Source organism: Aliiglaciecola sp. 2_MG-2023 (genome assembly GCF_030548145.1).
In the GTDB taxonomy this organism is placed as follows: Bacteria; Pseudomonadota; Gammaproteobacteria; order Enterobacterales; family Alteromonadaceae; genus Aliiglaciecola; species Aliiglaciecola lipolytica_A.
Map to the genome: position 1 here is coordinate 1 of NZ_JAUORY010000024.1, position 57,671 is coordinate 57,671.

At 39.7% G+C, this 57,671-nt stretch carries 54 protein-coding genes and 1 tRNA gene; 15 read left to right on the top strand and 40 right to left on the bottom strand.

Features of this window, described 5'->3' with window-relative positions:
- Positions 1–309 precede the first annotated feature (309 nt).
- Positions 310–401, bottom strand: a tRNA-Ser gene (locus Q4567_RS18415).
- A 303-nt stretch (positions 402–704) separates the two neighbouring features.
- Between Q4567_RS18415 and Q4567_RS18420 the strand changes: the two genes are divergently transcribed.
- The 5 genes from Q4567_RS18420 to Q4567_RS18440 all read left to right on the top strand — a co-directional run bounded on the left by Q4567_RS18420 (position 705) and on the right by Q4567_RS18440 (position 2,850).
- Entirely contained in the window at positions 705–1,382 is a 678-nt protein-coding gene (locus Q4567_RS18420; protein WP_216046677.1) for a Bax inhibitor-1/YccA family protein, read from the top strand.
- 88 nt (positions 1,383–1,470) lie between these two features.
- A complete protein-coding gene (tusD, locus tag Q4567_RS18425) occupies positions 1,471–1,863 on the top strand; it encodes a sulfurtransferase complex subunit TusD (RefSeq protein WP_303501502.1) in 393 nt (130 codons plus the stop codon).
- Positions 1,860–2,219, top strand: coding sequence for a sulfurtransferase complex subunit TusC (gene tusC / locus Q4567_RS18430; protein WP_216046679.1), 360 nt, complete (start codon positions 1,860–1,862; stop codon positions 2,217–2,219). Before tusD ends, tusC begins: the two co-directional genes overlap by 4 nt.
- A complete protein-coding gene (gene tusB / locus Q4567_RS18435) occupies positions 2,216–2,503 on the top strand; it encodes a sulfurtransferase complex subunit TusB (RefSeq protein ID WP_303501505.1) in 288 nt (95 codons plus the stop codon). Before tusC ends, tusB begins: the two co-directional genes overlap by 4 nt.
- 8 nt (positions 2,504–2,511) lie before the next feature.
- Complete coding sequence (locus Q4567_RS18440; protein ID WP_303501508.1) at positions 2,512–2,850, top strand: TusE/DsrC/DsvC family sulfur relay protein; 339 nt, start codon at positions 2,512–2,514, stop codon at positions 2,848–2,850.
- A gap of 52 nt (positions 2,851–2,902) precedes the next feature.
- On the opposite strand, the gene serS is transcribed toward Q4567_RS18440, so the two are convergent.
- The 6 genes from serS to lrp all read right to left on the bottom strand — a co-directional run bounded on the left by serS (position 2,903) and on the right by lrp (position 9,592).
- Positions 2,903–4,198: a serine--tRNA ligase gene (gene serS, locus Q4567_RS18445; RefSeq protein WP_216046682.1), complete on the bottom strand. Its 1,296-nt coding sequence runs from the start codon at positions 4,196–4,198 to the stop codon at positions 2,903–2,905.
- Positions 4,199–4,208: 10 nt separating this feature from the next.
- The gene (gene crcB / locus Q4567_RS18450; RefSeq protein WP_216046683.1) at positions 4,209–4,592 is read right to left on the bottom strand and encodes a fluoride efflux transporter CrcB; all 384 of its coding nucleotides are present in this window, start codon (positions 4,590–4,592) and stop codon (positions 4,209–4,211) included.
- An 11-nt stretch (positions 4,593–4,603) separates the two neighbouring features.
- Positions 4,604–5,911 carry a replication-associated recombination protein A gene (locus Q4567_RS18455; protein ID WP_216046684.1) on the bottom strand — a complete coding sequence of 436 codons (1,308 nt, stop codon included), beginning with the start codon at positions 5,909–5,911 and terminating at the stop codon, positions 4,604–4,606.
- Between the two features lie 2 nt (positions 5,912–5,913).
- Positions 5,914–6,558 (bottom strand): outer membrane lipoprotein chaperone LolA, encoded by a 645-nt coding sequence (lolA, locus tag Q4567_RS18460; protein WP_252728704.1) that lies wholly within the window; start codon positions 6,556–6,558, stop codon positions 5,914–5,916.
- Between the two features lie 5 nt (positions 6,559–6,563).
- Complete coding sequence (locus tag Q4567_RS18465) at positions 6,564–9,011, bottom strand: DNA translocase FtsK (protein ID WP_303501512.1); 2,448 nt, start codon at positions 9,009–9,011, stop codon at positions 6,564–6,566.
- 95 nt (positions 9,012–9,106) lie between these two features.
- The gene (gene lrp, locus Q4567_RS18470; protein ID WP_303501514.1) at positions 9,107–9,592 is read right to left on the bottom strand and encodes a leucine-responsive transcriptional regulator Lrp; all 486 of its coding nucleotides are present in this window, start codon (positions 9,590–9,592) and stop codon (positions 9,107–9,109) included.
- A gap of 129 nt (positions 9,593–9,721) precedes the next feature.
- Between lrp and ald the strand changes: the two genes are divergently transcribed.
- Positions 9,722–10,852 (top strand): alanine dehydrogenase, encoded by a 1,131-nt coding sequence (gene ald / locus Q4567_RS18475; RefSeq protein WP_216046687.1) that lies wholly within the window; start codon positions 9,722–9,724, stop codon positions 10,850–10,852.
- Positions 10,853–10,926: 74 nt separating this feature from the next.
- On the opposite strand, the gene pyrF is transcribed toward ald, so the two are convergent.
- The 9 genes from pyrF to gyrA form a co-directional block, all read right to left on the bottom strand.
- Entirely contained in the window at positions 10,927–11,622 is a 696-nt protein-coding gene (pyrF, locus tag Q4567_RS18480; RefSeq protein WP_303501517.1) for an orotidine-5'-phosphate decarboxylase, read from the bottom strand.
- Between the two features lie 7 nt (positions 11,623–11,629).
- Positions 11,630–12,799 (bottom strand): lipopolysaccharide assembly protein LapB, encoded by a 1,170-nt coding sequence (gene lapB, locus Q4567_RS18485; protein WP_303501519.1) that lies wholly within the window; start codon positions 12,797–12,799, stop codon positions 11,630–11,632.
- A 5-nt stretch (positions 12,800–12,804) separates the two neighbouring features.
- Positions 12,805–13,065, bottom strand: coding sequence for a lipopolysaccharide assembly protein LapA domain-containing protein (locus Q4567_RS18490; protein WP_216046690.1), 261 nt, complete (start codon positions 13,063–13,065; stop codon positions 12,805–12,807).
- A 138-nt stretch (positions 13,066–13,203) separates the two neighbouring features.
- Positions 13,204–13,494, bottom strand: coding sequence for an integration host factor subunit beta (gene ihfB / locus Q4567_RS18495; protein ID WP_216046691.1), 291 nt, complete (start codon positions 13,492–13,494; stop codon positions 13,204–13,206).
- 81 nt (positions 13,495–13,575) lie between these two features.
- Entirely contained in the window at positions 13,576–15,252 is a 1,677-nt protein-coding gene (rpsA, locus tag Q4567_RS18500) for a 30S ribosomal protein S1 (protein WP_216046692.1), read from the bottom strand.
- Between the two features lie 103 nt (positions 15,253–15,355).
- Positions 15,356–16,045 carry a (d)CMP kinase gene (cmk, locus tag Q4567_RS18505; protein ID WP_216046693.1) on the bottom strand — a complete coding sequence of 230 codons (690 nt, stop codon included), beginning with the start codon at positions 16,043–16,045 and terminating at the stop codon, positions 15,356–15,358.
- A gap of 183 nt (positions 16,046–16,228) precedes the next feature.
- Positions 16,229–17,509: a 3-phosphoshikimate 1-carboxyvinyltransferase gene (aroA, locus tag Q4567_RS18510; RefSeq protein WP_303501523.1), complete on the bottom strand. Its 1,281-nt coding sequence runs from the start codon at positions 17,507–17,509 to the stop codon at positions 16,229–16,231.
- 3 nt (positions 17,510–17,512) lie between these two features.
- Entirely contained in the window at positions 17,513–18,598 is a 1,086-nt protein-coding gene (serC, locus tag Q4567_RS18515; protein WP_303501524.1) for a 3-phosphoserine/phosphohydroxythreonine transaminase, read from the bottom strand.
- A 79-nt stretch (positions 18,599–18,677) separates the two neighbouring features.
- The gene (gyrA, locus tag Q4567_RS18520) at positions 18,678–21,368 is read right to left on the bottom strand and encodes a DNA topoisomerase (ATP-hydrolyzing) subunit A (RefSeq protein WP_216046696.1); all 2,691 of its coding nucleotides are present in this window, start codon (positions 21,366–21,368) and stop codon (positions 18,678–18,680) included.
- Between the two features lie 261 nt (positions 21,369–21,629).
- On the opposite strand from gyrA, the gene ubiG reads away from it, so the two are divergent.
- The 5 genes from ubiG to yfaE all read left to right on the top strand — a co-directional run bounded on the left by ubiG (position 21,630) and on the right by yfaE (position 27,315).
- Positions 21,630–22,343, top strand: a complete 714-nt coding sequence (ubiG, locus tag Q4567_RS18525) for a bifunctional 2-polyprenyl-6-hydroxyphenol methylase/3-demethylubiquinol 3-O-methyltransferase UbiG (RefSeq protein ID WP_216046697.1) — start codon at positions 21,630–21,632, stop codon at positions 22,341–22,343.
- Between the two features lie 2 nt (positions 22,344–22,345).
- Positions 22,346–23,032 (top strand): HAD family hydrolase, encoded by a 687-nt coding sequence (locus Q4567_RS18530; RefSeq protein ID WP_303501528.1) that lies wholly within the window; start codon positions 22,346–22,348, stop codon positions 23,030–23,032.
- A 492-nt stretch (positions 23,033–23,524) separates the two neighbouring features.
- The gene (nrdA, locus tag Q4567_RS18535) at positions 23,525–25,846 is read left to right on the top strand and encodes a class 1a ribonucleoside-diphosphate reductase subunit alpha (protein WP_303501531.1); all 2,322 of its coding nucleotides are present in this window, start codon (positions 23,525–23,527) and stop codon (positions 25,844–25,846) included.
- Positions 25,847–25,915: 69 nt separating this feature from the next.
- Positions 25,916–27,046, top strand: coding sequence for a class Ia ribonucleoside-diphosphate reductase subunit beta (gene nrdB / locus Q4567_RS18540; RefSeq protein ID WP_303501533.1), 1,131 nt, complete (start codon positions 25,916–25,918; stop codon positions 27,044–27,046).
- Entirely contained in the window at positions 27,046–27,315 is a 270-nt protein-coding gene (gene yfaE, locus Q4567_RS18545; protein WP_216046701.1) for a class I ribonucleotide reductase maintenance protein YfaE, read from the top strand. The genes nrdB and yfaE overlap by 1 nt, the downstream gene beginning before the upstream one ends.
- Positions 27,316–27,411: 96 nt before the next feature.
- On the opposite strand, the gene Q4567_RS18550 is transcribed toward yfaE, so the two are convergent.
- The 13 genes from Q4567_RS18550 to Q4567_RS18610 all read right to left on the bottom strand — a co-directional run bounded on the left by Q4567_RS18550 (position 27,412) and on the right by Q4567_RS18610 (position 40,970).
- Positions 27,412–28,356: an AEC family transporter gene (locus Q4567_RS18550; RefSeq protein ID WP_303501536.1), complete on the bottom strand. Its 945-nt coding sequence runs from the start codon at positions 28,354–28,356 to the stop codon at positions 27,412–27,414.
- 801 nt (positions 28,357–29,157) lie between these two features.
- Positions 29,158–30,036 carry an NAD(P)-dependent oxidoreductase gene (locus Q4567_RS18555; RefSeq protein ID WP_216046704.1) on the bottom strand — a complete coding sequence of 293 codons (879 nt, stop codon included), beginning with the start codon at positions 30,034–30,036 and terminating at the stop codon, positions 29,158–29,160.
- 804 nt (positions 30,037–30,840) lie between these two features.
- Positions 30,841–31,839: an alpha/beta fold hydrolase gene (locus tag Q4567_RS18560; protein ID WP_303501538.1), complete on the bottom strand. Its 999-nt coding sequence runs from the start codon at positions 31,837–31,839 to the stop codon at positions 30,841–30,843.
- A 155-nt stretch (positions 31,840–31,994) separates the two neighbouring features.
- The gene (locus Q4567_RS18565; RefSeq protein ID WP_303501540.1) at positions 31,995–32,417 is read right to left on the bottom strand and encodes a GNAT family N-acetyltransferase; all 423 of its coding nucleotides are present in this window, start codon (positions 32,415–32,417) and stop codon (positions 31,995–31,997) included.
- A 133-nt stretch (positions 32,418–32,550) separates the two neighbouring features.
- Positions 32,551–33,390, bottom strand: a complete 840-nt coding sequence (locus tag Q4567_RS18570) for a class I SAM-dependent methyltransferase (protein WP_303501542.1) — start codon at positions 33,388–33,390, stop codon at positions 32,551–32,553.
- Positions 33,391–33,456: 66 nt separating this feature from the next.
- Positions 33,457–34,731 (bottom strand): sugar phosphate isomerase/epimerase, encoded by a 1,275-nt coding sequence (locus Q4567_RS18575; RefSeq protein ID WP_216046707.1) that lies wholly within the window; start codon positions 34,729–34,731, stop codon positions 33,457–33,459.
- Positions 34,732–34,905: 174 nt separating this feature from the next.
- Positions 34,906–35,418, bottom strand: a complete 513-nt coding sequence (locus Q4567_RS18580; RefSeq protein ID WP_216046708.1) for a YgjV family protein — start codon at positions 35,416–35,418, stop codon at positions 34,906–34,908.
- 108 nt (positions 35,419–35,526) lie between these two features.
- Complete coding sequence (locus Q4567_RS18585; protein WP_303501544.1) at positions 35,527–36,900, bottom strand: serine hydrolase; 1,374 nt, start codon at positions 36,898–36,900, stop codon at positions 35,527–35,529.
- Between the two features lie 185 nt (positions 36,901–37,085).
- Positions 37,086–37,745 carry a tyrosine-protein phosphatase gene (locus Q4567_RS18590; protein ID WP_303501546.1) on the bottom strand — a complete coding sequence of 220 codons (660 nt, stop codon included), beginning with the start codon at positions 37,743–37,745 and terminating at the stop codon, positions 37,086–37,088.
- Positions 37,746–37,822: 77 nt separating this feature from the next.
- Entirely contained in the window at positions 37,823–38,452 is a 630-nt protein-coding gene (locus Q4567_RS18595) for a hypothetical protein (protein ID WP_303501548.1), read from the bottom strand.
- Positions 38,453–38,974: 522 nt separating this feature from the next.
- Positions 38,975–39,226: a TIGR03643 family protein gene (locus Q4567_RS18600; protein WP_216046711.1), complete on the bottom strand. Its 252-nt coding sequence runs from the start codon at positions 39,224–39,226 to the stop codon at positions 38,975–38,977.
- A gap of 436 nt (positions 39,227–39,662) precedes the next feature.
- On the bottom strand, positions 39,663–40,136 hold the full coding sequence (locus tag Q4567_RS18605) for an HAD family hydrolase (RefSeq protein ID WP_303501551.1): 474 nt from the start codon (positions 40,134–40,136) through the stop codon (positions 39,663–39,665).
- 216 nt (positions 40,137–40,352) lie between these two features.
- Positions 40,353–40,970 carry a hypothetical protein gene (locus tag Q4567_RS18610; RefSeq protein WP_216046713.1) on the bottom strand — a complete coding sequence of 206 codons (618 nt, stop codon included), beginning with the start codon at positions 40,968–40,970 and terminating at the stop codon, positions 40,353–40,355.
- A 309-nt stretch (positions 40,971–41,279) separates the two neighbouring features.
- Between Q4567_RS18610 and Q4567_RS18615 the strand changes: the two genes are divergently transcribed.
- Positions 41,280–41,447 (top strand): hypothetical protein, encoded by a 168-nt coding sequence (locus Q4567_RS18615; protein ID WP_216046714.1) that lies wholly within the window; start codon positions 41,280–41,282, stop codon positions 41,445–41,447.
- Positions 41,448–41,749: 302 nt separating this feature from the next.
- Here Q4567_RS18615 and Q4567_RS18620 read toward each other — a convergent pair whose 3' ends face one another.
- The 3 genes from Q4567_RS18620 to Q4567_RS18630 form a co-directional block, all read right to left on the bottom strand.
- Positions 41,750–42,007 (bottom strand): hypothetical protein, encoded by a 258-nt coding sequence (locus Q4567_RS18620; protein WP_303501553.1) that lies wholly within the window; start codon positions 42,005–42,007, stop codon positions 41,750–41,752.
- A gap of 178 nt (positions 42,008–42,185) precedes the next feature.
- A complete protein-coding gene (locus Q4567_RS18625) occupies positions 42,186–43,892 on the bottom strand; it encodes a YdiU family protein (RefSeq protein ID WP_303501555.1) in 1,707 nt (568 codons plus the stop codon).
- 606 nt (positions 43,893–44,498) lie between these two features.
- On the bottom strand, positions 44,499–45,731 hold the full coding sequence (locus Q4567_RS18630) for a DEAD/DEAH box helicase (RefSeq protein ID WP_303501560.1): 1,233 nt from the start codon (positions 45,729–45,731) through the stop codon (positions 44,499–44,501).
- A 401-nt stretch (positions 45,732–46,132) separates the two neighbouring features.
- On the opposite strand from Q4567_RS18630, the gene Q4567_RS18635 reads away from it, so the two are divergent.
- On the top strand, positions 46,133–49,150 hold the full coding sequence (locus Q4567_RS18635; protein WP_303501562.1) for a ligand-binding sensor domain-containing diguanylate cyclase: 3,018 nt from the start codon (positions 46,133–46,135) through the stop codon (positions 49,148–49,150).
- A gap of 521 nt (positions 49,151–49,671) precedes the next feature.
- Here the strand turns inward: Q4567_RS18635 and Q4567_RS18640 are convergent.
- The 7 genes from Q4567_RS18640 to Q4567_RS18670 form a co-directional block, all read right to left on the bottom strand.
- Positions 49,672–50,025 (bottom strand): DUF1428 domain-containing protein, encoded by a 354-nt coding sequence (locus Q4567_RS18640; RefSeq protein ID WP_216046719.1) that lies wholly within the window; start codon positions 50,023–50,025, stop codon positions 49,672–49,674.
- A gap of 205 nt (positions 50,026–50,230) precedes the next feature.
- On the bottom strand, positions 50,231–50,890 hold the full coding sequence (locus Q4567_RS18645; RefSeq protein ID WP_303501564.1) for a hypothetical protein: 660 nt from the start codon (positions 50,888–50,890) through the stop codon (positions 50,231–50,233).
- A gap of 1,431 nt (positions 50,891–52,321) precedes the next feature.
- Complete coding sequence (locus Q4567_RS18650) at positions 52,322–52,543, bottom strand: hypothetical protein (protein ID WP_303501567.1); 222 nt, start codon at positions 52,541–52,543, stop codon at positions 52,322–52,324.
- 71 nt (positions 52,544–52,614) lie between these two features.
- Positions 52,615–53,217, bottom strand: coding sequence for a DUF998 domain-containing protein (locus tag Q4567_RS18655; RefSeq protein WP_303501569.1), 603 nt, complete (start codon positions 53,215–53,217; stop codon positions 52,615–52,617).
- 58 nt (positions 53,218–53,275) lie between these two features.
- Positions 53,276–53,707, bottom strand: a complete 432-nt coding sequence (locus tag Q4567_RS18660) for a RidA family protein (RefSeq protein ID WP_303501572.1) — start codon at positions 53,705–53,707, stop codon at positions 53,276–53,278.
- Between the two features lie 135 nt (positions 53,708–53,842).
- A complete protein-coding gene (locus Q4567_RS18665) occupies positions 53,843–54,232 on the bottom strand; it encodes a hypothetical protein (protein WP_303501573.1) in 390 nt (129 codons plus the stop codon).
- Between the two features lie 63 nt (positions 54,233–54,295).
- Entirely contained in the window at positions 54,296–54,802 is a 507-nt protein-coding gene (locus Q4567_RS18670) for a GNAT family N-acetyltransferase (RefSeq protein ID WP_303501575.1), read from the bottom strand.
- 657 nt (positions 54,803–55,459) lie between these two features.
- On the opposite strand from Q4567_RS18670, the gene Q4567_RS18675 reads away from it, so the two are divergent.
- Together Q4567_RS18675 and Q4567_RS18680 are read left to right on the top strand one after the other, a co-directional pair.
- Entirely contained in the window at positions 55,460–56,329 is an 870-nt protein-coding gene (locus tag Q4567_RS18675; protein WP_216046727.1) for a DMT family transporter, read from the top strand.
- Positions 56,330–56,904: 575 nt separating this feature from the next.
- Positions 56,905–57,144: a DUF2061 domain-containing protein gene (locus Q4567_RS18680; protein WP_303501577.1), complete on the top strand. Its 240-nt coding sequence runs from the start codon at positions 56,905–56,907 to the stop codon at positions 57,142–57,144.
- Between the two features lie 179 nt (positions 57,145–57,323).
- Here the strand turns inward: Q4567_RS18680 and Q4567_RS18685 are convergent, their stop codons facing one another.
- Positions 57,324–57,632 carry a hypothetical protein gene (locus tag Q4567_RS18685; protein WP_303501580.1) on the bottom strand — a complete coding sequence of 103 codons (309 nt, stop codon included), beginning with the start codon at positions 57,630–57,632 and terminating at the stop codon, positions 57,324–57,326.
- Positions 57,633–57,671 lie beyond the last annotated feature (39 nt).

A 57,671-nucleotide genomic window follows, 5' to 3' on the forward strand; every position in this document is an offset into this window, starting at 1 on the left:
TGCTACGGTTCGTTGTAGGCGCTGGCTTTAGCCCCGCGATTAGCAATTTAACATCCATGGCCTAAAGGCCATGCTACAGTGTGTTGTAGGCGCTGGCTTTAGCCCCGCGATTAGCAATTTAACATCCATGGCCTAAAGGCCATGCTGCGGTTTGTTGTAAGCGCTGGCTTTAGCCCCGCGATTGCCAATTTAACACCCATGGCCTAAAGGCCATGCTACGGTGTGTTGTAGGCGCAGGCTTTAGCCCTGCATTTCATTTCTGCGAGGACAAAAAAGCAAAAACCCGCAACAAGTGCGGGTTTTTTAATGTGGCGGATAGCGAGGGATTCGAACCCCCGGTACGTTTGACCGTACGTCTGATTTCAAGTCAGGTGCATTAAACCGAGCTCTGCCAGCTATCCGAATTTTGTACTTCTTTAGCGAATTGAACTATTTGCTTTAGAGCTAAATTGTTCTGCGCTTCCGAAGTGGGGCGAATATTAATGACCTTTTTGCAGCTTGTAAAGAGGATAACGCAAATTTTTATTCAAACGCTCTTTCTTTGTCCGATTTGTTCGCTATTTCGACAATATATGGCTTGTTACAAAGAGTTGATACGATAATACTTGAAAAAGTGAACCAAACACCATACAAATAGACTAATTAAACAATACTATAGCAATTTGCTAAGTCACTCACTTTTATATGCCTATTGGAGGTTTTTTATGGATCAAGATCGTTATGTTCATGTAGACAGGGTTGGTTCTCGCCCGTCAGTATTGGAAACCAATAAGGTTCTCCGCAATACTTACATGTTGTTAGCAATGACATTAGCGTTTAGTGCAGTTTGTGCAGGCGCAGCAATGGCCATGGGGCTTGGCCAAGGCGCAGCAATGATTATGAGTCTGGCAGCTTTGGTAATGATATTTTTCTTAAATAAAGTTGAAAACAGCTCAAGTGGAATTTTGTTTGTTTTTGCTTTTACTGGTTTATTAGGTGGCTCTTTAGGGCCAATGCTTAACTATTATTTAGCATTCCCTGGTGGCCCAGCACTAATAATGCAAGCTTTAGGTACTACTGCGTTAGTATTTTTTGGTTTATCAGCTTATGTATTAACTACCAAGAAAGATTTTTCCTTTATGGGTGGTTTTTTGATGGTAGGTTTAATCGTTGCTGTAGTAGCGAGTCTTGCTAACCTTTTCTTAGGTATACCAGTACTAAGTTTAGCCATTAGCGCAGCCATTGTGTTCATCATGTCTGGACTAATTTTATTTGATACAAGTAGAATTGTTAATGGTGGTGAAACGAATTACATTCGCGCGACTGTTTCAATGTACTTAAACATCTATAACTTATTCACGTCAATTTTGCACTTACTAGGTGCTTTTGGCGGCGACGATTAATATTTTTTGATATGCTAAAACACCTCAGCTTTGCTGGGGTGTTTTTTTATGTGGCAACTAATGTCACCGTTAATATGGGATCATTTATTTGGCTAGCTTCTGCATAATAGTTACTTCTTCCCCACTTGAATCTCAGGACTGCTACAGTGCCTATCGTTTTGTTCAAGCCGCGATCGAAGATGGACATAGTATCTCTGGCGTTTTCTTTTACCAATCAGGTGTAGAGCTTGCCAATTCATTTCAAACAATGCTTTCTGATGAATTAGCAATTTACCCTAAATGGTGTGAATTAGCAGATAAACACACTATTCCTTTACAAGTGTGTGTAACAGCAGCCAATCGACGGGGAATTTTAAGTGAACAAGACGCGCTACAAAATGACACACCTGCTCTATTCAATCTTAATCCTCCTTTTCAATCCGTGGGTATTGGCGAGCTAGTTAGCATGCTGAATGAAAGTGACAGGAGTATTCAATTTTGAAGTCTCTGGCAATCATTAATCAAACCGGACCAATGAACAACAATGCTGGACAAGAGTCGGTGGATTTAGTTTTAGCATCAGCAAGTTTTGGCCAATTCGTCAGCGTATTCTTTATTGATGATGGCGTGTTTCAGTTACTTACAAATCAAAATCCAGGAGAGTTAGAGCATAAGCATTTTGCAAAAAGCTTCGGTGCTTTTGAGTTTTATGATGTTGAAAATATTTTTGTGTGTAAAGAAAGTTTAGAAAAACGGGGGCTTGATAAAGCTCAGTTAAATGTAAGTTGTCAGCTATTAACGCCTTCAGAGTTAAATGCCCAGCTTCAAAAATCCGATAACATAATTACTTTGTCATGATCCTACATAAATTTTCAGTAAGTCCATTTTCCAATACTAATCTAGAAAATGCGCTGTCACGTATCGATGCTAATGACGGCATATTATTGATGCAAGACGCAGTCTATGCATTAAATTCAGCTCCTATCTGTGAGCAACTATCGCAGCGCACAAAAAATCTGTATGCCCTTGAACCTGACTGCATAGCTAGAGGTATCCAGTGTAACGAATTTCCAATTCTCATGATTGACTATAATAGTTTTGTCGCCTTAACACTTGATTACGATAACTTAATATCTTGGTAGTAGAATAAATGGAACATTACATCGAGTTTAACAATAAAAAAATTGCCACTGATAAAATGGGGTACCTATTATCTGTAGATGATTGGGAGCCTGAATTAGCCGAAGTCATTGCAGCTAAAGAGAATATCGAATTAGACGAAAATCGCTGGCAAGTAGTGACATTTGTGCGGAACTTTTATTTGGAATTTAACACCAGCCCTGCCATTCGCGCATTAGTAAAAGCCATGGCCAACGAATATGGTCCTGATAAAGGCAATAGTCGCTACTTACAGCGTTTATTTCCTAAAGGTCCCGCTAAACAAGCTACCAAGATTGCTGGGCTGCCAAAACCAGCAAAGTGTTTGTAATCAAATTGGCTAAAAAGAGAATGCAGCATGAATCATACTGCATTCTGAACTATTAGCTAACGGTGATTACTTCAACGCCATTCATATAAGGAATTAACACTTTAGGAATGGTCACTGAGCCATCTTGCTGCTGATAATTCTCTAGAATCGCTACCAGCGTTCGTCCTACGGCTAAACCAGAACCATTTAGGGTATGCAATAACTCTGGCTTATTAGTTTCAGGATTACGATATCTGGCCTGCATTCTACGCGCTTGGAAATCCAACATATTAGAACACGAAGAAATTTCACGATAGGTATTCTGTGCTGGTAACCACACTTCTAAATCATAGGTTTTACAAGAACCGAATCCCATATCGCCAGTACACAGCAACATTTTACGATAAGGCAACTCTAGCAATTGCAGCACTTTCTCAGCGTGACCTGTCAACTCTTCCAACGCATCAAATGAATCTTCCGCCTTGACTAACTGCACCATTTCAACTTTATCGAATTGGTGATTTCGAATTAACCCTTTGGTATCTCTACCATATGAACCCGCTTCACTTCGAAAACACGGAGTATGCGCTGTTAACTTTATAGGTAATTCATTGGCACTGAAGATTTCATCGCGAGCGGTGTTCGTTAAAGGCACCTCTGCGGTAGGAATTAGGGACAAGCCCTGCCCCTCTTCAGTGGCCGGCATAGTATGAAATGCATCTTCTTTAAACTTAGGAAATTGTCCGGTGCCGAACATACTTGCTTCGTTAACTAAGTATGGTACGTACATTTCAGTATAACCATGCTCAGTAGTGTGCAAATCTAACATAAACTGAGTTAACGCTCGGTTTAAGCGAGCTATTTGTCCACGCATCACAACAAAACGCGAACCAGAAAGTTTCACCCCAGTTTCAAAGTCTAAGCCTTTAGCCAGTTTTTCCGCCACATCTACGTGATCATTCACCTCAAAATCGAACTCTCGTGGTGTTCCCCAACGACTGACTTCCACATTTTGGTCTTCATTGCTTCCGACAGGAACGGATTCATCAGGCAGGTTTGGAATCCCTTGAGACCAAGCGGCAATTTCTTCTAGCAATTCAGCTAACTCAGATTTTGCAGCATCAAGATCGTCGCCTAATTTTCCCACTTCAGCTAACAGCGGAGCGATATCTTGACCAGATGCTTTCGCTTTACCAATAGATTTGGAACGAACGTTACGCTCGTTTTGCAATTCTTGGGTATGCATTTGCAACGCTTTTCGACGTTCTTCCAATGCATTAAATGCTTCTACATCAAGGGTGAAACCACGACTTTTTAATTTTTCGGCGGTTGCGTTTATATCGTTACGTAAGTATTTTGGATCTAACATTTGTTAATTCTTAACCTTTAACCAATTGCGTACCTAACCATGCTGCCATCAAGCAACAGGTTATATTTAAAAAGATATTTAAGATCCCTTTCAACCAAAGCCCTTGCTGCATAAGCAACAAAGTATCCACAGAGAACGTTGAGAAGGTAGTAAAAGCACCGAGTAAACCGATACCAATTGCAGTTCGCCATAACACTATTTCTATTTGGCCGTGTTCAATTAACGCGTACACCAAACCAAGAAAAAACGAACCAACCACATTGACCAGCAGTGTACCAAAAGGAAAGCCTTTACCAAACCATTGCAGCATCATTTGTGAAAGAAAAAAGCGCATGCACGCACCAACTGCCCCACCTGCAGCGATATAACTATAAATAGCGATACTGTGCGTCATTAATTGCCCTTTTACTGTTTACCATCTAAATCTTTTAGGAAACGTAATTTAGCCTTAATTTTTGTCTCAAGTCCACGTTCAACTGGTTGATAATACTCAGTATCGGGCATTTCTTCAGGAAAATAATTTTCACCGGCAGCATATGCGTGGGGTTCATTGTGGGCATAACGATAATCTTTGCCGTACCCCAAATCAGCCATTATCTTAGTAGGAGCATTCCGTAAATGTGCCGGTACTGGATAATCAGGCTTGTCTTTTACATCAGCCATGGCCGCTTTGAATGCGGTGTAAACGGCGTTACTTTTTGCAGCACAAGCACAATAAATAGTGGCTTGCGCAATGGCTCTTTCGCCTTCCGCTGCACCCACCCTATGGTAGATATCCCATGCATTTAGGCAAACCTGCATGGCTCTGGGATCGGCATTGCCAATATCTTCAGTGGATATCGCTAAAAGTCGCCTTGCTACTGCTAATGCGTCGCCACCGGCGGTTAATATTCTGGCGTACCAATACAAAGCACCATCAGCAGAAGATCCTCGAACGGATTTATGAAACGCAGACAACATGTCATAAAATAGATCTCCTCCTTTATCAAATTGTGAGACTTTTTCTCCCACAGCTTGAGCGACGGTTTCAATATCAACAATGCCCTCTTGCGCAAAATCCACGCTTAGTTCTAAATAATTGAGCAATCGACGAGCGTCGCCGCCAGCCAATTCTATTAGGCGTTTTTGAGCAACTGCATCAATTTGAATCGTTTGATTGCCTAAACCATTCACTTTGTCTTTCAAAGCCTGTTCTATAACCTGTTGTAGGTCTTGATGACTTAATGCTTGTAGAACATAGACTCGGGCACGAGACAACAACGCATTATTTAGTTCAAAAGAAGGGTTTTCTGTGGTCGCACCAATAAATGTCACAGTGCCGTCTTCAATAAAAGGCAAAAACGCATCCTGCTGAGCTTTGTTGAAACGATGGACCTCGTCTACAAACAATATGGTACGTTTGCTTTTTACCGCGGCATGCTGCTTGGCGACTTCAATTGCACTGCGGATGTCTTTGACCCCTGAGGTAACCGCAGAAATGCGTTCAATGTGAGCGTCACAATGGCTAGCAATAATCTCGGCTAACGTTGTCTTACCGGTACCTGGTGGCCCCCACAGAATCATTGAATGACAATTGCCGTTCTCTAATGATTTTCGTAACGGTTTATTCGGACCGATAATGTGTTGTTGACCAACGTATTGGTCAACCGTTTTGGGCCGCATTTTGGCCGCTAAAGGTTCAAATGAGGGAGTATCGTTAAAATCCAATTCCATTTTTAGCGTTGATCGTCCAAATCAAAACCATCGGGAATGGTAAAAACGAATTGTTCATCACCGATATTAATATTCTGTTTTACATCTGAGAAAGTTAACTGGCTGGTTTGTTGTTGGCGATCGATAAAACTCAACTGACTCAGCTGATTATTTTCAAATTTTAATTTTAATTCGCTAATTTGCGATTCTGGCGATATTGCAATAATACTGTACACATCATTATCAGCGTAAGTAATAGTAAATTCTGACCACTGCTCATTGCTTGGATTGGTCAATAATACGATGGGGTTGTTGGACACAGAATCGGCTTGGTTAATCGCTGTTACTTGTTCAACAAAAGGGTCTGAATACCATAGTGTTGTGCCATCAGCGACCATCAGGTTTTCATCAGGAGAATTCACCTGCCAAATCATTAAGTTGGGTTGTTTCAATGTCATTTGACCGGAGGATTCTTGCACTAGTTCCCCCTGTCCATCAGTAACTTTTTGTTCGAATGCAGCAGTAAAGGTTTTTAACGATAGTAATTTCTGTTTTAAATTTTCACTGGCATCTGGACTATCGCCTTGGTTCCCATGAGCGACGCTGATACTCGAAAGCATCAAAATTCCGACAAATACGCAGTATGACTTGATTAATTTACTTCTCATTTTGATTAATCCTTTGGTGGCGGTGGTGCTAAAACTTCACGAGTACCATTGTGACCCGCAGCACTTACGACGCCACTTTGTTCCATTTGTTCAACTAATCTTGCTGCGCGATTGTAACCAATTCTGAATTTTCGCTGCACACTGGAAACAGATGCCCGTCTAGATTCAGTAATAAACGCCACGGCTTCATCGTAAAACGCATCAAATTCCTGATCGGCTCCCTCTGGTTGCTCTCCAGGCAGCAAAACTTCTGCACTGCTTTCACCATTGAGTATTTCATCAATATAATTAGGTTCGCCCCGTTTCTTCCAATCTGCAACCACGGCATGTACTTCGTGATCATCAACAAAGGCTCCGTGTACCCGTGTGGGTACGCCTGTGCCAGGAGGTAAATACAACATATCCCCCATTCCCAACAACGACTCTGCTCCTTGTTGATCTAAGATGGTACGAGAATCAATTTTCGACGACACCTGAAAGGCAATACGGGTGGGAATATTGGCTTTAATTAGTCCAGTAATAACATCCACTGAAGGACGTTGTGTGGCAAGCACTAAGTGAATTCCTGCTGCCCTCGCCTTTTGCGCGATTCGAGCAATCAGTTCTTCCACTTTTTTCCCAACAATCATCATCATGTCGGCAAATTCATCAACCACAACGACAATGGCTGGCAATTTTTCTAAATCGGGGGCAACGGTTTCCATACTTTCTTCGAATCGCCACAGTGGATCTTTGATAGGTTGTCCGTCTTCGATAGCTTGTTTAATTTTCGCGTTGTAGCCTTTAAGATTTCTAACTCCTAAAGCTGACATCAATCGATAACGACGTTCCATCTCGCCTACACACCATCTTAATGCATTCGCCGCTTCTTTCATGTCAGTTACCACTTCAGACAACAAATGCGGGATGCCTTCATAGACCGAGAGCTCTAGCATCTTAGGATCAATCATTATCATACGCACATCTTCTGGAGATGATTTGTACAACAAACTGAGGATCATCACGTTGACCCCTACCGACTTACCGGACCCTGTGGTACCTGCAACTAATAAATGTGGCATTTTAGCTAAGTCCACAATCACAGGTTTACCCGATATATCGGCACCTAACACCATAGTCAGTGGCGAATCGTTGCCTTGGAAAGCTTGGCATGCGATAACCTCACTTAAACGTACCATGTCTCTATTTTTGTTCGGCAACTCTAATCCAATAACTGATTTGCCGGGGATAACTTCAACCACCCGAACGGACATTGCCGACATAGCACGAGCTAAATCTTTAGATAAGGCGGTAATTCGACTGACTTTCACGCCAGGTGCAAGGTCCAACTCAAAGCGCGTAATAACCGGACCTGGAAAAACTCCCACTACTTTAGCTTCAATATTAAAATCTAATAATTTTTCTTCCACTAGGCGGGAAACTATATCCAATTCTTCTTGGGTAATGGGGTTTTTAACTTTGTCAGCACGTTCTAACAAGTCAAATGAAGGTAACGGGCCTAAAGAATCATCGACCTCCCCTACTGGTTTTGCATTGCCATTTAAATGAGGTGCTGTGGTGTTTTGTGTTTGTTTAGGTATAGTTTCAGCTTGAATATCAGCCGTGGGCTCTGCCTTAAACGGTTCTGGTTGCTCGGTGTTTTGTTTTTCTTTTTTACCGGTTATTTTCTTTTTAAGCTCAGACACCGACAAAATACTGGGTTTAGGCTCAGGTTTAGGTTGTTCAAATATTTCTTCAGGAATAGTAATCGTTGGCTCTACGGGAGTGGCTCGTTCAGCGGCCTTAAATGTAGTGATCTCTACGTCATTATCACTTGTTTCATTGCTAGCTGATTTAAAAGTTAACCTTGCAATAGGACTTTGTTGAATTAGTTTTGGAGTGCGATATAAAAACAATCCCGACAAAATAGTTACTTCACCTAACTTATCGACGACCGTCACTAAGGAAATGCCAGTGACCAAGGTTATCCCCGTCAACAAAAAGCACAGTAACAGTAATGTAGTACCAACTAAACTAAAGTAAGGAATTAACGAACTACTGATTACGTCTCCAATCATACCACCGGCAGAAAAATGGAAAATATCATCAAAGTTGATACTCAAAATACCTGAAATACCCACTAAAAATAATATTGAGCCAATAATACGTAAGCCAATCGTTAAATAATCAATTTGTTCAATGCGTTTAACTTGCTGAAATAAAAACCAGCCAGTAAAGGCTATTATAAACGGCAAAATATACGCGAAGCGGCCAAAACTAAAAAATAGCACATCGGCAAACCAAGCACCTATAGGCCCTACCCAATTATGGATATTTCCTTGAAATCCAGCCTGAGACCAACTCGGGTCAGCACTATTAAAAGATGCTAAAGCAAGCAGAATAAAAAATGCGAAGGCACATGATAAAATCATGCCCACTTCCATTATTCGTTGTATTCCAGATAGACGCGCCATAAAACTATAATTCAATTCTAGGTATTATTTTTCTACCCATACCTTACCAGTGACAGTGCCAAAATCCTAGTTAATGCTCTCCCATTGAGTGCTATTTACTTCAGATTGATTTTAATTTGAGCAGTATGCTTAACTTCTTCCATAACCACATAAGTTCGTGATTCGCTGACACCAGGTAAACGCAATAATGTATCCCCTAGTAATTTTCGATAACTAGACATATCCGCGACTCTAGCTTTAAGTAAAAAATCAAAGTTGCCAGAAACTAGATGGCATTCTTGAATATCATCATGTTTTCTCACCGCCGTAGAAAATTCTTCGAAAATATCCACACTGGTTTTGCTTAACGTAATTTCCACAAAAACTAACATTGCAGCGCCTAACTTTTGTGGATCAAGTTTTGCGTAATAACCTGTGATATACCCTTGTTGTTCTAAACGCTTAACCCTTTCTAGACAAGGGCTGGCGCTTAATCCAACGGATTTAGCCAAATCGACATTTGAAATTTTTCCATTTTTTTGTAATTCAATCAGGATGTTACGATCGATTCTGTCGAGGTGTTTTGGGGTTTTTACCAGCATTATTTAAAACCGCATATCATTAATTTATCAGTATAATATACCGCATAACGCATAAAAACAGAACAAAAGTTTTTTTAATCTCGCATATACTGCGTGCCTATTCTTGCAATTCAAAAGGTTGGGTTAAAAATGCTAATTGGAGTTCCTAAGGAAATTAAAAATCATGAGTACCGTGTTGGATTAACACCTGCTGCGACAAAAGAGTTTGTCACACATGGCCACGAAGTACTGATAGAAAACAATGCTGGCGCTTCAATAGGGTTTGATAATGATCAGTATATTGCTGCTGGTGCGGTAATTATTGACACAGCAGAAGAAATCTTTGCCCGTGCAGAAATGATTGTGAAAGTAAAAGAGCCACAACCTAACGAATGTAAAATGCTTCGTGAAGGCCAGACCCTTTATACTTACTTGCATCTAGCACCTGATCCAACGCAAACGGAGCTATTAGTTGCATCTGGCGCAACCTGTATCGCCTATGAAACGGTTACAGACAATAGAAACGGTTTACCTCTTTTGGCTCCGATGAGTGAAGTTGCCGGCAGAATGTCTGTACAAGCAGGCGCTCATTATCTTGAAAAAGCACAAGGTGGTAGCGGCACACTACTTGGTGGTGTTCCAGGCGTAGCTCCAGGTAAAGTACTAGTAATTGGTGGTGGTGTTGTGGGCACTAATGCTGCCAAAATGGCAATTGGCCTTGGTGCTGATGTCACAATTTTAGATCGTTCATTAACTCGTTTACGCGAATTAGACGATATTTTTGCTAACCAAGTGAAAACCGTCTATTCAACCATAGATGCAATAGATTACTATTCGTCAAAAGCCGATTTGGTCGTTGGAGCAGTCTTAATTCCAGGAGCGGCAGCACCTAAACTACTTAGCAAAGAACATATTGCTAACATGAAAGAGGGTTCAGTTGTGGTTGATGTGGCAATAGATCAAGGTGGCTGTTTTGCAACCTCAAAAGCTACAACTCATCAAGATCCTGTCTACATCGTTGATGGTGTTGTCCATTACTGCGTTGCTAATATGCCCGGTGGCGTAGCAAGAACATCAACTATGGCATTGAATAATGCAACACTACCTTTCGGTTTGGCATTAGCCAATAAAGGACCAAAACAAGCAATGCTTGATGATGTTCACTTGTTAAATGGATTGAATGTCCATAAAGGCAAAGTAACATATAAAGCAGTGGTTGACGCCTTAGGTAAAGAGTTAAATCTAGAATATATGGACGCACGTGCAGCACTAGAAATGTAATATTGACTATTACACGTCACACACAAAAAAGCTGCTTTTAAAGCAGCTTTTTTATTGTTTCCAATTTAATCACTCTAAGCAACTGATAGATTAATATCCAATAACGCTCTTAGAGGATCGGCAGCCTGAGTAATTGGTCGGCCAATAACCATGTAATTAACCCCTGCTAATATTGCTTCAGGAGGTGTCATCACTCGCTGTTGGTCACCTTTATCAGACCCTAAAGGTCGAATACCGGGAGTAACCAATAGAAAATCTTTATCTAAGGAGCTTCTCAGAATCGGGGCTTCTTGTGCGGAACACACTACCCCATCTAACCCACAATTTTTTGTCAGCTTAGCCAGTCTTAAAACCTGTTGCTCAGGAGAATCTTTTATTCCAATTGCATTAAGTTGACTCTGTTCCATACTGGTGAGCACTGTCACTGCTATCAGTTTAGGTTGGTCCGGCCCTAGTGTAGCTAGTTGAGTTTTGGCGTTTTCCATCATTTTAGGACCACCGGAAGCATGCACATTTAACATCCATACTCCCAAGTCGGCCGCTGCCAAACATGCTTTGCCGACAGTGTTTGGAATGTCATGGAATTTAAGATCTAGAAAAACATCAAACCCCCTGTTAACTAATTCCTTTACAAACTCAGGACCAAAATAGGTAAACATTTCTTTACCGATCTTTAATTTGCATAAATTACTATCAAGTTGGCTAACTAAATTTAATGCTTTGGCCCTGTTATCAAAATCTAATGCAACTATGACTCTTGTATCACTCATAAATCGACTATTCTCCGTCTAACCCTTTAATTGGTTTTACCACACCCCATTTCTTACATGATGGACACAACCAATGTATTTGACGTCCGGAAAAACCGCAACTCAAACAACGATACTTTGGCCGCATTTTAATTTGTTCTTCTACCAATCCTTTAACCATTGTCAGACTCTCACGGGTTTTATCGTCGACTTCGTCTTCAATAAAAAAGCCCATCAGGGTTTTAAAGCCTTTCATGGTTGGCGTTTTTTTCAATTGGTCGAACAATACCGTTTCCGCAGTCTCAGTATTCTCTTTTTTAGCTAACAATTTCACTTTTGCTAAATACGAAGTCGCACATTGCTGCCAATATAAATCTAAAACCGCTTCTAATTGAGCATCATTATTGAGCTTCTCAGCACATTGTTCTAGTTTAGGTACTGCTTCGCTAAACCAACTGATGTCGCGAACAGGCACTTCTTTTAAATAATCGAAGGCTTTTTGATAATCACCCTGTTGAATGGATAGATCGCCTAAAATCAACCAAGGCCTTACCCCGTGTTCATAAGCCGCAATTGCTTTTTGTAGCGATTTTTCAGCTGTTTCATATTTCTCTTGTTTGATCATTTTTAATGCTTGTTCACAATAAAAATGAGAAATACGTATACACAATTCATCGCTATCACCGTGACAATCCATCATACGCTCACCAAGCTCTATCGCTCTATCCCACTCTTTTGTAGTTTGATAGATGCTAAATAGATGCTGTTGGGCGTCTAGGAAATGTTTATCACTGTCCAATAATTCTAAAAAGGCATTTTCGGCGCGCTCTAAAAAGCCCGCCATCATATAATCTTTACCAAGCTCTCGTAGCGCTTGTCTATTTTGTGATTCGGACAATTCTTGTTTACTAACCAAATTCTGGTGCACACGAATAGCACGATCTAACTCACCACGATGTCTGAAGAAATTTCCCATAGCTATATGAGTTTCAACGGTATCACTGTCTAAGCTCATCATTTTCATTAATGTATCAACCGCTTTATCTGGTTGATCAGACAATAAAAAGTTTAAACCTTTAAAGTAATGTCGAGAGAGAATACTGGATTGTTTGCGCTGTGCTTGACGGACGCTATTGCGTCCCATGACATAACCATAACCAGCAGCAACAGGAAGTAATAAAAAAAGTAATTCAAGCATCCAGATTAACTACTTGCAATGTCAGTTGTGCGATTACGTTTCTGTAACCGATTGATGCGCCATTTTAATTTAAGCCAAACAAGTGTGAAAACTAACGAGCTAAATATTACGCCGGCAGCAAAAAAAGACATTAATAAAATTGAGAGGCGCATTTCCATGGTACCCATTAAATAATCAAACATCACGGCTTGATCATTTTTTGCACCTAAAAGTGATGCTACCAGCATGATAATAATGAAAATGATAACGATCAGGAATATTTTCAATCTTAAACCTCAAATTGTTAAGGAAAAAACGCTTATTAAGCGGTATCAAAGCTTATAGTACAAAACTATGTACCTAGTTGTCACCCAAACAAAAACGGCACTCTAAAAAGAGTGCCGTTTTTTTAAAATAAAATAATCTTAATGTGCCAGACCTTCGTTAACACGTTCACGCAATTCCTTACCAGGTTTAAAGTGAGGAACGTATTTACCTTCCAGTTTAACCGTTTCACCTGTTTTAGGGTTACGGCCAACGCGAGGAGCACGAAAATGCAACGAGAAACTACCAAAGCCACGTATCTCTATGCGATCACCCTTTTGAAGGGTTTGCGCCATTTGCTCTAGCATCTCTTTAATTGCAGACTCAACATCCTTAGCAGGAACGTGACGAGCTTTATCGGCGAGCCTTTCAATAAGTTCTGATTTAGTCATTAGAAATCTCCGTTAATCAAAAATACTTTACCGATGAGACTGACAATCAGGCACTTTGGTTCAAGTGCCTGAGCATAAGTTTTATTCTTCGCCTTTAGCAGCTTTGAATGCTTCGGCCATCGCGTTAGCAAATCCAGCATCATCTGGCTGTTGATTTACTTTTTCGATAGCTTCTTTCTCGTCTGCTTGGTCTTTCGCTTTAACCGACAAGTTAACGATACGGTTCTTACGATCTACGCCCATAAATTTGGCTTCAAGATCATCACCTACATTAACAACTTCAGAAGCATCTTCTAAACGTTCAACTGTCAAATCACCAACACGAACGTAACCATCTACTTCTTCTGCCAAGTTAACCGTAACACCTTTAGCGTCTACAGCGGTAACCTTACCAGTAACGATAGCACCTTTCTTGTTATCTGTCAGATACTTATTGAACGGATCTTCTTCAATCTGTTTAACACCTAGTGAAATACGCTCGCGCTCTGGGTCGACTTGCAATACCACAGCTGAGATTTCATCACCTTTCTTGTATTCACGAACAGCGTCTTCGCCAGTCTTATTCCAAGAAATGTCAGACAAGTGAACTAGTCCGTCGATGCCGCCGTCAAGACCGATGAAGATACCGAAGTCAGTGATAGATTTGATCTTACCGCTAACTTTATCGTTCTTCTCGTGAGACTTAGCAAATTCTTCCCAAGGGTTAGCTTTACATTGCTTAAGACCTAGAGAAATACGACGACGTTCTTCGTCAATTTCAAGAACCATAACTTCAACAACATCACCTAGGTTAACAACCTTAGATGGGTGGATGTTTTTGTTAGTCCAATCCATTTCAGAAACGTGAACCAAACCTTCAACACCGTCTTCGATTTCAACAAAACAACCGTAGTCAGTAAGGTTAGTAACCGCACCTGATAATTTAGAACCTTCAGGGTAACGGTTAGCAATTTCTTGCCAAGGATCGCTGCCCATTTGTTTCATACCAAGAGAAACACGAGACTTCTCTTTGTCGAACTTCAATACTTTAACGTTAATTTCGTCACCAACGTTAACGATTTCACTTGGGTGCTTAACGCGTTTCCAAGCCATATCAGTAATGTGAAGTAGACCGTCTACACCGCCTAGGTCAACGAATGCACCGTAGTCAGTAAGGTTCTTAACGATACCTTTAACTTCATGGCCTTCTTCAAGGTTAGCAAGTATTTGATCACGTTCTGCGCTGCTTTCAGCTTCGATAACAGCACGACGAGAAACTACAACGTTGTTACGTTTAGCATCTAACTTGATAACTTTAAATTCTAATTCTTTACCTTCAAGGTGAGTTGTGTCGCGAACTGGGCGAACATCAACCAATGAACCAGGCAAGAATGCGCGCACTGTATTCACTTCAACAGTAAAGCCACCTTTGACTTTGCCATTGATAACACCAATGATGGTTTCTTTTTCTTCGTAAGCTTTTTCAAGTTCTACCCAAGCTTCATGACGCTTAGCTTTTTCTCTGGATAGAATAGTCTCACCAAAACCGTCTTCAACCGCGTCTAAAGCAACATCTACTGTGTCGCCAATGGCTACTTCAAGGACGCCTTCAGCGTTTTTGAATTGCTCTACGGGAATTGCGCTTTCAGATTTAAGACCTGCATCAACAAGAACAATGTCTTTATCAATTGATACGATAGTACCTTTAACGATGGCACCAGGACGTGTTTCAAGTTCTTTTAAACTTTCTTCAAATAAATCAGCAAAATTTTCAGTCATAGATTACTTTAATAGTTACTTTTAAGTGTATCCACGAAAAATCCGATTAACGTGGGGTTGTTGTTCATAACCAGATTAATCCGTTATCTGGCGGGTAGAGCAATTAAAGAGCGCATTGGACACTAAGTTTTGAACCAACAAATTCTTTAACCTTTTCAAGCACTTGCTCTACATTTAAGTGTGTAGAATCAAGCACTAATGCGTCATCAGCAGGTACCAACGGAGCAACACTTCGGTTAGCGTCTCGCTCGTCTCTTGCTTTGATATCGGTTAAAAGGCGCGCAATATTAACATCATGCCCCTTATCTTTCAACTGATTGTATCGTCTCTGGGCCCTTTCATCTGCACTAGCCGTTAGGAATATTTTGGCTTCTGCGTTAGGAAATACTACGGTTCCCATATCACGACCATCGGCAACTAAACCTGGCTCTTCTCGAAAAGCACGTTGACGTCTTAATAATGCTTCGCGAATACGCGGTAAAGAAGCTACTTTAGAAGCAATACTGCCTACCTCTTCAGTGCGAATTTCATGGGTTACATCTTCGCCTTCAAGGATGACTTTACTGTCTTTGTTAGTGGTATTGAAGTTAACATCTAGACTACTGGCTAGAGGAAGCAGAGCATCTTCATCGTCAGGTTCAATTTGATGATGGATCGCGGCAATCGCTAAAACACGATATATCGCGCCACTATCAAGGAAGTTCCAGCCTAGTGTTTTGGCCAATAACGCGCTCACTGTTCCCTTTCCTGCACCGCTAGGACCATCGATAGTGATGACTGGTGATACTTGCATGTGCTCTCCTGAGCTGAGTTAAAAATCGGGCGGAATTATACTCGTTAACGAAACATAAGCAATGCAAGCTATCTAATTAGCAATTAACACATTGATTTTAAACATAATTTTAACATTTCGTTTAATAATAAAGATAACCAAGAGATGACACTAGCCATCTCTGATTCTGGCAACTAGAAAATATTAGTCACTAATGCTGGCAAATCGTTCAAAGTAGTCTGGGAACGTTTTAGCCGTACAACCTGGATCATTTATCACCACAGCAGTATCGCTTAAAGCAACGAGTGAAAAGCACATAGCCACACGATGGTCATTGTAAGTATCAATTTCCGCTTCTTGTAATTTTGCCGGAGCAGTAACCTCAATAAAGTCATGACCTTCTTTTACTTCTGCACCTAATTTGCGCAGTTCAGTAGCCATTGCTGCTAAACGGTCAGTCTCTTTAACCCGCCAATTATAAATATTCGTCATTTTGGTGGTGCCAGTGGCAAACAATGCAGTAGTCGCGATTGTCATAGCGGCATCGGGAATATGATTCATGTCCATATCAATGGCAGTTAATGGTGCTCCTGTAACTTCGATAAAGTCATCACCCCAAGTCACTTTTGCGCCCATAGCGGAAAGCACATCCGCAAATTTAATATCACCTTGAATGCTTTTAGCGCCCACACCTGTCACTTTTACCGTGCCGCCCTTGATAGCACCGGCGGCTAAAAAGTAAGACGCTGATGAAGCATCACCTTCCACCAAGAATGAGCCTGGCGATTGATAAGTTTGATTACCTGTTATTTTAAAACTCTGATAGTTGTCATTTTCAACGGTAACCCCAAACTTGGCCATGGTATCTAGGGTAATATCAATATAAGGTTTAGAGACCAATTCGCCAATAATATCAATTTGACTGTCATCAGAAAATAACGGTGCAGCCATAAGTACTGCGGTTAAAAACTGACTAGACACACTGCCATCGACTTGGATTTTGCCACCTGAAAGAGCTTTCCCTTTAATATGTAACGGTGGATATCCATCACTTTTTAGGTAGCTTATTTCAGCGCCAGCCTGAGATAGCGCATCAACCAATGCACCAATTGGACGCTCCTCCATACGAGGTTCACCGGTAAGAACGTATTCGCCATTTGAGGCAGCTAGTGCTGCGCACAACGGACGCATAGCTGTGCCTGCATTACCTAAAAACATTTCTATCTTACTATCGGTATTGAAGACGCCATTATTACCTTGGACAATACACTGAGTTTTATCGTCACTAAGTTGATAAGCAACTCCCAACAGGCTCAATGCATCCAGCATATGCCGGATATCATCGCTATCGAGTAAATTAGTTAGCGTGGTTTCACCTTTTGCTAAAGCTGCCAATAAAAGAGCGCGATTAGATAAACTCTTTGAGCCTGGAACATTCACCGTACCTTGTACTTTGGAAATAGGCTCAAGTCTTAGTTGTTGCATGTTTTATCCGTTCCTTTTAGCAAAATCATTCATAAAGTCTATCAACGCTTTTACCCCTTCGATTGGCATCGCGTTGTATATACTGGCACGCATCCCTCCAACAATTCGGTGACCTTTTAATGCTTTCAAACCAGCAGCTTCGGACTCTTCTAAGAATAAAGCATCTAATTTTGTATCGGCTAAATGAAACGGCACATTCATGCGCGAACGATTTTGTACAGCCACGCTGTTTGAATAAAAATCGTTGCTATCTATCGCGCTATACAACAGATCAGACTTTTGTTTATTACGCTTTTCAATCTCAGCAACACCGCCCATATCAAGCAACCACTCAAATACTAACCCAGCCAAATACCAAGCAAATGTTGGCGGCGTGTTGTACATAGAATCGTGTTTTGCGATCAAACCGTAATTAAGAATGGAAGGGGTTTCCACACGAGCTTTGTCTAACATGCTGTTATGCACAATGACCACAGACAATCCCGAAGGACCAATGTTCTTTTGCGCTCCACCGTATATAACTGCATAGTTATTGACGTCAATTTGTTTGGACAGAATATTCGACGACATATCAGCGACAATAGGTACCCCTTGAGTATCAGGCACTTCGTTTATTTCAATACCTTCGACTGTTTCATTAGGACAGTAATGAAAGTACGCCGCTTTATCGTTTAACTGCCAATTACTTTGGGATTGCACTTGCGTTATGCCGTCTACCACTTCTACGCCACCCACGACATCAGCAGTTAAATAGTTTTGCGCTTCATTAACCGCACCTTTAGACCAAGAGCCGGTGACCAAATGATCAGCATGGTCACCCACTGCAGATAGATTCAAGGGTACAGCTGAAAACTGCCCTCTTCCGCCGCCATGGGTAAATAGTATTTGATAATCATCAGGAACTGCCAGTAGCTTGCGCAAATTATGAGTGGCACGCTCAGCAACCTCTATATAAGCTTTGCTGCGATGGCTCATTTCCATCACCGAGCACCCTTGATCTTGCCAATTAATAAACTCTTGTTGTGCTCGCAACATAACATCAGTAGGTAACATCGCAGGACCTGCACTGAAATTATAAGTAACTGCCATAATTTGATTTTCTCCCGAAAAAAAACGAGCGGAATAAGCCACTCGTTTTAAGTATGATTAAAAACTAGCGTTTAAGATTCTACTCAGTAGCGTCAGAGTCTGGTTGTCCAGCGTCATCGTCTGCAACTTCAGCTTGTTCAGCTTCTACTGCATCTTCGCCTTCTAATAGCTCTAAATCTTCTGCTTCAATCTCTTCTATCTTCTGTAAGCCCACTACATGTTCGTCTTTGCCAGTACGGATTAGTCTGACACCTTGAGTATTTCTGCCCACGGTAGAGACTTCATCAACACGTGTTCTAACCAAAGTACCTTGGTCACTGATCAACATAATTTCTTGACCTTCGAACACTTGCACTGCACCAACCACTGCACCATTACGCTCAGAAACCTTGATGGATACAACACCTTGTGTTGCACGGCTCTTAGCTGGGTAGTCAGCAATAGGAGTACGTTTCCCGAAACCATTCTCAGTTGCGGTTAAAATCGCGCCGTCACCTTTAGGTACAATCAGTGATACCACTTTTTGGCCTTCTTGCAATCGGATACCGCGAACACCTGTGGCCGTTCTGCCCATTGGACGCAGCGCTAACAACTCTTCACCTGTTTCAGGGTCACGTTTTACTTCACCGGTTTCAGAATCACGTTGTTTTTCGTTAAAACGAACTACTTTACCTGCATCTGAGAACAACATAATGTCGCTTTCACCGTCTGTAATATCAACGCCAATTAATTCATCACCTTCGTTTAAGTTGACCGCAATGATACCGTTTGAACGAGGACGTGAATATTGAGAAAGTGCGGTCTTTTTAACTGTACCGTTTGCAGTTGCCATTAATACAAATTTACCTTCTTCAAATTCTTGAATTGGTAAAATAGCAGTAATACGTTCACCTTCTTCTAGTGGAAGAATATTAACGATTGGACGTCCACGAGCGTTACGACTAGCGAATGGTAATTGATATACTTTCAACCAATATAAGCGGCCACGGGTTGAGAAGCACAAAATATGGTCGTGGGTATTAGCAACCAATAACTTTTCAATGAAGTCTTCGTTCTTCATTTTAGTCGCAGATTTACCTTTACCACCACGTCGCTGCGCTTCGTAATCAGAAAGTTTCTGATACTTCACGTAACCTTCACGAGAAAGTGTCACTACTACATCTTCACGTTCGATAAGATCTTCCATGTCGATGTCGTGTGTAGCGGCGGTAATTTCAGTGCGTCTTTCATCACCATATTCGTCACGAATTAACTCAAGCTCTTCTCTGATCACTTCCATCAAACGTTCTGAACTAGACAAAATGCGTAATAGTTCAGCGATAACGTCTAATAGATCTTTATATTCAGCTAAGATTTTGTCGTGTTCTAAACCTGTTAGTTTATGTAGACGTAAGTCCAAAATTGCCTGAGCTTGCTGCTCAGTTAAGAAATATTCGCCTTCGGAAATACCGAATTGAGGTTCAAGCCAATCAGGACGAGCCGCATCATCACCAGCGCGAGCTAGCATTTCAGCCACATCACCTAACGCCCAACCACGAGCGACCAAAGATGCTTTAGCGTCACTTGGACTTTGCGAGGCTTTAATTAACTCGATGATTTCATCGATATTAACCAGGGCAATCGCTAAACCTTCAAGGATATGGGCACGGTCACGGGCTTTTTTCAACTCATAAACTGTACGACGGGTAACCACTTCTCTGCGATGCAGAACAAAGGCTTCTAAAATGTCTTTTAGATTAAATACGCGAGGCTGGTTGTTATCCAAGGCTACCATATTAATACCAAATACAGTTTGTAACTGTGTTTGAGCATATAAATGGTTTAACAGTACTTCTGCTGATTCATTGCGTTTCACTTCAACAACAATACGCATACCGTCTTTATCAGACTCGTCACGTAAAGCAGATATACCTTCTATTTTCTTTTCTTTTACCAGTTCAGCAATTTTTTCAATTAACCTTGCTTTGTTAACTTGGTAAGGAATTTCGTGCACGATAATGGTTTCTTTACCGCTATCTTCAGTTTCAATCTCAGCGCGTGCGCGCATGTAGATTTTACCGCGACCTGTGCGATATGCATCATCAATGCCTTTACGACCACTGATTAATGCTGCAGTTGGGAAATCAGGACCTGGAATGTGCGTCATGATTTCTTCGATGGTCATATCGGGATTATCGATAAGTGCGATACAGCCATTCACAACTTCAGTTAAGTTATGCGGTGGAATATTAGTCGCCATACCTACCGCAATACCTGAAGAACCGTTAACTAATAAGTTAGGTACGCGGGTGGGTAGTACGTCTGGAATATGTTCTGTACCGTCATAGTTAGGTACAAAATCAACGGTTTCTTTTTCTAAATCGGCGAGAAGTTCATGGGCTATTTTAGCCATTCTCACTTCGGTATAACGCATCGCAGCTGCGGAGTCACCGTCAACAGAACCAAAGTTACCTTGGCCGTCAACTAGCATATATCGCAAGGAAAATGGCTGCGCCATACGAACAATGGTGTCGTAAACAGCAGTATCACCGTGAGGGTGATATTTACCAATCACGTCACCTACTACACGAGCGGATTTTTTGTACGGTTTATTATAATCGTTTTTCAACTCATTCATGGCGAACAATACGCGGCGGTGAACAGGTTTTAACCCATCACGCACATCCGGTAGTGCACGTCCAACAATGACACTCATTGCATAGTCGAGGTAAGAATTTTTAAGTTCTTCCTCTATATTAATGGGGAGAATTTCGTTGGCATTGTCTGTCATATACAGCCTTGTCCCTAAATTATTATCTGAATCTACTGATGAAACTGGTCAAGTCAGTTTGAAAAGTTCGACTTCACTTATAGTTATAGTGGGTTCTAAATCGACTGTAGATTCTACCACCGAGAAAACAAAATAAATAGCCGTGATTAGCTTATATAGTGTGCAATCAAACAATTATTTAGCATATCTTCGGGTATAAAGGTCTGGTTATCTAAATTAATGACAGCTTATAATAGCAAACAGATGAAAAAGGAGTGAACAATGACCAATCAAAACGTAGACGCTGCAGAAATAGATAAGTTTTCGGCTTTAGCGTCTAGGTGGTGGGATTTAGAAGGTGAATTTAAGCCTTTGCATGAAATTAATCCGCTTAGAGCAGATTACATTCAGCAACGGACTAACGGGGTGTTCGACAAAAGCATTATTGATGTTGGATGCGGCGGCGGTATTTTATCAGAATATCTAGCTAAGCAAGGTGCACAAGTTTCCGGTATTGATATGGCTTCTGAATCCTTAGAAGTAGCGCGACTTCACGGTTTAGAATCCGGTGTAAAAGTAAGCTACCAACAAATCACTGCAGAACAAATGGCTGAGCAGCATGCCAATCAATTTGACATCGTGACTTGCCTTGAGATGTTAGAGCATGTGCCAGATCCGGCCTCAATTGTACGAGCTTGCGCTACGTTAGTTAAGCCTGGCGGTGATGTGTTTTTCTCCACATTGAATCGAAACCTGAAATCCTATTTGATGGCTATTGTCGGCGCAGAAAAAGTGTTGAACCTGGTTCCTAAGGGCACCCATGAGTATGAGAAGTTTATCCAACCCTCTGAATTATTAAGTTGGGTCGATAGCACAGATTTAATCACTAAACACATGACAGGTTTGCATATGAACCCCTTTTCCAAACAATATTACCTTTCTGAACAAAACGTTGATGTAAATTACATAGTGCATTGCCAGAAAAGTGAAGTGTAAAGATGGTCTCGAAAAACAATTTATTTAATGACAAGTACGCTGGCATTTTATTTGATTTGGATGGCACCTTGTTAGACACCGCGGCTGATTTGGGTAATGCCCTTAATCATGTGCTTGCCCATTATGATCGCCCAGCCTGCCAGCCTCAGGAATACCGCTGTGTTGCATCAGACGGTGCCCTTGGTTTGTTAAAATTGGGGTTTGCAGATGATTTTGAAGCCCTGTCAAAGCAAGCGTTGCAGAAATGCAGACAAATGCTTCTTGACCATTACGAACAGAATGTTTGTGTTGATACAACCTGCTTTGAAGGGGTTGAGGATAGCTTAGAGTTTCTGAATCAAAATGCTATTCCTTGGGGGATTGTCACTAACAAGCCTGGATTTTTAACCACGCAATTACTGACCCACTTCCCAATTATGCAAAGTTGCGGGATTGTCATCAGTGGCGACACTTATATTAAACGTAAACCTCATCCTCTGCCGCTTTTAGAAGCCGCCAGAGTGCTTGAAGTGAATCCACAAAATACCTTATATGTTGGTGACGCGCTTAGAGATATTGAAGCCGCCCGTAACGCAAATATGGTTAGTGTCGCGGCGCTCTATGGTTACATTAAAGATCAACAAGAAGTGATTAATTGGAAAGCAGACTTTGAGATAAGTCAGTTCAGTCAGTTACACGATCTAACTTAGGCACAAAATTCATCAAATTTATGTCACTCTCACATTTCATAAATGAACAGGGGGAAGCATAAAGAATACCAGATATAGTGACAGTTGAGATTTTAAACACTATATATCGTGATATTCTAAAAATAGATTTTGTCCTTCAAAAATAATTTAACTTTTTAATTTAATCTAAAATTTGCTTGCATTCGGCTTAACTCATTCGCTAATGCAGCTTCTAAGTTAGTCAATACTAACATATCAATTGGTTGAGTTTTTTTGGCGATAAAACCACCACATATTGGGTTGCAAATAGAGGTAAACACCTCTATCTTGTGCTCGTCACATTTTTTCTAACTATTCTAAAAAATAACCGGAAGTAAACGCTTTTCAATGCGATCAATTTACTCCATGAAGTGTGGCTAGAATTTAAAACGTTAATATACAAAAACAATGTGTTCGTTAAATTTTATTTTTCAGAGCATGGGGCGCTAATTATCTTATACGGCTATCAAATACATGAATAACTCTCTAAATGTCACGAAACGCGATGGTGAACGTGAAGTCTTAAATTTGGACAAAATTCACAAAGTCATAACTTGGGCGGCCAAAGGCCTAAAAAATGTTTCAGTTTCTCAAGTTGAAATCAAAGCTCACATTCAATTTTATGATGGTATCAAAACCGAAGACATTCATGAGACCTTGATCAAATCAGCAGCAGACTTAATTTCTACTGATACACCTGATTACCAATATCTTGCAGCTCGTTTAGCCGTTTTCCATCTGCGTAAAAAAGCCTATGGTCAGTTTGAACCACCTACTTTGCTTACTCACGTAAAAGAGATGGTTGCTAAGGGAAAATATGACCAACACATTTTAGAAGACTACTCAGAGCAAGAGCTGAATGAACTAGATCAATATATGGATCATTGGCGCGACATGAACTTCAGTTATGCAGCAGTTAAACAACTGGAAGGCAAATATTTAGTTCAGAATCGCGTGACCGGTGAAATCTACGAAAGTGCCCAATTTTTGTATATTTTAGTGGCAGCGTGTTTGTTCGCTAACTATCCAAAAGACACACGTTTAGATTATGTAAAACGTTTCTATGATGCCACATCATTATTTAAAATTTCTTTGCCTACGCCAATTATGTCGGGCGTTAGAACCCCTACCCGTCAATTTAGTTCTTGTGTATTGATAGAAGCTGGCGACAGCCTAGATTCGATCAACGCGACTGCCAGCGCGATCGTAAAATACGTTAGTCAACGAGCTGGTATCGGCGTAAATGCTGGGCGTATTCGTGCTCTAGGCAGTGAAATTCGCGGTGGTGAGGCTTACCACACCGGTTGTATCCCATTTTATAAATACTTCCAAACCGCGGTGAAAAGTTGCTCTCAAGGTGGTGTTCGAGGCGGCGCAGCAACCTTATTTTATCCGGTATGGCACTTAGAAGTAGAATCTTTATTGGTACTTAAAAATAACCGTGGTGTTGAAGAAAATCGAGTTAGACATCTCGATTACGGTGTTCAGTTTAATAAACTTATGTACACACGCATGATCAAGGATCAACATATCACGCTGTTCAGCCCCTCCGATGTACCAGGGCTTTATGATGCCTTCTTTGCGGATCAAGATGAGTTCGAAGCTTTATATGTTAAGTACGAACAAGATGATTCTATTCGTAAAAAGAAAATCAGAGCAGTAGAGTTATTTAGTTTATTTATGCAAGAGCGTGCAAGTACAGGGCGTATTTATCTGCAAAATGTTGATCACTGTAATACTCACAGTCCATTTAATCCGAAACTTGCACCGGTTAGACAAAGCAACTTGTGTTTGGAGATTGCCCTTCCAACCAAACCTTTGCAGCACATTAACGACGAAAATGGCGAAATCGCACTTTGTACCTTATCTGCATTTAATCTCGGCGCAATTGAAAGCCTTGACGAATTCGAAGAAATGGCTGACTTAGCGGTACGCGCACTGGATAGCTTGTTAGACTATCAAGATTACCCAGTCCCTGCTGCATACCGTGCGTCAATTGATAGAAGAACCTTGGGTATAGGTGTCATTAACTTTGCTTACTACTTGGCTAAAAATGGCAAAAAATACTCAGATGGAAGTGGTAATGCGCTAATACACAGAACCTTTGAAGCCATGCAGTATTATCTTCTTAAAGCTTCAAATAACCTAGCTAAAGAAAAAGGTGCTTGTCCTAAGTTCAATGAAACCACCTATTCACAAGGTATATTGCCCATTGATACCTACAAAAAAGATTTAGATAAGGTATGTGACGAGCCACTTCATTACGACTGGGAATCCTTGCGTAAAGAAATTGTTGAACACGGGCTGCGAAACAGTACGTTATCAGCATTAATGCCGTCAGAAACGTCTTCACAGATATCCAATGCGACAAATGGTATAGAGCCACCTCGTGGGCATATTAGTATTAAATCCTCAAAAGATGGCGTACTCAAACAAGTGGTACCTGAATACGATAGATTGAAGGAGCAATACGAATTGCTTTGGGATATCAATTCCAACGATGGTTACCTGCAATTATGCGCCATCATGCAAAAATTTATCGATCAAACGATTTCTGCCAATACGAGTTACGATCCTGGTAAATACGAAGGTGGAAAAGTACCTATGAAATTGTTGTTAAAAGACTTATTAACCACTTATAAATTGGGTATTAAAACCTTGTATTACCACAATACACGAGATGGCGCTTCTGACACTTCACAACTTGAATTGAAAAAAGAAGTCGCTACACCTTTGGCTCAAGAAGTTGTCTTGGAAGAAGATGATGATTGTGCCGGTGGTGCATGTAAGATCTAAACCAAAAACCAAGTTTGGTGGCGTATTGCGCGCCACCCAGTGTTAAACCTCACAGAGTACTGACGGTAAATGAAATACACCACTTTTAATCAAAAACCAACGAATCCTTTATTGGAACCTATGTTTTTCGGCAATCCAGTGAATGTTGCTCGATACGACCAGCAAAAACACAGTATTTTTGAAAAATTAATTGAAAAACAAATTAGTTTTTTCTGGCGTCCAGAAGAAGTTGACGTCAGTAAAGACCGGGTTGATTTCCAGTCTTTAAGTGACTCTGAAAAACATATCTTTATTTCCAATTTAAAATATCAAACTTTGTTAGATTCGGTTCAAGGAAGAAGCCCAAATATTGCATTTCTTCCAATTATTTCGTTACCTGAATTAGAAACGTGGACAGAAACATGGTCATTTTTCGAAACCATACATTCACGTTCTTATACACACATTTTGCGCAATTTATTCACTGATCCCAGTGCAATTTTTGACGACATTGTAGTGAACGAACAAATCAAGCAAAGAGCAGGTGATATATCAAAATACTATGATGACTTGATTTTCTATACTCAACTTTGGCAAACCCAGGGTGAAGGTGTACACACAGTTGATGGAGTTGCTTACACCATCACTATGCGTGAATTAAAGAAAAAACTGTATCTTTGTATGAACTCTGTCAATGCTTTAGAAGCCATACGTTTCTATGTTTCCTTTGCTTGTACATTTGCATTTGCCGAGCGCGAGTTAATGGAAGGTAATTCGAAAATTATTCGTCTTATTGCACGAGATGAAAATCTACATTTAACCTCAACTCAGCATATTCTTAATCTTTGGCAAAAAGGCAAAGATGATCCTGAAATGGCAGAAATAGCGGAAGAGTTAAAAGACCAAGCTAAAGAAATATTTATGCAAGCTGTTGAACAAGAAAAACAATGGGCTGGATATTTATTTGCACAAGGCTCAATGATTGGCTTGAATGAAGAAATATTGTGTCAATATGTTGAATATATTGCCAATCATCGCATGTCGGCTATTGGCATGGGTCAACCTTTTGATATCACCAGCAATCCGTTACCTTGGATGAATAATTATCTCAACTCTGACAACGTACAAGTTGCCCCACAAGAATCAGAAATAAGCTCTTACTTGGTCGGTCAAATTGACGCTGAAGTAAATGCCAGTGACTTTGACGACTTCGATCTTTAATGTCCGAGAAAAAACAATACGTGATCACCATTGACGGTGATCACCCCCCTATCCTCACAGACCAATCAGACACTATTTTAGAAAGCTTGGAAAAGCGCAATATCGAAGTTCACTATCATTGTCGAGAGGGATTTTGCGGTGCTTGCAGAAGTAAACTAATAGATGGTGACATTGACTACACGACAGATCCTTTAGCCTACATTGATGATGACGAATTTCTACCCTGTTGTTCGGTAGCATTGGGAGACATAAAAATTAAACTTGTATAGTTTATCAGTTATTCGCCCCATTAAATCATCCTTCAATCTAATGCCTTATCTTCATTTCAATTAGCCGCTGAGCATCCAAAATCCAGCAGTTAACGCCTAAATTAATTCAAATACTTTCAATAAAAATATACCTAAAGTAGTGGTTAACATTGAGCCTATGCTGGTCACCGCAATGATGGCGGCAGCCAAGTAATGATTACCGTGCATAGCTTGTACCATTGGATAACTGGCCGCTGCTGTGGGGGACGCACACATAAGGTACAAGACACCAAGCTCCTCACCTCTAAGCCCTATAAGAACGCCACCTAGTGTTATCACCAAAGGAAGCACTATTAACTTCATAGCGGATGACCAATAAAGTACCGAGGAAGAATGGAATTCCTTGATTCGAATAGACGCTCCGGCACATAACAAAGCCAATGGCAGCGTCATACCAGCGAAGTATTCACCTGTATGCAGCGCTATTTCAGGCACAGGCACATTCAACAGTGAAACAGCCACACCTAAAACAATAGAGATAATTAACGGGTTTTTACCAATATTGAGGAAAATAGAAGCGAACCCATTTGAGCCGTTTTGATGCATGTGTCGCGAAAACGTCACCACTGACAAGACGTTGAACAATATGGTTATTACCGCCAAATAGATTGACGCAATAGCTAGCGTGTCTTCGCCATATGCGCTGACCACAAATGCTAAACTAATAATCCCCATGTTACTTCTAAACGCACCTTGCACAAATACGCCTTTATCCGCTCGTTCAGAAATAAATCGTGTGGCGAAAACGTCCAAAAACAGAAACAAAACTAGGGTCGCAATAAAGCCGTAAATCACCAATGCAGTGGGTAAACCTTGCGTAAAATCAGTCATTGATAGTTTTGTGAAAAGCAAACACGGCAAGGTGACTTTAAATACTAAAGCGGACCCCATTTTGGCAAAATCATCATTCAACCAACCAATGCGTTTGAACAAAAAGCCCAAGCCAATGATAAAGAATATAGGTGTGGTTATCTGCAACGAAAAATTTAAGTCAGAAAGCAATTTGAGTCCTAATTAATGAATATGTAGGTAAAACGGGAATATTAAAAACAAAGTAGAACTATATTCTATTTGATTTGCGCCCTGTGTACTTGTTCATTTGAATCTATTTCAATAACACATTGGTAAATTTCAAAATTAAACACACTGCTTAATACTATTAAATCTCCGCTTATAGTTTTCTGCATTGTAAAGCTCGAAAGATTAACTGTTTTGAGCTGCCTCAAGACACTAGTTTTGCTCACTCCTTGGCTAAAATTAGCACACAGAAAAACCACCTCTTTACGGGCTTCATTCCAATAAAAAGCGAAGAGCAAGAGTCCTAAAATTGACAGTAAAAACAGTCCTATTTTCGCTCGTTTTTGCAGACTAGACCAGATAACCATGTACCTTCAAATTTACCATTGTTATGCAAGTTTACGGCTAAACCTAAAAGGCAGCAATAGAGGTAATTGTACGCATTTGCGGCTTATAGCTCTGCAGCAAAGCTCAACTCTTCTGGATCGTTTTTAGGTAAACAAACAACATGAGGTTGAAATTTATATGAAAAATAGCAAAGACATTTGCTAATAATTATACCAACACTCACTTCAATTGGATTCTTTGTTCGCCACATACAAAAAATCCGATAATTAAACTGATGAAAAGTGAGAGCTGACAAGCAAACTACAAACACATATTCAACGATTTAGTTATCGGATTCAAACCATACTAGCTCAGCCTGATTACACAGTGACCGCAGCTAATATGAGGGTACTTATTTAATGGAACCAAGCGTTATGCTTGGCTCCAATTAAATCTTTATTACTTTTCCAACTTAAGGAAGTAATCGAAGATTTCTGGAACGTTACCGTTACCCATGCCTTCATCGAATGCAGCTTGAAGGTTATGAGAAGTACCTTCAGCAATTTCAGCACGTGTACCAAGATCTTCAACCATCTTAAGGAAATAACCTAGATCTTTATTTGCATTAGCAATAGAAAAACCTAAATCACTTACACCATCAACAGCGTAATTCTTACAGAATTGCATAAATGGTGAATTAGATGGACCAGTAGACATGATGTCGAACAATTGTTGACGGTCAACACCTGCACGATCAGCTACAGCAAAAGCTTGTGACATAGTACAAACCGTTGTCATACCCATGAAGTTGTTAATTAGTTTAGTAGTATGACCGGCACCTAGTGCACCAAGATAAAAGACATTTTCGCCTTGTTGGTCAAGCACTGGTTTAACTTTGTCAAACGTAGCTTTATCTCCAGAAGCCATGATATTTAGAAGACCGTCTTTAGCGTGAGCTGGAGTACGACCTAAAGGAGCATCAACCATGCCCGCACCTTTCTTGGCAAGATCAGCACCAATCTTACGAGTAGAAGCCGGAATCGATGTTCCGAAATCAATCAATACAGCACCTTCTTTAATGCCTGCAAGGATACCGTCTTCGCCGTAAACAACTTTCTCGACAATTTCAGAGGTAGTAAGGGCAAGCATGATGATATCACTGGCTGCAGCTAATTCAGCTGCAGAAGTTGCGGCTTTTCCGCCTCGAGCAACAACTGCTGCAACAGCATCTTTATTCAGATCCATTACAATTGGCTCGTAGCCTTTTTTCTGCAAATTTTCTACCATATTGCCGCCCATCAGACCGAGGCCGATGAAACCGATTACTGGTTTTGTCATTTCTAACTCCTGGAGTTTTGGTATGTAAAGTTGAGTATAAAAGAATATACACCTGTTAAAATTTAAGCAAATGTAGAACAGCTATCAATATTGCTGTTCTTGAATGACTCAATCGGTGATTAAAAAATGGAATTTACTCAAATAGATGTTTGCTTATCTAACAATTACGAATAAATAAATACGTAAATTAAAGGTTAGCCTTTTGCAAAAATATCCTGACTAATTATAGCCAATTTTGAAACTCTACCATTCACACCAATTAGCAAATTTAAAAATCACATATGCAATGTCATTACCAAATGATCAAACCATTGTAGGAGATCTAAAACCATATGTCATTACCAAATTTAAAATAATAATAACAAATTGGTAATAATATACGGTTACCGACTGACTTTTAGACACAACAGCATAATTTTAATTATGTAAACTGATTAACTCATTCTGCCGCAAACCCACAGTTAAACGTCTAACCTGTTTTCTTGCGTTCTATAAAGCGTAGACTAAATAATCACAAAGATTATTTTTCTTAAACTTTCTGGTATTAACAATGAAATCGAATTGCTGATAAGTCATCGCGTAAGCGCATGCCCATTGTGGCGTAATTGGTCTACCTTCGGCACAAAAATTAACAGTGTTATCTAATTTACAGACGTTTCGGGAAAGTTGAACATCAGCCGCAGCAAAGCCAAGATATAAGCCGCGATGTAGCCAATGTTCATTCTTTTTTGGCGGCAGATACGTTACAAGGCGCTCGTCTCTAGTGCCTTATGCGGATTAGGATTAAACAAAATTAATTCTCTATTATTGCTCAAGCGCTTTGTGAAACGCCTCAATAAAGGCTGGGTAATCTTCAAAATGAGGCATGTGCCCTAACCCTTCTAACTCAAACAAAACCGAATCCTTGATTAATCTGTGAGCCTGTTTACCAAGTTTAGTATATTCACCTAATTTTCTAGTGACTCCAGATTTTAACCAACCTCGACCAGGCCCCGTCTTATCGCGTGTGCCGATAATCAAAAAGGTCTTATTTTGGATTTGTGGAAACTTAGCGACAATATTTTCAAAGAATATGGGCCCATAGGTCAATGCATTGTTCCAAGCAACAATTTGCCAATCGTCACCGGCTAACATTCCTGCTAAGGGAACAAGTAACTTTTCATATTCAGTTGACCATTTGCCGTCATAGTAATTATTTTTTTGATAATTTATTGCCCCAGCCAAGGTCGTTTTGAGCTCTCTTGCATAAAAGAAATTTATATCTTTAAATTCTACGTATTCACTGTAATTTTCAAGTCCAATAGGGTTAATTAGGATGAGTTTGTTCACTGAATCAGTGTAATTTACAGCAAAGGTCACTGCTAACATTCCGCCCATAGAATGACCGACAATGTCATACTTTCCAATCTTCAAACTATCCAACAACGACTTAGTATTTAAACCCAGTTGAGCAAAACTATACTGATAATAATTGGGTTTAGATGACTTACCAAAACCAATCTGATCGGGAATAATTACTCGGTAATCCTGCTTCACCAGATCGTTCGCCACTTTCTCCCAATAGTAACCGGAGAAGTTTTTACCATGTAACAGCACTATGACCTTTTCTGCGTCTTTTTTGCCCACATCCATATAGCGCATTTTCAGTTCTTGATTTTGCGAATTGAAAATAAAAGTATGTACGTCAAATGGATATTCAAACCCATCTAACTCTTTATTAAATTTGACGGTACTGTCAGCGAAAACTGGCAACGCAAAGCTTAAACAAGCAATTACGACTAACCCTCCAAAATATCTTTTCATGTCCTTCAATCCCTAATAATAATTTGATCTATTACGCATGATTAACTGCAAACTATCTCTATCACCCTAGGTATTAGCTTCTGCGTACGTATTAAATTTGCAATGCCTAGCATAAGTTGTAAAAACGTTACTCAACCGATGGCTTAGCTCCTACTCTAATCATAGATATTAGGCTGCCAAATTTGCATAATTATGTCGGGGTTTTCTAGGCTTTGAAACCCAAATTGAGAATACAGACCATGAGCATCACTTGTTGCTAACATAAAACGACGTAAACATTGCAAGTCTGGATGTGACACTACAGCTTGCATAAGTAATTTGCTGATCCCCAAACCACGATATAATTCTGCTACGAACACATCTCCAAGATACGCAAATGTTGCTTTATCGGTAATAACACGAGCAAACCCCACCTGCTCGCCCAACTGGTTATATGCGCCAAATACTAACGAATTCGTAATCGACTTTTTAAAGGTTTCAAGGGGAATATTTTTAGCCCACGAAGTTTTAGACATAAAAGAGTGAACCACCTCTATATCTAAATCGTTGGGATTCGATGAAATTTTAAATTCATTCAATTTAATTATCCTACAACAGTTATGGCTTCACCTGAAAACCCAAATCGTTGACCTGATTATGTTTCTACAGATATATAATCACCAATTTTAAACGCTTGATCACTTCTTACTTGCAGCTTTTTTGTTATAAACCTCAAACCTTTTTAGCAATAATTTCAACGGGAGCAACGAGCCCATTATTAATATTTTCAATCATATTTTTCATTTTAAGTGCCGTGTTGTCCTGCATCAAAATATGTAGTCCTAACGGTGAAGTATCGCTACTAGACTGTGTTTTTGCTCGTAGCTGCCTAAAAAAGTCAATGGCAAAATCGCCCCGATTATTTACACTTGAAACCGCAAAGCCAGCATCACTTAAGGCCTTTTTGTATTGGCTTGGAGTGGCTAATTTACTGTTACTACTTTCAGTCGCCCACGGGACTGGATAGATCAGTTCACCATCGTTTTGACGCATAACATCATACACCCCAAAAGCTGAGCCAGGTTTCAACACACGATATATTTCACAGAATAACGATGTTTTATTCTCTATATTCATTCCAACATGCAGCATATAACCGCCATCAAACATATTATCTTGAAACGGCATTGATAAAGCACTTCCGTGATAAAGCCTAATATATTCGTCAAGATTCAACCAGCCACTCAAGGCATTTCCTGTTTCGACATATTCCGATGTTAAATCTATACCGGTAACGCGGCTTTCGTGTTTAGAAGCTAGGTGTCGTGCAGCGCCCCCTAAACCACAACCAACATCTAACAAGTGACTTCGCTTAGAAAACTTAAGTTGGTCAATGAGATGATCTGTTGCTAAACGTCCACCGATATGGAACTCATCGACTGGAGCTAGATCGTCTAAGGTTAGATTTTCGGAGGTTTTACCCAGGGCACAAAGCGCTGCTTCGATGGCACTTAGCAAATCGCCATGTAAATAATGTTCAGAGACTCGTTCATCATGGGACACAACACTCATCCTGTCGATTCTTCAATAAAATCAAGCAGCACTAACACTGCAATAGTAAGCACAATGGAATGCAGTTTACTTTAATACACTATGGTACAAATATTCCCATGCTAACTGCACACTGTGCATAGGCGGGTAGGAATAATCTTCCACTTCGGCAACCATGTATTTTGGCGGGTTAAAGTCAGCATGATGAAATAACGCCATCCAATCAATCTCGCCACTTGCCCCCAATTCCTTATAATCTTTGATGTGCCAACTTAAAAATCGATCTGAATATTTTTTAAAATAATCGATGGGTTCAACACCAGCTACTTGCATCCAATAGATGTCAGCTTGAAAATAAACATATTCGGGATCGGTATGTTCCAAAAAGTAATCATAAATGCGGGTGCCTTCAACAGTTTTAAATTCATCAGCGTGATTGTGGAAAGCGAAAGTGATCCCCTTTTCACGGCATAATTTCCCTATCGCATTGTAATAATCGCTATAGCGTTTTAGTTCACCTTTGTTTTTTATGGATGAAAGTTGATTGTTGGACGTTGTTAAATACTTTACTCCTGCTGCCACGTGATCATCTATGGTTTTTGACCACCATTCCAACGCGTCTTCCCAATCATCAGCAGCAGGGAGATCATGAAACGTCATCGAACCCCAAAACAGCATGCCGTTGCCTTCGACTAAATCCCGAAACTCTGTTGCTGGCATGCCATAAAAAGTACCATTTTCATAAACAAATGTTTCCACATAGCTATAACCCATTCTAGCCAACTCTCGCAGTGTTTTTTCGGGATCTTTCAACATTTGCTGATGGACAGAAACCAATTGAATACCAATATTTTTATCCTTTGGATTTGATTTAATATAGCGGGTTTTCCAAAGACTTTTACCGGATTCATCATAACCTTCTAGTAACACATTGGTTGGACTTTGAAAGTCAAATTCGACTCGCAAATAAAAGTTACCCAACATATCCAGATCTTGCATTTCCCATTTGGTTTCAGATGTAAAACGCCCCATTCCTTTGAAAATAGCGCCATGCTGATTTTGTCCTAACGCAATAATTTTCTTGCTCTTAGCATCATAACCAATCAGCTCAGTCAGTATGGGAAGATATTTCCCATCTTGATATTGCAGCACTTCCACTTGCATCGACAGCTTATTCATAGTCGAAGTATTGTGCATTCTAATGGCTGGAAATGTGGCGATACTTTCTGTACCGGCATGCTCGCTACTTACCCAATGCCCAACATATTGATGTAAGCGGTCAACTTGAGAGTCGATGGAATTTTGTGCCAAGCTATTTTGAGTGAAAACAAAAATCAACGTTAACGCAGTTAAAATTCTCATACTTGTAACCTGTTGTTTGTTTATTTGAGAACCGAAAGGTTGTCAATTATCAAGGCAAAAGTTAATTATTAACTTTAGCTGCTATATTCTGATTTTTAGCAATCCACTTTAAATAGCAATGATCGTCATTAATGCACTCAATACATCTCACAAGGCCTGAATACTGGTGATTGATTATACTGTGGGTTTACTTAATTTACGGGCAATGTAATAGCGATAAAACCCCACTGCACTGCTGCCAACAAAAACGATTTCAACTAATATACCTACAGGAGACCATAAAATAATATTATGTATTAGCCATAATGATCCTCCCAATATCATCATAATCCGCAAAAACTTATCGTTATGACTAAATGAGCCTGTGGTAACAAAAACCGTCGCAGCAAACCCTAAAATACTCAAAAAACCAATATACGTATAAACGGTAATAAATAAACTAACGACAAGTGACACGGCTGCCATCCATTGAAATTTCCATTTGATCGAAAGTAAAAACCGAAAACTAGAAAACAGGAAAATATAACCTGCAGTCGGTTGATCAAGTAACAGATAATGAAAACCATTAAACAAACAGCTAACGGATAAAAGCGCTAAAAGACGATTTTTATCCTTAAGTTGCATAGCAAAGCACTCTATCGTAAGAGTGAATGTAACTAGCACTTGAGAAAGTAAAAAATCTGGCATGTATTTCCTAAACAATGATCATTGATATACGCAGCTACAGCTAAAGACCACATATCCGCCATACTCGGCTGCTGCATCGATGTTCAAGCAATGACTTAATCATTTTTCTTAAATTGACAATTTAATCAAGCTTTCTTGTTCCCCTTGGTACAGGTAAACCGGAACAAGTTCGGCGTTTCCTTCCACAGTTCTTAACTGAAAGTAATTTTCTGTGCACTCATAGGAATATGAATCATTTTCTCGTGGGATAAGCTTTCGTTTATTCTCGCCTTGATATTGGGAATAAAGTGTCCCCTGTTCGAATGAAATCGTTAAAATTTTCGAATCTGGAGCCCGATAATTGCCGACCAAAGACGTTGCTAAATCATCGACTTCTTGTTCCCCACCAATTGGCTTAGGTGAAAGCTTTAATTGAAGCCCTATCATGTCTAACAACGCTGGACCTGGATGCTTGCTATCTATATTAGTAAACGCAGTAGCGGTTAAATCTTCACTTGGAAAATAGACATGCCAAGCAAAAAATCCCGGAACCATACCTTGATGACTAACACTCTGTAATCCACTTATCGAGAATACATCTAGTCCATAACCGTAATTCACAGGCTGATTATTATCCAATCGCGCGTTACTGGTCATTAATTGATAACTTTGTTCGGAAATAACCAGTCCCGATTTTAATCCGTTTTGCCAAAGGCTCATGTCTTTGAGTGTCGAGGCAATAGCACCAGCAGAATAAATCCAACTGCGATCTACTTTCCATGCTCTGTCTGTCACTTCTTCTGGAATAAGATAGTGTTCGGGTTGGTTACGGCTACTGGTGTAACCTTTCACTTTTCCGGCAGATGTTCCACTAGTAATAACAAAAGTATCGTCCATTTTTAATGGTTTAAAGAAGGTTTTAAGCATGAACTGGTCATAAGGCATGCCGGAGGTGACTTCAATCACTTTGCCCAATAAAACATAGCCTAAATTGGAATAGCGATATTTCAGACCGGACTTTGCGCTAAGGGGTTGCTTACTAATGCTTTGAATAACCTGATCGATAGCAGCGTAATGGTCATAAAGCATAGCTACCGAAGGGTCAGCTAAATAATCAGGTAAGCCAGAAGTATGACTTAAAACACGATCAATAGTTAAATCCTTATATTCTGGATTAATATCTTCAATAAACTGGCCTAATGTGTCTTGTAGAGATAGTTTTTTCTGTTCTGATAATTTTAAAATCGCGGCAGCAGTAAATGTTTTAGTCACCGAGCCTATCTGAAATATATCGTCTATTTGCAGCGCTTCCATTGTTTCGATATTTGCGATCCCCGCCGCGCCACTGTAAATATGTTTACCAGACTGCTCTAACCTAACAGCCATTCCTGGTGTGTCAGCATGGGTATGACATTGTAAAACCGCATCAAAATCACTTTGTTTTGCTGTCGCATTAATTGCGTACATGCCAATATAAAAACTAACTAATAACTTTTTGTACACCTAAAAGGCTCCCTATTATTTAAAACCACCCCCCCATAATTAACACGTTTTGATAACCCAATTCCCATTCCTAAGGTGATAAGAACAGCTAAGTGATCTTGTGAGGTGCATGCAACAGAATTTTGCTTTACTGCGACCACTCGTCTTTGCTGGATTCAAAACGCGTCGATTAAATCACGCCTGACTCAACCTTTTGTCAACTGATTGGCATAGGTGTCGCCCCAATCTTTTCTGTGCTCACCTACATTTTCGCTGGTTACATCCCTTAATTGTTGTAACAAGGATGTGGACTTGCCAGAATCTAAACCTACATATCGGAATAAAGCATAAGCTATCATGCCGGTGCGATGAATTCCTGCAGAACAATGGATATATATTTGAGCGCCATTTTGTAGCGCCTTTACACAAAGGTTAAAAATATCATCTATTTCTTCAAATCTACTCGGCTCAGGCGGCTCCGCCGACTCTAGTGACAACCACAACCAGCTTAAACCGTTTTTTACAGTTGCACGCCCTATATCTTTAGCACCCTCTTTTTCAGAAAGTAAGGTGAATATGTGAGTAGCCCCACAAGCCTTCATATTCTCAAGCATCTTCACTTTTGGACGATGCCCAATAGCAATACAACCATTCAACAGTGCGACCCAATTTAAATTTAAATCAGGGTTCTGCTTCGGCATAGACTTTAATTTTCCAACCAAAGGACCAAGTTTAACTCTGGACTCTGGATTCGTATTCATAAACGCTTTAGCTTCGTCGATCAACGCCTGATTCGCAGGTGAATCATGACTCCCAGCGCTCAATAGGCTTTCAAATTTTTTTAATAGTTCGTTAAGTTGCAACATATTTTTCTTAATTTAGGTTAAACATTTAAGCCGCAAATCCCCACCATGAATCAGCCCAACCTTTAAGTTCGTTAGGTTTACATTAGATCCCGCTTAAAATCATCATACAGTTTTTGCACAATAGGTTCTGAAGCTGCATTAAAAAACTTCATCATTGATTCTTTCGATGAAAATAACGTTTTTAACTTTATTGAATATCCAGGTGCAACGGGAGAAATCGGAATAGCATTATACGACCAGATAATGTTACCCGCGCTATCAAATAACTGTGCAGCGATATTGAAACGAGAATTAAACTCGTCAGAAAAACCATGAACCATTCCTAACACCACCACATTGAGTGTAATAACCAATTTATTTTGCGAGTTACTATCAAATCGAATCTTCAAGTTATCTGCGTTTACTTTTTCAATAAATTGGTTCTGCACAATCTCATTAAGACTTATTTGGTGCTCATCCATAAATTGTAACGCAAGCTCTCTTACTCCGAGACCATCACTAGCAATTCCAAAATGATGATAACTGACACCAGTCCATTGAACCTCAACGGTGCTTATCGCGGATAGCATCGAATTGTCATTTGGACTAGCTTCGAGTTTTACAGTCTGTAATTGTTCGAAATTTTCTTTTTTTAGTTTTACATTCGGGACAGATGAACAACCACTTACAAAGATAATAAAAAACAGCCCTAAACAGTATAACTTCATCACTACTCTCCTTGGTAACTAACATTTAATTTAGCTGAGCAGTCTTTCATTACAGGCCACGACCATTACAGTCACGACTTAAAGGTCTATTTTCATATACACCTTTATGTGGTTGTAGATTAAATCTGCCGATGGGGCTCTCATTCCAGCTTTTAACCCATAATTGCTGATAAAAAAACGAATAATTATTGGCTAAAATAAGTCACAAAGATACAGATACTTAATTTTTTTTGGGTGTTTTAAATGAGCTCATTTAACTTTCCAATAAAAAAGCGAATGCCGTGATTTACAGTCGCAATATTGGGGGGATATAGATAAATTGCCACCTATATTTGTCGAAAAACAGGCTGCAGATTGATTGAATTTCGTTACATGCAAAGGAGTAAAATAACCAAAGGCTTCACTAAAAATCAAAACCCAATATAAGAGGAAGACCGTAAACTAAAAACCAGGTATGACCGTTAAATGACAAAGACGCTTAGAACGGCATACTAACTTTTAAATGGATACTATATTTAACTTTTAGCGTTGTTTGTATTGAGTAGGACAATAACCTCGCGAGACATCTGAACTTCGACGCTTAAGATGCTTTGTTGAGCGTCCAGCAACCCGTGAACGCCAAAGCTTAAAACTCCCCAATTTTAATTGATTGCGCATGAATGAAATCACTTCAGACTCATTTAAACCAAATTGTAGCTCTATCGCCTCAAAGGTAGTTCTATCTTCCCACGCCATCTCAATAATTCGTGATTCACTTTCTTTGGATAATCTCATTAGGTAATCTTTGTCTAAAAATATACTTAATTTACGCTCACACAACTTTTTTAGATCATCCAGTGCTGATTTAAAACTTCACTCGACTAACGTCTCAAATATAACTAATTTATATGCATTTCTGGCTCACTTTCACAACATAAGTCATTAATACTATCAGTAAATTAGCCGGTTAAAATCCATGTGAATGAAAGCGCCACCATGTTATTAGCGCTTAGGGTATTTAAAACATTTAGCGCGTACGCTTAAGCTGATTCCGTATTCATTACAACATAGCGCTCTGCCACCTTTCTATAGCCTAATTCTAATAGCAATTGTTGTTAACGAACAGTGGATCATTAAGCCTTCGCCACCACATTGAAGTTGAGAGCCGATTTTTCCTTTGCCGAATAAATATGTAACGTATTTGGCACCATCCTATACCTAGAAGGCGGTGTTAAGTGCAAAGTTCATCTAAGCTTTTAATTTGCCGACAGGTTAAATTAGACGGCATTGGCTGATTAGAATCATTAAGCCAAATCGCCTCTAGTCCAGCTTCTATGGCAGGAATAATATCCCTTTCTAGACTATCACCAACCATCACCATATTGGATGTTTGCTGCTTTATATTGCCTGCTATTTTCACATAGAATTCACTGCTGCCTTTTGCTACGCCTAGGTTGAAGCGACCAAAATAGCCAGCGATAAACTTTGCAAGTCCCACTTTTGCGAACGCGGCTGCAATGTCTAAAGCAGTTGATTCTGCCGCATTGGTTGCTACATAAATAGTGGAATTGGCTGCGATCGACTGTAATGTTTCATATGCCCCTGCCACAGCTTCCACCTTTGACCAGTTGCACATTTTTCCTTGCTGATCTGGAAAGTCGACCATCAATGTATCGCCCCAGTCAAAAAGATAAGTTTTGTTCAATTTTTGCACCTTATGCACAATACCCAGGTTTCAATCGGAAACAAACACATGCTTGAATTCCTAAAAGTCTTCAGGCGGATGCAGACTATAGTTAGGTAGCAACTACCTGAATAAATATCTTTTGATTGATGAAAGCCTATCTAATCTCAATGCTATTACGCCCCCACCCCCAATTATATAAACCATTAATTTAAGGGTTCGCTAGCTATGCTTTTACTAATTTTCAATAGCACGAATATGCTTGATATAGGGTCTTAATTCCGGCTTATTTATACGCGCCTCATCTAAATGATCCGCCCATTTGGGTAAAACATCAAATATGAGAGGATTCACGCTTAACTGTACATCTATTAAACGTGTCAAAATATCAGGGGAAAAAGCTTCCATGCTCCAATACCGAGAATTTTTATAATAGTAATGACTCATTTGACGAGCAAGATTACACATATTTTTATACATGTATTTCCCCGTTTCGGGCTTTGGTTCATCATCTGGTAATAGCACAGCAAAGTTAACTAATGGAGGAGCTTTCAATGAATTCCAATCTTCGAGGTAGGATAACGTTTCATCCTTTAACTTGGTGTTCAACAGAAGTCCAGAAACAGGACTAGGAACATAAACAGAATGAACTTTAGAAGCAATTAACCTAGACAATACGTTATTATTGTAACTTCCATTAATTTTGAATTCTGCGATTGGATCCCCTCTGTTTATCCAACAGTAATTCTGTTTATTCAAAAGATCAATCACACTTCCACTATGTGTAAATCCCGAGGCGTAACCGGGAATTACTGCCACTTTCGAGCCTATTGTAATGCCATTTGGTATGTCCATATCCCCCCCTAATTTTGATGATTAATTGATCCACAGAATGATTTCACAAGAACCTCTATAAAAAGGGCCAGCCTCCTCGACCAGAACCAGAGTTAGCTTGCTAAAGACTAAATCATTTAGAGGCTAGCATGAACAAACATAGCATAATTTTTTTAGCGCTCAATTAACAATCGAAAATAGTTGATTAAAATTATTACAGAATGAGCGAGCCAATGAATATGCGCCCCAATAAACGATGGGAATAGACATTATGTGTTTGTTAACAGCGCAAAAAAGACTGACATTTCATTCGTCGACCTTAGCGAACTCATGAAAGCTTTTTTAGACAGTTATGATCCTTCTATGACTGAAAATGTTGTAGTCGCCAAAACTGCCGAATTCAAAGAGCGAGTTTTGCAGATCGAGAACGTGATTACCTTCCTTGCTGCCGCATTAGAAAAGGTAAGAAGCGGACTGGATGAAACTTTAAGTAGATAAGGTCTGTTGCAGTATCACAAAAATTAGGGTGATCACTGAGGTTTTTGCAAACAGTGGAAGGTTCGGCGTATTACTAATCAACTACAAAAATAACAATTGGAAGAAAATCCAATGACATTGCTTTTGCTGAGATAAGTGCATTTTGTCGTACTTTAAAGCGATACACTAACGAATCGGCTTGAGATTATAGAGCTAATACAAATCAAAAATCATTAGGTTAATTTCGCTTACTCGCAAAACTTCGTCAGTGGCGATAGAAAACAAAGCTTGATGTTTGTGCTGTAACTTATGTTTTACTAGTACTAATTACCGCCCTTAAAGTACATAAAAATAAACACAATCATTAAATGCCCTAAAGAAACGGATAAACCCAATAAACCATTTTTAATCTTTGCTTTGCGATAGCCTTCCAAAGACATAATAAAGCCAATAGATACGGTAATTGGATATGTAAGTATGAACAGCGTAAGGAAAACAGCAATACCCATATCACTAGCGGTCAAGCCTTTAACCCCATGCAAAATGAGTATCACCATCATTGGCCAGATAAGAAATGACAAGCAAGCCAATCCAGAAAATATTAATAAGATAAATGAAATTCGCCTAGCGTTCAAAATGACTCCTTGTACTTTTAATCCCGTGATAGGTTACCCGACCTATAGCAAAAAAACAGTGCTCATATTACGCAAGGCAAAATTGAAATTACCTAAAAACACCGGAACCAGTAAGGTGTTAAAGTTAAGAAGAACAGCTGTAGTGAGACACGCCACCCGCATCAAAATAAACATGTGGCTTTAAGCTGTAGTACTTTTTCTCAATTTCAATCGGCTGCTGAGCATAGGGTTGTGTTAATACCTGTTGCAATTCATGAACAAGATTGAAATTCCCGACACTTGCTTGCTGATATGCTGGCACGACTAGCCATTCTCGCCATGTGTATTTAGGATTAACTTGCAGCATTATTTGCGCTGTTTTTTGCAAACCATCCTCAGCATTATCAATTAAACTTCGCCAGCTATGCAGCCATTTTTCCCATTGTGCTGTTAATGCGCCCGATGGAGCATTGTAGAAACTTTTACTTAAGCTAGAAATATCGTCAGGGATAGTTGAAAGCTCCCGAAAAAAGATAGTGTAGTCAACAGAGGTTTGTACCATCAGCGAGATCAGTTGATTGAATAATTCAGGGTCAAAAGACGACAAGCCAAGTTTAGACGCCCACATCGTATTGGTTTTTTCTTGCATGACTGAAGCGAACTCAAGATTTACCTGATTCAATGAAGCCATTGCCGAAGGCGATGATGCGAGCAAAGGCTGCAAGGCTTTGCAAAACATATTGAAATTGGTCTGTGCTGCGGCCCCCTGATTGAAAAAGGAAAAATGTTGTCCGCCCCCCGTCCAGGGTTGGTAATAAGGTTCAAACCTCTCAACAAAGCCAAAAGGACCATAATCGAGTGTATAACCACCGCAAGCACAATTATCACTATTAAAATTTCCTTGGCAGTAGCCAACGCGCAACCAGTGACAAATCAGCGAAGTTAATCGCTCGCGAAATGCTACGGCTAATTGCACAATTTGGTCTGTAATTGCTAATTCACGATTGACCTCATCTGCATATTCTCGCTCAATCAAATGCACCGCAATCATCTCTAACTCTTTAAGTGCGTCTGGATATTGATTAACCCGCGCTCGACGAGCAAAGAGTTCAAGTTGGCCAACACGTAAAAACGAAGGAGCTACCCGGGTTGAAATCGCCACAGGGTTAGAGACTGTCATATCTGGGTTGGTGGAATACGAACCTTGCGAATACCAAGGGCGACTTACCTGCTCTGATTGCGAAACGAACAGGCATAAAGATCGAGACGTAGGCACACCCAAGGCATGCATATGTTCTTGCGCTAAAAATTCCCTAACACTTGAACGCAATACGGCACGGCCATCACCACCGCGGCAATAAGGCGTGCGTCCCCCACCTTTTAACTGCATCTCCCAACGTTTACCATTAATAACAGCTTCAAGAACAGAAACCGCACGGCCATCACCATAACCGTTACCCGTTTGAAAAGGGCATTGCTGAATGTATTCAGTACCGTAAATTGACAATGCGTAGCCCGTGGCCCAGCCAACTGGACGCATTGGCGAAGGTACAGCGGATATGTCGCCAGAAAATAATCGAGTAAACGCCTCTGTGTGCGCTAGGCTGTCATCAAAACCTAATTCAGCGAAGAATGCTTCACTGTGGGCAACATATAGAGGATCATCAATGGGTGTGGGCTTTACAGGAACATAATGCCCAGAAAACACTTGTCTAGGCTGATAATCATCGCCTGTTTGAGTGGCATCAGGGTCGCAATTAAGATTATCAACTAAGGAGTAGTCGCTTAACTTAGCCAAATCTTCTAGAGTCTTTACACTTACTGGAACATCCGTAATTGGTCGCTTAGCCATGGGATTCAAGCACCCTTTTTCAAATCAAATTCATAAAAGACAGTATATTGCATTTAGATTCGTCATTCTTATGATTTTAATTCGTCTACACCTCATACTTAAAAGAACTCACTGTGACCTCCATTTTAGAAAGTTACCTAGGCAATTGAACTTGACTAGAGGCTGGCTTCTTTTGTTTACTTTTCTTAGCTGTTGAAGAAAAGTAAATCGGGCCTCATGGATGAGGCTTGAAAAACGTCATGGATGACAGTGAGCGCCGCGAATTAGAAGTATGCGAAGCCCAAAATTAATCTCAATCGGCAGTGCCGATGCTTTTATTGCGACTCCAAGTTCACCGAGCAACGAAGACAAATAAAGGATAAATGACATGGATGTCATTTGAGCAATGTCTTGTCGGGAACAAATCATTGCGGCCTTTAATTGGCAAGTCGCGCAGGTATCAGAACTTGGCGGGAGCGCGGCTTCTTTTGTTTACTTTTCTTAGCTGTTGAAGAAAAGTAAATCGGGCCTCATGGATGAGGCTTGAAAAACGTCATGGATGACGGTGAGCGACGCGAATTAAAAATAAGCGCATCAAGAATAATCCCAGCGCATAAATCCCCCCATTCACCTACGCTTTCTACCCGTTTTAATACCCAGGGCTTTGTTTCTGGCTTGTTGTTTTTGTTTACCTTTACTGCTTCGATGCTCTTTTAGGTTTTGTTTTGTTAAATCAGGTTCAAATCCTGGTAGCCACTGTGACAACAAAACAGTGTTCAGTACTTTTTCAACCGCCTCTAATAAATATTGTTCGTTTGGACTCATCAGCGATATGGCTAGACCGCTATTCCCTGCTCGACCTGTACGACCAATGCGGTGAATGTAATCTTCAGCAACAAAAGGTAATTCGTAGTTGATTACGTATTTCAAATCGATAATATCAATGCCCCGCGCCGCCACGTCGGTTGCCACTAGAGCGCGCACTTTTCCTTGCTTAAACTCAGATAATGCGCGCTCTCTAGCACCCTGTGATTTATCCCCGTGAATAGATTCGGTTTTAATGCCGTCTTTACACATTTCTTTAGCTAAAGCATCTGCTGTTTGTTTAGTGCGCGTAAAAATAAGCACTTGTTGCCAATTTTTTGAACCAATCAAAAAAGAGGTGAGTTCGCGTTTACGACTTTTATCAACTGTGTAAACTAACTGTTCAACCTGCGTGGCTGCGGCGTTACGCTCACTCACTTCGATCAATTCAGGGTTGTTAAGTAAGGTTTTACTTAATTTGAATAGTGCATCGTCAAAAGTAGCTGAAAATAGTAAGGTTTGCCGTTGTTCAGGAATTCGCTTTAAAATTCGATTGATTTCGTCTTTAAACCCCAAATCTAACATTCGATCTGCTTCATCAAAGACAATGAACTGAAGTTGGCCTACATCAACACTACCTTTGGCAATATGGTCTAGTAATCGCCCAGGAGTGGCCACTAAAACGTCAACTCCTTGTTCAATCGCCGCGACTTGGGGGTTAATACTGACCCCGCCGTAAGCAACTGCTACCCTAAGTTGGGTATACAATGCATAGCTAACGAGACTTTCAAACACTTGCTGGGCGAGTTCGCGAGTCGGCGTTAGTATCAAAGCGCGGATAGGCCTAGGTTCATCACAGTGTTGCATCAACTGTTGTAAAATAGGTAACGCAAAAGCGGCGGTTTTACCGGTCCCAGTCTGCGCACCGGCCATAACATCTTTGCCGGCCAAAATTACCGGGATCGCTTGTGCTTGAATAGGTGTTGGACTCTCATACCCCAATGCCGTAACAGCATCAGTAAGAGATTCATCTAAATCTAATGAAGAAAAAAGCATTTGTTATTAACAATGTTTGATTATTTGTTTTCTTTATACCATCCCTACCCTATATGCCAAACTTTTCGACCAAATATTAATAGCACTTCCTGTAATTCAATATAGTTTTAGGCAATCGTTACTCTATTCATATCCGAAAAAAAACATAATCGTCAATATAAATGCCCTTCGTACATTAAAATCACTAATATCTTCTGTAACTCATTGTTTTATTTTAGTATGTTAACAATATGATTTAATAAGGTAGTCTCGTTGAATCAATTGGCAGAGTGGTTCAAACAGGTGTTATTGTTAATTAAAGTAACCGCCCTTTCACTTTACATATTAAAATCTGCAGCTAATGAACTAGCCTAAAAGCATGATATGTAAACAAAAAAACTAAGTACAGGAAGGTATCAACTTTGCATTTATGGATTAGCCTAGCTCTTTTTTTTGGGATAGTAGCAAATGCCTATTCTTCGAGCGCCAAGGAAGCGTTGCTATCTAAACGTACTTTAAGTACCCAAGATGGCTTATCACAAATAACCGTATACGATATTGAGCAAGATTTAGATGGCTATATTTGGCTGGCGACTCAAAAAGGAATAGACAGATTTGACGGTTATTCTTTCGTCAACTTTGCTCAAACGGCAACGACGAAAAATGGCTTACTTTCTACTCGTATTAACGATCTTGAACTTAATCACGAGAATGGCAATTTATGGTTGGCTACCACCAGTGGATTGCATCGCTTCAATAATGCATTAGGAAAAATGGAAGATATTCTCCTCTCATCCAATCCAGGAGAGGACTATCAACGAGTCACAGCTTTACATTTTGACCAAAATAACGATTTATGGCTCGAAGCGGACTCGAAGCTATTTACTAAAGCAAATTTATCCGAAAGCTTCAGTGAAGTTAATATGCCCAACTCACCGGCGATGTTAACCATATATGAAATTGTATCTGATCAGCAAAATATACTGTATTTCGCTACTAATGCTGGTGTATTTAGGCTAGATACGCGATCGCAAAAATGGCTACCCACTCTACTGAGTGATGTTTTGGTATGGTCAGTATTTATCGACTCAAACCAAAACCTTTGGGTTGGCACAAATGGTAAAGGTCTTTTTCATTATACCTTTGACGCTAATTATGAACCGGTTACAAAGCAACACTTTTCCAAAGAGCAAGGTCTTTCACATAATATCGTTAACGATATCGAACAAACAAAATCAGGTGAAGTATGGGTAGCCACTAACTCTGGCCTAAATATTTTTTCAGATGTGAAAAATGGACAAGCACTTACTCCAATCCAAACTTCAAACGCTGATTCAGACAGTAAATCGAAAATTAACAGCTTGTTCATAGATGCCTCTGATCAAGTTCTATATGGCACTTTAGTTAGCGGATTTAGTGTGGTTTCACCCCAATCTTTACTCTTTCAAAGAGTCGCTATAGACAACAATAAAGTTATCTTTGCAGCAGAAGTAGATAATCAAGGAACACTCTGGGCGACCTCCCCTGAAGGTCTTTGGAAGATCGAAGCAAACTTAAGTTCCACTGCGTTGGTCAATTTTGAAAAAGATGACATTAATGAAGGTACGAGCAATATTTTATTAGGAACCCATTATTCAGCTGCAAATGACATGTTATGGATAGGCACACGAGTAGGATTAGCACGTCTTAACGACAGTAAAAATGGTGTATCGAGTGTTGGTTTAAATGGCATCCCTATCTACTCAATAGAAAACGACGAGCAAGGAAATCTTTATTTAGGTACGGTATCTAATGGCATGTATCACTATAACCCTAATACCTTTGAAATTATTCATCACTACGAAGCCGACAGAGTTTTAGGTATTCATGTTAGTGGACCGGATAAAGTTTGGTTAGCAACGCCGAAAGGATTAATAAAAGTCAATCCACTTGAAAAAACCCAACTGAATTATAAACATGATAATAACAACCCTAATTCTTTACCTAGCGACTCTTTACCTGGAAATTATATTTCGTGGATATCTAGCAAATCTAACAACCAGTATTTAGTGGCTGTGAATTCTAAAGGTTTGTTTAATATGACCGAAGATGAAACAACAGGTAAATTGCACTTTACTGAGCTGTTTCCAACCAGTTCGTTAAAAGATGCTTCAATAGCCGCTATTGTAAAAGATCAGCAGAAAAATTTTTGGGTTAGCAGTATCAAAGGAATCGCTAAAATAGCAGCAGACTATTCTAGTTTAGAATTTTACGACAGTACTGATGGAACCGCTAAAGGCGGCTATTTTATTGGTGGTAAATCGATTAACTCAAACGGTCGTATCTTTTTTGCTGGTTCAGACGGTTTAACCCATTTTCACCCAGACGAAATTGTCAGGCCTAAAGTAAACCCAAGGTTAAATCTTACACATATCGATATCTTAAATGAACATTTAGGTAGCCGCAAAATTAATACAACTAACGATCCCTTATCAACGCTCAAAGATTTGTCTTTGGCGTTAGAGGATAGTGACATAGTCGTCACATTTGAATTTGCTGCAACTGAATTGGTCGCCCCAGAGAAAATAAAATATGCCCATAGATTAATAGGTTTTAATTCTCTATGGCAGGAGCTAAAAAGCAACAAACGCTCAATAACCTATACATCACTAGCTGCTGGTCATTATGTACTTGAAATAAAAGCCACGAATAGATACGGAGAATGGTTAGCAGATCATGTAGCCATGGACATAGAGGTTTCACCACCTTGGTATTTGTCAAATGTGGCTTTGATACTTTGGATAATATTGGCACTTCTGAGTATCTATTTATATGCCCGCTGGCGCTCTTACAGCCTTTATTTGCGTTCACAGCATTTAGCCAATGAAGTCACCAATAAAACACGGGATTTAGCCCTGGCTAACGACAAATTGCGTAAGTTATCTGATTTAGACCCACTGACGAATATATTTAATCGCAGAGGCTTTACCCACGCAGCCAAAAAGCAACTGGCTGAATATAATGAAAGTAGCAATAACAGTAAAAATAACGCTAACAAAGTTTTCAGTATCGTTTTATTCGATATTGATTTTTTCAAAAATATAAATGATACATATGGCCATGACGTAGGAGATGAAGTGTTGATTGGGATATCTCAAAAAATTCAAAACTCGTTAGGTGTTGATGACAAACTAGGCCGCTGGGGAGGCGAAGAATTTATTGCATTGATTCACACTGACAACATTGAAATTGCCTTTAAAATAGCAGAGAGAGTAAGAAGTCAGGTCGCCGATTTCACCCTCAACGGCACAGCTGAAAAAATTCAAATAACACTTTCTGGTGGTTTAGCTGTCGTGCAAGCCGACAACAATTTAACTCGCTGCATTAAGGAAGCCGACACCTTGCTTTTTCAAGCAAAAGAAAATGGTAGAAATCAAATTGCCTATAAACATACAAGCTAGTTTTGTAAGCGCTATAGGACGAATGTGCCTGAAATCGATGATTTTTACATTAATTAAAAGCGACTATTGACCTAAACGGCAACCTCTTTAACATAGCGTAACTAGTGTATAAAATAATGCAGCAAGTAACGTACAAAATAGGGTTTGCTTGTGGGTGAATCTGTTTTTGTTCGTGAAATTAAAAACCAAAGCATAAGTGAATACATCATTATCTCACCTACCCCTTTAAAAAATAAAAACTGACTTGATGTACTACTCGTCCAGAATTGGGCAGGCATATCTTTGAGAAACAAGGTCCAAAGCAATTGATAGACAATCACCAGCGGAATAAAACAAATACACATCGTTTTCCAAAAACTAAATAACCTCATACTTGCTCTTTGATGCCATTTAGTTAATGTGCTTTGCGAAGCGCTCCTCAAACTGGATAATAAAACGACTCAGCGCCACTCCTTTAGAAGTGGCGCTGGTTACTGCATTCCTCATGCTTACTTTGCACTTATGTTAACTATTTCTCGACGTTATTCTTCTAAAATAACTTCGAAGCCGCCATATATTAAACGCTTGCCATCAAAAGGCATTGGGTTTTGCTCTGGGTCCATCCTAGGGTCGTTCATAATTGCTTCCCAACCGGCATCACGAACTTCCTTTGTTGGCCATACAACAGATGAAAACACGACAGTTTCATCTTTGCTACACTTCACTGCAATTGGGAAGGATGTAATATCACCATCAGGAACGTTATCTCCCCAACTTTCAGTAATTTTCAATGCTCCGTGATCTTTGAAAACGAGCGCAGATAACTTCGCATGTTCAATATATTTTTCTTTATTTACAGTTGGTACAGCGGCAACAAACCCATCGACATAAGACATATATTATTCCTTGTATACTTTATAGGTTGAAAATTTACATAACGAGCCTGTAGAAAAAAGGTAATTTTGTTTGTGCATTTATTACTTCTCTGTTTATTTTTTAACTTTATCTACTTTGCCTTGAACATCTAGATTTTTCAATTCTATAAATATGAATTGGGGTTAATTTTACACTCACCTGCTTTATCATTTTTAGGGATTGATTTTAGCCAGCTTGCGCAGGGCTATTGGAGCGCATAAGCATTGCCACACCTAACCAAGAGAACCATAATATTTGGCTCAAACCAAATATTTCTGTCAGTACTTCTGCAGGATAAATAGTGAGAATACCAACAGTACCAATAAATAAACCAAAGCAATTTAATAATTTAGGTAGATCACCAGTTTTTAAACCTGCAATACTCAATAACAGAACCCATAATCCTCCTACGACTTCGTTACCTCCCCCTAACCCTTCAACTACGGTATTAATAACAACCCAAAGCGTCATTGCTTGCTCTGGGTTTTTGACGGACAAATCAATTACAGCCCCTAATCCTACGTTTGCAATCATTCCACTTGCTATGACAAGGCCAACCCAAATAATACCGAAAGCTGTGGCTATTTGTGATAAAACAGGGACTTTAGTGTGCATCCGTTGATGGATTGCTAAAACTAATACAGCCAGAAAAACACCAAAGACAACATACATAGCTAAATTCACTACCGATAAAACCACTTGATTATTCGTTAGAAAAATAAACTTCTGTGTATCATCTGAACTGACTGGGTAATCCCAAAACGCGCCATAAAAAATAAAAGCTGATATGTAAATAGCAGCCTCAAAAAGTGCTGCAACGCCCGCCAATTTTTGTAATTTATTCACGACTCTATCCTTGATTAGAAAAATTTGAATTTACCTAAAAGAATAGTTATTAACGAATTTAATATGTAACAAAAGCTAACTTTTTAAACGGGGAAAACCCGAACGTTTTTCCACAGATTTGTCCTTTCGGCCATACTTACATATGCAACTTTGTCTTAGCAAATGACGTAACAAACAGCCTTACCGAAATACACGTAGAGGGCACAGCTGCTTTATCTTGACGCTAGATAGGTGGGTACTCATTTCCTGAAGAAAAAGGAAAACGCAATGAGTGTTCAGAAATTTAAAGTAATGCGAATCTCATCGTATGACTAATGCACCAATAAACTGAGGAAAAAAGCGCGAGTCAGTGATTTAATTTGTTTGTTATAACCACAGGTTAAATAGCCTTACGCATTCTATCTATTAATTCAAAACATGCCTGATACAGTAAGATTTCCATGTCTTCCTTATGGTAAAGGGGGCTCCAACGAAATAGACCTTTAAGACTAAACTGTTTAGCTATAAATTCACCCCATGTAACGGATTTAGAAACGCTGAACGTTTTAATTGTCTTATTTTGCTTAAGATTATAAAGCCGCGACACTAACTTAATTTTGGGACGCCAAAATATAGGTAGACCAACGGTTCCAAAATTTATGGAAAATGCATCACCGCCATGTAAACTAACTATAACAACATCCAAACCAACATCTGATTTTTTAGGTTCTTGGATAGATGAAATACGCTCAAGACAAAAAATCTCTTCGAGCTTTTGGTGAATATGATCTTGTAGTGAATTGCCCGTTATGGAAAAAAAATGACTCTATTTTGGAAAGATTGCTATCATTTACCACTGCTATCGAGCCTAGGTATACATTTGGCTTTTCAGAGCTAAACCAATCGAAGAGCATTCTAAAACTCCTTTTTGCATAAACGCCGCCATAAACGGTTACCGGCCCGCTTTTTAATGGCCTTATTAAGCTTTATTTCTGAAATAAAAAATTGCTAAAATGATAGAAACAAACACATGTGGAATAGTCGCTAAAGTAAATATAATGTCTGGATAAAACAACACCAATTCAATTTTATTGAGATACTGGAACATATAGCCGACTGCAACAATACCTAATACCAAAGACAATATAGTAGTTAATAAATACACTCTAGTATTTTGTTAAGGTCTATTATTGGCGATTAAACTACAAAGCTTAAATTGATAAAGATAAATATATGCTATTGCAACTGAGACGAGTAAACACGGAACAATCATTAGCGGTGTAATTAAAACAAACCAACCCTATAGAACAAATGATTCCAGCTAGTATCGCCGGAAAAATTAATCGTATCCTCAAAATGTGCGCAAATTTATCCACAAAGCCTCCCCCCTCAAATAAGCGGCTGACACGCCTTTTGCGAAAGACCGAGTTGATTGGTTTATTATAATGCAGATTACTCGTCATCTTTTAAGATTGGTGCAATTATCAAGTAGAGTATGAAGCTTGCCCAACTCACAAAAAAAGTAGCAAATAACCAGAGTAGCTTTTCTTTTTTCCCCACTCTATTCGACTTTCCTATTACAAATAAAGGGATCAACCAAACAACGATAATAACTAACAATAGCGGAAACCAACTAATCAAAATTGCTGAAATATTTGACTGACTCTCATACATTTACGAAATCTCCTTGTGTCATAACGATAATAGCTGAACTTTTGAACGCAGTAACTGCTAACACTTTTTTGTTAGGCTTTAGCTACCACGTAGAGAGAATAAACAAACAACCATAGAATCTGAAAGCCGTAGCTGAGCCTTTGATGGAGCCCAGGAACAGTTTTTATTTTAAATGCTTTAGCTAATCTATAGGAAAAATAAAAACAACCCAAAACACACACAACCGAAAAAACTCGAAGTGGCAACGGATAATAGCTGGAAAAGGCAACGATTAGCGGAGCAATGATGAATGAAGCGAGCATTATTAGCCCTGACCATGAGTGAATTTTACAGCTTTTAGAAGGATACTGTGTATATGCGTCGGCATCCATCGGAAAAAAACCACATACCCAAGTACAAATGCCATGAACAATAACCATTACACCTATTGCTACAGTTGGTAGATGCGCCTGAAATGCAATGATTAAGTAATATCCAAAAACAACGAGCAACGCCCCTAATGGATAGTTATTAATTGCAGGAGACAGTTTTTGAGTAGGACTATCAAAAGCGCCTAGTTCGCTACAAAATTGCTTTAAATGGCTATAGTTTGGATAAAACCGAGAAGCAATATAAATACCTATAACTATCCATACTGAAGCAATAATCCCTGCGTAAGAAAAAATAACGTCCAAATCCAATTCCTCCTTGAAAAACTAACGTAAACTGTCTGACTGACTCGTATTGTTATAATTATGGTAACGCAGCAACTATCTCAACTTCTAGCAAGTGAGATTTGCTCCAGAGTCCTTTAACCTCAACCCAAGTTGAAGATGGATATATACCGTTAAAGTGAGCCTTTCGCGTTGCAATAGCAGCCCTCAACCCTTCAATATCTGTAGTGAAGATAACCTCTTTTACAATTGCATCCATACCAACACCATAGTCAGCCAACATTTTCTTGATGTTAGTATAAATGTCATCTATTTGCCCATCAAAAGTAGTCTTTTCGCTAGTGATACCTGAGACATATAAAGTGTTGCCATGTTTCACCACTTGCGAGTAGCCAGTTTCATTTTCCCAAGGGAAATAACTTTTTCTTTCGATGGATTTGTTTGTATTGACGCACCCTAAAAGAAAGAGCGAACTAGATAAACACACTATTATTCTGGTTAAATTTAGCAATTGAACTCCTATAATATGCAGTAAATATGACGTCCGGCTAAGCTGCCGAACGGGACTGATAGTTTTTTTCGAGTGTAGCGGAAAAGCACAAACGAGCAATGTAGTGGAGGTCGGTTTGAGCCGATTGTTATCGATTTATTCATGACGCCCTTCATGATCCCAAAGTATAAAGGTTTGATTCTCTGTAGATGACATTGATTTTATGAGCCGTTCATTATTAAAAGTTGGAATATCTTGAAGGCGCCTCAGAAATTCACCGGCTCCAGTGGCCTCGCTAGGATAAGTTATAACTCCGTCTTTGGTTGCCAAATGCCACCACACATCCTCAACAAATGGACCTTCATCAGTTGTTTCCACCGCTACGCCAATAAGTTCATTCCAAGCAATAGACTGTGGTTCCTTTTCTGGCCAATGTACCCACGCATTTTTTTCGTCAAAACAAACCTTTATAGCGGCATAGGGGCTCTTTACACCTTGATTTTCGTCTTCTTTATTACTAAAGAGCGACGATATCCATTTAATCATTCGGAATTTCCTTATAGCCATAACAGTTAAATGATGCGGTTACTATTAGCCGCATATTCATTTTCACCCCTTTGCAGAAAAAGATTCATGATAAGTAACAACTCCTTGAGATGCATCTCCTTGAAGCAACAAGGCTTGAAAATACTCCGGTGGTACATCAGGTAGCACCAAGCCCTCTGTAGGCTTGAAGCCAAAACGATGATAGTAACTTGGGTCTCCGAGCACAACACAACCTTTAGCTTTTATATTCTTTAGCACTTGAATAGCTGCATTCATGAGTTTCGAGCCAATACCTTTACACTGATTATTGGGAAGAACTGAGATAGGGCCCAAACCATACCAACTGTTGGCACCATCAGTAATAGTTACAGGAGAAAGCGCCACATGGCCTACGATATTGCCTCCATCCTCAGCAACAAGGGAAATCGATAACACACCAGATTCACGAAGTGCGTTAACAATAAACTGCTCCGTGTGATCGGTATGTGCTACATCAAGAAACGCTGCAACAGTAACATCATGGATACTTTGAACATCGCTTGATTGTTCTTTTCGGATACGAATACTCAATCGGACATCTCCCAGAAGATTAACGCTTCACATATGGAGCGCAAGCTTGTCGGCTAAAATTGTCGAAAATTGAGCCCCAGCCAACGAATATTCGTCCGCCGATGAAGGAACTCACTTGATTAACTTTGTTATGTACCTGCAAACCTTATAAGTCTCCACCACTTTGATACACTAAAAGAAAACACACTCAGCGTAAGGCCAAATATTAGGCTCACAATTCCTTGCCAAAAATAAAAAAGCTCAGGTTCCGATAAAGATTTGAACACTAAATAATACTGCCCAAGAGATACAATACCGTTAAAGATGAAATATAGCCCTAGTAAAAAAGTTCCTGCTGATAAAAGCTCAGTAGCGCTGGAATCAAATTGTGAATATGGACGTTGCAAAATCAGGAATAGAGGAAGCAATCAACCACTCTACAAATACAGCCTAGATTTAGCCTTCAAACTATGACGAATTATGCTAAAAATAGCTCCCGCCCACTTTTTCATGCTAATTCTTTTGAGCTATTCTAATAAATCACCAAACACAACAAAAATAGTTCGTCATATCCGGCAGCAATATTACAGCTTGAAATAGGCAAGATGCAGTGTGAATTCATATTTCTTCATGTAAAATGCGGCCACTTCATTTTATTAATTTTTCGGGAATATCTCGATGCAAATCAATCGTGTACTTCTCACTGCCATAGGCTGTGTTTTGTTGGCAATGGTGACTATTCAGTCTGGAGCGTCTTTAGCCAAACAGCTTTTCCCGATAGTTGGCCCCGAAGGCACTACTGCACTACGATTAGGATTCGCAGCTGCCATACTTTGGTTAGTATTTCGTCCGTGGCGCACTCTTCCTCATGGCAGTGATTGGCGCAGCATTGTTATCTACGGTCTATGTTTAGGCGGTATGAATATCCTGTTCTATTTGGCAATAGAACGTATTCCGTTAGGTATAGCCGTCGCCCTTGAATTCACGGGTCCTTTAGCTGTGGCATTGTTTTCCTCTAAACAAAAAAGTGACCTCGTTTGGGTTGCCTGTGCCATAGCTGGGATCGTACTGCTAATGCCTGATTTGACTAGTACAGAAGGTTTAGACTTAGCTGGTGCGTTAATGGCGCTGGGTGCTGGCGGTTGCTGGGCAGGTTATATTTTGTTTGGCACTCGCTCAGGCAAGCAAGTATCAGGTGGCGTGACAGTGGCCTTAGGTATGACGGTAGCGGCCATCATGCTTTTTCCTGTTGGCGTAGTGACCCAAGGATTAGCATTATTTAGCTGGGAAGTTTTACCACTAGGATTATTGGTTGGCGTGCTATCCAGTGCCTTGCCCTACTCTTTGGAAATGGTCGCCCTTAGAAACATGCCTACACAGGCATTTAGCGTACTCATGAGTTTAGAGCCAGCCATTGCAGCGCTTGCAGGCTTGGCCATTCTTAGCGAATACTTAAGTTTGCTACAATGGGCAGCCATTGCTCTGGTTATTGTCGCTTCTATCGGCAGTAGTTTTACCCCGAAAAAAGCCGTTGATATGAGTGTCTAGCTGTTTTATTTGCGCTCGAGCCTGCTCTGTCCGTCAATTGTTCATTTATAACGACTACAAGCCAATCATCAACATGAGGTTGGCGTCGATATTTAAGATTGTTAAAGAACTTATTTGCCGTACCAGGAGCGTCTCTTATTTAATGCAATCTGCGTTAAATCTTCACATTTTCTACCCCCTTACTTCAAACAATATGGCTATAAATTAGTAGTAGATTTAAGCTTCACTTAGAAATTATCGTATTTGAATAGCGGCATTAATTACCTTTTTTCTATTGGGTTAGCGTCCATAAATCTATAGTTTGAGACTCTTTTAATTCAGCAAAGGTGATGATAGAAATAGCTGCTAATGCTTTACAAAATTTTTTTCTAAATGCTCTGATCAGTATATAAATATGATTTGAAATGCCGCTTTTTTAAGTCGACCGCATTGCACTTCTTCGGTAATTACAATACGCCCTACTTTGTACGATTGATTTATTTGATGACAGTGTTCGTAAAAATCAATTGGCTTTCAAACTCATTAATGATAATAATTCTCATTATCAGATTTAAATTCTAATTGAGTAAAATATTATGAAAAAGACAATTACCTTCGCTTGTTTGCACTTTTCAGTGGCATTTACAGTAACTTATTTATTAACTGGCAGTGCCGTTATAGGTGGTGCAGTAGCCCTTGTAGAGCCTGCGGTTAATACCGTTGTATTCTATTTTCACGAACGTGTATGGAAAAGATTTGAAAGCCAATCTGCTCGGAATGTAAATGGCAATGCAAAGCAGGCTTTTCCACAAAATGACATGACATTGGTATCCTAGTGCCCAATAAATATAAAAAAGTACTTTATTGCTCTACCACTTGGAATAAAATTTCCAAATATGTGGGCGCAGCCCGACGGAAAAAATGGCCAAGCCAACTACCTCATGCGTTTTAAAGAGCGCAACGAATGAACGTTATGTGATTGTTAAGTTTACATCTAAAAATTACCACGAAGCTATTACCACGAAATAATAAAGACAGCTACGCCATCACCTTTATATTCAGGTCTTTGTTGGATCTTAGCCGCTAAAGCCAATATTAAATCTTGCTCAGAAGGTTTTCCAGAAATTGAAAGGTCGATAATATTGCCTTGAGAAGTCTCCTTTTCCAAATGTGCCATTAGCTCATCAAAGGTATAATCTTTGCCCTTTATTGAAAGCTGATTGCTTGCAACGTATTTGGCATAACTTGAAATAATTACCTTTTCTGTCGCTAAACTAAAATCAGCTAAAACAAAATTAATCAACAAAATAAAAAATCTAAACATGATACTTGTGCACCTAACTTTTAAATAAGGAGCGCTGGC

What these genes read in the sequence shown, in the direction of transcription:
- Q4567_RS18600 (WP_216046711.1), bottom strand. Translation starts at nt 39,226, where the DNA reads ATGAGATTATCCAAAGAAAGTGAATCACGAATTATTGAGATGGCGTGG.
- ald (WP_216046687.1), top strand. Translation starts at nt 9,722, where the DNA reads ATGCTAATTGGAGTTCCTAAGGAAATTAAAAATCATGAGTACCGTGTT.
- ubiG (WP_216046697.1), top strand. Translation starts at nt 21,630, where the DNA reads ATGACCAATCAAAACGTAGACGCTGCAGAAATAGATAAGTTTTCGGCT.
- Q4567_RS18665 (WP_303501573.1), bottom strand. Translation starts at nt 54,232, where the DNA reads ATGATTAAATGGATATCGTCGCTCTTTAGTAATAAAGAAGACGAAAAT.
- crcB (WP_216046683.1), bottom strand. Translation starts at nt 4,592, where the DNA reads ATGACGCACAGTATCGCTATTTATAGTTATATCGCTGCAGGTGGGGCA.
- lolA (WP_252728704.1), bottom strand. Translation starts at nt 6,558, where the DNA reads ATGAGAAGTAAATTAATCAAGTCATACTGCGTATTTGTCGGAATTTTG.
- nrdA (WP_303501531.1), top strand. Translation starts at nt 23,525, where the DNA reads ATGAATAACTCTCTAAATGTCACGAAACGCGATGGTGAACGTGAAGTC.
- Q4567_RS18685 (WP_303501580.1), bottom strand. Translation starts at nt 57,632, where the DNA reads ATGTTTAGATTTTTTATTTTGTTGATTAATTTTGTTTTAGCTGATTTT.
- Q4567_RS18675 (WP_216046727.1), top strand. Translation starts at nt 55,460, where the DNA reads ATGCAAATCAATCGTGTACTTCTCACTGCCATAGGCTGTGTTTTGTTG.
- Q4567_RS18555 (WP_216046704.1), bottom strand. Translation starts at nt 30,036, where the DNA reads ATGACAAAACCAGTAATCGGTTTCATCGGCCTCGGTCTGATGGGCGGC.
- Q4567_RS18625 (WP_303501555.1), bottom strand. Translation starts at nt 43,892, where the DNA reads ATGGCTAAGCGACCAATTACGGATGTTCCAGTAAGTGTAAAGACTCTA.
- pyrF (WP_303501517.1), bottom strand. Translation starts at nt 11,622, where the DNA reads ATGAGTGATACAAGAGTCATAGTTGCATTAGATTTTGATAACAGGGCC.
- cmk (WP_216046693.1), bottom strand. Translation starts at nt 16,045, where the DNA reads ATGCAAGTATCACCAGTCATCACTATCGATGGTCCTAGCGGTGCAGGA.
- Q4567_RS18455 (WP_216046684.1), bottom strand. Translation starts at nt 5,911, where the DNA reads ATGGAATTGGATTTTAACGATACTCCCTCATTTGAACCTTTAGCGGCC.
- serC (WP_303501524.1), bottom strand. Translation starts at nt 18,598, where the DNA reads ATGGCAGTTACTTATAATTTCAGTGCAGGTCCTGCGATGTTACCTACT.
- Q4567_RS18440 (WP_303501508.1), top strand. Translation starts at nt 2,512, where the DNA reads ATGGAACATTACATCGAGTTTAACAATAAAAAAATTGCCACTGATAAA.
- Q4567_RS18650 (WP_303501567.1), bottom strand. Translation starts at nt 52,543, where the DNA reads ATGTATGAGAGTCAGTCAAATATTTCAGCAATTTTGATTAGTTGGTTT.
- aroA (WP_303501523.1), bottom strand. Translation starts at nt 17,509, where the DNA reads ATGCAACAACTAAGACTTGAGCCTATTTCCAAAGTACAAGGTACGGTG.
- lapB (WP_303501519.1), bottom strand. Translation starts at nt 12,799, where the DNA reads ATGCTTGAATTACTTTTTTTATTACTTCCTGTTGCTGCTGGTTATGGT.
- tusB (WP_303501505.1), top strand. Translation starts at nt 2,216, where the DNA reads ATGATCCTACATAAATTTTCAGTAAGTCCATTTTCCAATACTAATCTA.
- ihfB (WP_216046691.1), bottom strand. Translation starts at nt 13,494, where the DNA reads ATGACTAAATCAGAACTTATTGAAAGGCTCGCCGATAAAGCTCGTCAC.
- Q4567_RS18420 (WP_216046677.1), top strand. Translation starts at nt 705, where the DNA reads ATGGATCAAGATCGTTATGTTCATGTAGACAGGGTTGGTTCTCGCCCG.
- Q4567_RS18465 (WP_303501512.1), bottom strand. Translation starts at nt 9,011, where the DNA reads ATGGCGCGTCTATCTGGAATACAACGAATAATGGAAGTGGGCATGATT.
- rpsA (WP_216046692.1), bottom strand. Translation starts at nt 15,252, where the DNA reads ATGACTGAAAATTTTGCTGATTTATTTGAAGAAAGTTTAAAAGAACTT.
- Q4567_RS18590 (WP_303501546.1), bottom strand. Translation starts at nt 37,745, where the DNA reads ATGTTGCAACTTAACGAACTATTAAAAAAATTTGAAAGCCTATTGAGC.
- serS (WP_216046682.1), bottom strand. Translation starts at nt 4,198, where the DNA reads ATGTTAGATCCAAAATACTTACGTAACGATATAAACGCAACCGCCGAA.
- Q4567_RS18640 (WP_216046719.1), bottom strand. Translation starts at nt 50,025, where the DNA reads ATGTCTTATGTCGATGGGTTTGTTGCCGCTGTACCAACTGTAAATAAA.
- yfaE (WP_216046701.1), top strand. Translation starts at nt 27,046, where the DNA reads ATGTCCGAGAAAAAACAATACGTGATCACCATTGACGGTGATCACCCC.
- Q4567_RS18570 (WP_303501542.1), bottom strand. Translation starts at nt 33,390, where the DNA reads ATGAGTGTTGTGTCCCATGATGAACGAGTCTCTGAACATTATTTACAT.
- Q4567_RS18575 (WP_216046707.1), bottom strand. Translation starts at nt 34,731, where the DNA reads ATGAGAATTTTAACTGCGTTAACGTTGATTTTTGTTTTCACTCAAAAT.
- Q4567_RS18680 (WP_303501577.1), top strand. Translation starts at nt 56,905, where the DNA reads ATGAAAAAGACAATTACCTTCGCTTGTTTGCACTTTTCAGTGGCATTT.
- Q4567_RS18610 (WP_216046713.1), bottom strand. Translation starts at nt 40,970, where the DNA reads ATGGACATACCAAATGGCATTACAATAGGCTCGAAAGTGGCAGTAATT.
- Q4567_RS18530 (WP_303501528.1), top strand. Translation starts at nt 22,346, where the DNA reads ATGGTCTCGAAAAACAATTTATTTAATGACAAGTACGCTGGCATTTTA.
- Q4567_RS18615 (WP_216046714.1), top strand. Translation starts at nt 41,280, where the DNA reads ATGAAAGCTTTTTTAGACAGTTATGATCCTTCTATGACTGAAAATGTT.
- lrp (WP_303501514.1), bottom strand. Translation starts at nt 9,592, where the DNA reads ATGCTGGTAAAAACCCCAAAACACCTCGACAGAATCGATCGTAACATC.
- Q4567_RS18630 (WP_303501560.1), bottom strand. Translation starts at nt 45,731, where the DNA reads ATGCTTTTTTCTTCATTAGATTTAGATGAATCTCTTACTGATGCTGTT.
- nrdB (WP_303501533.1), top strand. Translation starts at nt 25,916, where the DNA reads ATGAAATACACCACTTTTAATCAAAAACCAACGAATCCTTTATTGGAA.
- Q4567_RS18560 (WP_303501538.1), bottom strand. Translation starts at nt 31,839, where the DNA reads ATGAAAAGATATTTTGGAGGGTTAGTCGTAATTGCTTGTTTAAGCTTT.
- gyrA (WP_216046696.1), bottom strand. Translation starts at nt 21,368, where the DNA reads ATGACAGACAATGCCAACGAAATTCTCCCCATTAATATAGAGGAAGAA.
- Q4567_RS18580 (WP_216046708.1), bottom strand. Translation starts at nt 35,418, where the DNA reads ATGCCAGATTTTTTACTTTCTCAAGTGCTAGTTACATTCACTCTTACG.
- Q4567_RS18595 (WP_303501548.1), bottom strand. Translation starts at nt 38,452, where the DNA reads ATGAAGTTATACTGTTTAGGGCTGTTTTTTATTATCTTTGTAAGTGGT.